Origin of the sequence: Pseudomonas sp. ICMP 3272, assembly GCF_001466905.1 — a bacterium.
In the GTDB taxonomy this organism is placed as follows: Bacteria; Pseudomonadota; Gammaproteobacteria; order Pseudomonadales; family Pseudomonadaceae; genus Aquipseudomonas; species Aquipseudomonas amygdali.
On sequence record NZ_LKEK01000097.1, the window covers coordinates 57,672 to 113,141 of the forward strand.

The 55,470-nt window shown below is 57.9% G+C and carries 60 protein-coding genes, 5 tRNA genes, 2 pseudogenes and 1 riboswitch (1 of these 68 cut by a window edge); of the genes and pseudogenes, 17 read left to right on the forward strand and 50 right to left on the reverse strand.

Annotated features, from left to right (window positions below):
• Positions 1 to 97: 97 nt before the first annotated feature.
• The 17 genes and pseudogenes from AO068_RS23615 to AO068_RS23690 all read right to left on the reverse strand — a co-directional run bounded on the left by AO068_RS23615 (position 98) and on the right by AO068_RS23690 (position 10,008).
• Positions 98 to 976: a hypothetical protein gene (locus AO068_RS23615; protein ID WP_058409625.1), complete on the reverse strand. Its 879-nt coding sequence runs from the start codon at positions 974 to 976 to the stop codon at positions 98 to 100.
• Between the two features lie 222 nt (positions 977 to 1,198).
• The gene (locus tag AO068_RS23620; RefSeq protein ID WP_058409626.1) at positions 1,199 to 1,585 is read right to left on the reverse strand and encodes a hypothetical protein; all 387 of its coding nucleotides are present in this window, start codon (positions 1,583 to 1,585) and stop codon (positions 1,199 to 1,201) included.
• A gap of 31 nt (positions 1,586 to 1,616) precedes the next feature.
• Complete coding sequence (locus tag AO068_RS23625; protein WP_004666846.1) at positions 1,617 to 2,282, reverse strand: competence protein CoiA; 666 nt, start codon at positions 2,280 to 2,282, stop codon at positions 1,617 to 1,619.
• Positions 2,283 to 2,292: 10 nt separating this feature from the next.
• Complete coding sequence (locus AO068_RS23630; protein WP_058409627.1) at positions 2,293 to 2,658, reverse strand: hypothetical protein; 366 nt, start codon at positions 2,656 to 2,658, stop codon at positions 2,293 to 2,295.
• 162 nt (positions 2,659 to 2,820) lie between these two features.
• The gene (locus AO068_RS29465; protein WP_255300967.1) at positions 2,821 to 2,949 is read right to left on the reverse strand and encodes a hypothetical protein; all 129 of its coding nucleotides are present in this window, start codon (positions 2,947 to 2,949) and stop codon (positions 2,821 to 2,823) included.
• A 108-nt stretch (positions 2,950 to 3,057) separates the two neighbouring features.
• Positions 3,058 to 3,636, reverse strand: a pseudogene (locus AO068_RS23635) (tyrosine-type recombinase/integrase).
• A 98-nt stretch (positions 3,637 to 3,734) separates the two neighbouring features.
• Entirely contained in the window at positions 3,735 to 3,974 is a 240-nt protein-coding gene (locus tag AO068_RS23640) for a hypothetical protein (RefSeq protein ID WP_058409628.1), read from the reverse strand.
• A gap of 73 nt (positions 3,975 to 4,047) precedes the next feature.
• Positions 4,048 to 4,614 carry a DUF4276 family protein gene (locus AO068_RS23645; RefSeq protein ID WP_057416334.1) on the reverse strand — a complete coding sequence of 189 codons (567 nt, stop codon included), beginning with the start codon at positions 4,612 to 4,614 and terminating at the stop codon, positions 4,048 to 4,050.
• Positions 4,608 to 5,720 (reverse strand): AAA family ATPase, encoded by a 1,113-nt coding sequence (locus AO068_RS23650; protein ID WP_053486424.1) that lies wholly within the window; start codon positions 5,718 to 5,720, stop codon positions 4,608 to 4,610. Before AO068_RS23650 ends, AO068_RS23645 begins: the two co-directional genes overlap by 7 nt.
• A gap of 8 nt (positions 5,721 to 5,728) precedes the next feature.
• Entirely contained in the window at positions 5,729 to 6,097 is a 369-nt protein-coding gene (locus AO068_RS23655; protein ID WP_053486423.1) for a hypothetical protein, read from the reverse strand.
• A 266-nt stretch (positions 6,098 to 6,363) separates the two neighbouring features.
• Positions 6,364 to 6,582, reverse strand: coding sequence for a hypothetical protein (locus tag AO068_RS23660; RefSeq protein ID WP_058409629.1), 219 nt, complete (start codon positions 6,580 to 6,582; stop codon positions 6,364 to 6,366).
• Positions 6,583 to 6,595: 13 nt separating this feature from the next.
• Positions 6,596 to 6,817: a hypothetical protein gene (locus AO068_RS23665; RefSeq protein WP_058409630.1), complete on the reverse strand. Its 222-nt coding sequence runs from the start codon at positions 6,815 to 6,817 to the stop codon at positions 6,596 to 6,598.
• Between the two features lie 323 nt (positions 6,818 to 7,140).
• The gene (locus AO068_RS23670) at positions 7,141 to 7,809 is read right to left on the reverse strand and encodes a hypothetical protein (RefSeq protein ID WP_058409631.1); all 669 of its coding nucleotides are present in this window, start codon (positions 7,807 to 7,809) and stop codon (positions 7,141 to 7,143) included.
• A 108-nt stretch (positions 7,810 to 7,917) separates the two neighbouring features.
• Positions 7,918 to 8,613, reverse strand: coding sequence for a hypothetical protein (locus tag AO068_RS28960; RefSeq protein ID WP_162492560.1), 696 nt, complete (start codon positions 8,611 to 8,613; stop codon positions 7,918 to 7,920).
• 259 nt (positions 8,614 to 8,872) lie between these two features.
• The gene (locus tag AO068_RS23680) at positions 8,873 to 9,235 is read right to left on the reverse strand and encodes a DUF1413 domain-containing protein (RefSeq protein ID WP_058409633.1); all 363 of its coding nucleotides are present in this window, start codon (positions 9,233 to 9,235) and stop codon (positions 8,873 to 8,875) included.
• Positions 9,236 to 9,365: 130 nt separating this feature from the next.
• Positions 9,366 to 9,710: pseudogene (locus tag AO068_RS23685) on the reverse strand (site-specific integrase); the annotation flags it as partial.
• A 221-nt stretch (positions 9,711 to 9,931) separates the two neighbouring features.
• Positions 9,932 to 10,008: transfer RNA gene (locus tag AO068_RS23690), tRNA-Arg, on the reverse strand.
• Positions 10,009 to 10,324: 316 nt separating this feature from the next.
• On the opposite strand from AO068_RS23690, the gene AO068_RS23695 reads away from it, so the two are divergent.
• From AO068_RS23695 to AO068_RS23705, 3 genes are all read left to right on the forward strand, one after another.
• The gene (locus tag AO068_RS23695) at positions 10,325 to 10,564 is read left to right on the forward strand and encodes a hypothetical protein (protein WP_058409635.1); all 240 of its coding nucleotides are present in this window, start codon (positions 10,325 to 10,327) and stop codon (positions 10,562 to 10,564) included.
• A gap of 36 nt (positions 10,565 to 10,600) precedes the next feature.
• Positions 10,601 to 10,786, forward strand: coding sequence for a PA3371 family protein (locus AO068_RS23700; protein ID WP_002554422.1), 186 nt, complete (start codon positions 10,601 to 10,603; stop codon positions 10,784 to 10,786).
• 446 nt (positions 10,787 to 11,232) lie between these two features.
• Positions 11,233 to 11,559, forward strand: a complete 327-nt coding sequence (locus AO068_RS23705; RefSeq protein WP_002554423.1) for an Arc family DNA-binding protein — start codon at positions 11,233 to 11,235, stop codon at positions 11,557 to 11,559.
• Between the two features lie 177 nt (positions 11,560 to 11,736).
• Here the strand turns inward: AO068_RS23705 and mgtE are convergent, their stop codons facing one another.
• Positions 11,737 to 13,179, reverse strand: coding sequence for a magnesium transporter (gene mgtE / locus AO068_RS23710; protein ID WP_002554424.1), 1,443 nt, complete (start codon positions 13,177 to 13,179; stop codon positions 11,737 to 11,739).
• Between the two features lie 324 nt (positions 13,180 to 13,503).
• Here mgtE and bamE point away from each other — a divergent pair, with 324 nt between their 5' ends.
• Entirely contained in the window at positions 13,504 to 13,995 is a 492-nt protein-coding gene (gene bamE, locus AO068_RS23715) for an outer membrane protein assembly factor BamE domain-containing protein (RefSeq protein ID WP_058399958.1), read from the forward strand.
• Between the two features lie 43 nt (positions 13,996 to 14,038).
• On the opposite strand, the gene AO068_RS23720 is transcribed toward bamE, so the two are convergent.
• The 8 genes from AO068_RS23720 to ltaE all read right to left on the reverse strand — a co-directional run bounded on the left by AO068_RS23720 (position 14,039) and on the right by ltaE (position 20,165).
• Positions 14,039 to 14,115 (reverse strand) — tRNA-Arg (locus tag AO068_RS23720).
• Positions 14,116 to 14,202: 87 nt separating this feature from the next.
• Positions 14,203 to 14,279, reverse strand: a tRNA-Arg gene (locus AO068_RS23725).
• A gap of 87 nt (positions 14,280 to 14,366) precedes the next feature.
• Positions 14,367 to 14,443 (reverse strand) — tRNA-Arg (locus AO068_RS23730).
• 109 nt (positions 14,444 to 14,552) lie between these two features.
• A tRNA-Ser gene (locus AO068_RS23735) sits at positions 14,553 to 14,643 on the reverse strand.
• 62 nt (positions 14,644 to 14,705) lie between these two features.
• Complete coding sequence (gene csrA / locus AO068_RS23740) at positions 14,706 to 14,894, reverse strand: carbon storage regulator CsrA (protein ID WP_002554426.1); 189 nt, start codon at positions 14,892 to 14,894, stop codon at positions 14,706 to 14,708.
• A 171-nt stretch (positions 14,895 to 15,065) separates the two neighbouring features.
• On the reverse strand, positions 15,066 to 16,298 hold the full coding sequence (locus AO068_RS23745) for an aspartate kinase (RefSeq protein ID WP_002554427.1): 1,233 nt from the start codon (positions 16,296 to 16,298) through the stop codon (positions 15,066 to 15,068).
• A gap of 93 nt (positions 16,299 to 16,391) precedes the next feature.
• Positions 16,392 to 19,016: an alanine--tRNA ligase gene (gene alaS / locus AO068_RS23750; protein ID WP_005731385.1), complete on the reverse strand. Its 2,625-nt coding sequence runs from the start codon at positions 19,014 to 19,016 to the stop codon at positions 16,392 to 16,394.
• Between the two features lie 144 nt (positions 19,017 to 19,160).
• Entirely contained in the window at positions 19,161 to 20,165 is a 1,005-nt protein-coding gene (gene ltaE, locus AO068_RS23755) for a low-specificity L-threonine aldolase (protein ID WP_058409636.1), read from the reverse strand.
• A gap of 212 nt (positions 20,166 to 20,377) precedes the next feature.
• Positions 20,378 to 20,544: riboswitch (FMN riboswitch) on the forward strand.
• A gap of 126 nt (positions 20,545 to 20,670) precedes the next feature.
• On the opposite strand from ltaE, the gene AO068_RS23760 reads away from it, so the two are divergent.
• Positions 20,671 to 21,183, forward strand: a complete 513-nt coding sequence (locus AO068_RS23760; protein ID WP_005746300.1) for a 6,7-dimethyl-8-ribityllumazine synthase — start codon at positions 20,671 to 20,673, stop codon at positions 21,181 to 21,183.
• A 153-nt stretch (positions 21,184 to 21,336) separates the two neighbouring features.
• On the opposite strand, the gene astE is transcribed toward AO068_RS23760, so the two are convergent.
• The 14 genes from astE to acs form a co-directional block, all read right to left on the reverse strand.
• Entirely contained in the window at positions 21,337 to 22,344 is a 1,008-nt protein-coding gene (astE, locus tag AO068_RS23765) for a succinylglutamate desuccinylase (RefSeq protein ID WP_054071193.1), read from the reverse strand.
• Between the two features lie 12 nt (positions 22,345 to 22,356).
• On the reverse strand, positions 22,357 to 22,644 hold the full coding sequence (locus AO068_RS23770) for a hypothetical protein (RefSeq protein ID WP_005731381.1): 288 nt from the start codon (positions 22,642 to 22,644) through the stop codon (positions 22,357 to 22,359).
• A 61-nt stretch (positions 22,645 to 22,705) separates the two neighbouring features.
• Positions 22,706 to 24,052 (reverse strand): N-succinylarginine dihydrolase, encoded by a 1,347-nt coding sequence (astB, locus tag AO068_RS23775; protein ID WP_058409637.1) that lies wholly within the window; start codon positions 24,050 to 24,052, stop codon positions 22,706 to 22,708.
• Positions 24,053 to 24,100: 48 nt separating this feature from the next.
• Positions 24,101 to 25,570, reverse strand: coding sequence for a succinylglutamate-semialdehyde dehydrogenase (gene astD / locus AO068_RS23780; protein ID WP_161936608.1), 1,470 nt, complete (start codon positions 25,568 to 25,570; stop codon positions 24,101 to 24,103).
• Positions 25,567 to 26,592, reverse strand: a complete 1,026-nt coding sequence (gene astA, locus AO068_RS23785) for an arginine N-succinyltransferase (protein ID WP_004659722.1) — start codon at positions 26,590 to 26,592, stop codon at positions 25,567 to 25,569. The genes astD and astA overlap by 4 nt, the downstream gene beginning before the upstream one ends.
• A gap of 63 nt (positions 26,593 to 26,655) precedes the next feature.
• A complete protein-coding gene (aruF, locus tag AO068_RS23790) occupies positions 26,656 to 27,687 on the reverse strand; it encodes an arginine/ornithine succinyltransferase subunit alpha (RefSeq protein WP_005746295.1) in 1,032 nt (343 codons plus the stop codon).
• Positions 27,688 to 27,820: 133 nt separating this feature from the next.
• Positions 27,821 to 29,038: an aspartate aminotransferase family protein gene (locus AO068_RS23795; RefSeq protein WP_058409639.1), complete on the reverse strand. Its 1,218-nt coding sequence runs from the start codon at positions 29,036 to 29,038 to the stop codon at positions 27,821 to 27,823.
• Between the two features lie 236 nt (positions 29,039 to 29,274).
• Positions 29,275 to 30,267, reverse strand: a complete 993-nt coding sequence (argR, locus tag AO068_RS23800) for a transcriptional regulator ArgR (RefSeq protein ID WP_004665895.1) — start codon at positions 30,265 to 30,267, stop codon at positions 29,275 to 29,277.
• A 135-nt stretch (positions 30,268 to 30,402) separates the two neighbouring features.
• Positions 30,403 to 31,167 carry an ABC transporter ATP-binding protein gene (locus AO068_RS23805; protein WP_002554439.1) on the reverse strand — a complete coding sequence of 255 codons (765 nt, stop codon included), beginning with the start codon at positions 31,165 to 31,167 and terminating at the stop codon, positions 30,403 to 30,405.
• Between the two features lie 22 nt (positions 31,168 to 31,189).
• Positions 31,190 to 32,302, reverse strand: a complete 1,113-nt coding sequence (locus AO068_RS23810) for a succinylglutamate desuccinylase/aspartoacylase family protein (protein WP_005781864.1) — start codon at positions 32,300 to 32,302, stop codon at positions 31,190 to 31,192.
• Position 32,303: 1 nt separating this feature from the next.
• On the reverse strand, positions 32,304 to 33,002 hold the full coding sequence (locus AO068_RS23815; protein ID WP_002554441.1) for an ABC transporter permease: 699 nt from the start codon (positions 33,000 to 33,002) through the stop codon (positions 32,304 to 32,306).
• On the reverse strand, positions 32,999 to 33,688 hold the full coding sequence (locus AO068_RS23820) for an ABC transporter permease (protein ID WP_002554442.1): 690 nt from the start codon (positions 33,686 to 33,688) through the stop codon (positions 32,999 to 33,001). Before AO068_RS23820 ends, AO068_RS23815 begins: the two co-directional genes overlap by 4 nt.
• 84 nt (positions 33,689 to 33,772) lie before the next feature.
• Positions 33,773 to 34,549, reverse strand: coding sequence for an ABC transporter substrate-binding protein (locus AO068_RS23825; protein ID WP_002554443.1), 777 nt, complete (start codon positions 34,547 to 34,549; stop codon positions 33,773 to 33,775).
• Between the two features lie 528 nt (positions 34,550 to 35,077).
• On the reverse strand, positions 35,078 to 37,033 hold the full coding sequence (acs, locus tag AO068_RS23830; RefSeq protein ID WP_002554444.1) for an acetate--CoA ligase: 1,956 nt from the start codon (positions 37,031 to 37,033) through the stop codon (positions 35,078 to 35,080).
• A gap of 312 nt (positions 37,034 to 37,345) precedes the next feature.
• Between acs and AO068_RS23835 the strand changes: the two genes are divergently transcribed.
• On the forward strand, positions 37,346 to 37,612 hold the full coding sequence (locus AO068_RS23835) for a DUF2790 domain-containing protein (RefSeq protein ID WP_002554445.1): 267 nt from the start codon (positions 37,346 to 37,348) through the stop codon (positions 37,610 to 37,612).
• 83 nt (positions 37,613 to 37,695) lie between these two features.
• On the opposite strand, the gene AO068_RS23840 is transcribed toward AO068_RS23835, so the two are convergent.
• On the reverse strand, positions 37,696 to 39,285 hold the full coding sequence (locus AO068_RS23840; protein ID WP_058409640.1) for a sigma-54-dependent transcriptional regulator: 1,590 nt from the start codon (positions 39,283 to 39,285) through the stop codon (positions 37,696 to 37,698).
• Between the two features lie 267 nt (positions 39,286 to 39,552).
• Between AO068_RS23840 and phhA the strand changes: the two genes are divergently transcribed.
• The 4 genes from phhA to AO068_RS23860 all read left to right on the forward strand — a co-directional run bounded on the left by phhA (position 39,553) and on the right by AO068_RS23860 (position 42,724).
• Positions 39,553 to 40,350: a phenylalanine 4-monooxygenase gene (gene phhA / locus AO068_RS23845; RefSeq protein WP_058409641.1), complete on the forward strand. Its 798-nt coding sequence runs from the start codon at positions 39,553 to 39,555 to the stop codon at positions 40,348 to 40,350.
• A gap of 35 nt (positions 40,351 to 40,385) precedes the next feature.
• Positions 40,386 to 40,742 carry a 4a-hydroxytetrahydrobiopterin dehydratase gene (locus tag AO068_RS23850; RefSeq protein WP_058409642.1) on the forward strand — a complete coding sequence of 119 codons (357 nt, stop codon included), beginning with the start codon at positions 40,386 to 40,388 and terminating at the stop codon, positions 40,740 to 40,742.
• 464 nt (positions 40,743 to 41,206) lie between these two features.
• Positions 41,207 to 41,386 carry a hypothetical protein gene (locus tag AO068_RS23855; RefSeq protein ID WP_005746724.1) on the forward strand — a complete coding sequence of 60 codons (180 nt, stop codon included), beginning with the start codon at positions 41,207 to 41,209 and terminating at the stop codon, positions 41,384 to 41,386.
• A 138-nt stretch (positions 41,387 to 41,524) separates the two neighbouring features.
• Positions 41,525 to 42,724 (forward strand): MFS transporter, encoded by a 1,200-nt coding sequence (locus AO068_RS23860; protein ID WP_058409643.1) that lies wholly within the window; start codon positions 41,525 to 41,527, stop codon positions 42,722 to 42,724.
• Between the two features lie 259 nt (positions 42,725 to 42,983).
• Here the strand turns inward: AO068_RS23860 and arfB are convergent, their stop codons facing one another.
• The 8 genes from arfB to AO068_RS23900 all read right to left on the reverse strand — a co-directional run bounded on the left by arfB (position 42,984) and on the right by AO068_RS23900 (position 50,109).
• The gene (gene arfB, locus AO068_RS23865; RefSeq protein WP_003314723.1) at positions 42,984 to 43,397 is read right to left on the reverse strand and encodes an alternative ribosome rescue aminoacyl-tRNA hydrolase ArfB; all 414 of its coding nucleotides are present in this window, start codon (positions 43,395 to 43,397) and stop codon (positions 42,984 to 42,986) included.
• Positions 43,398 to 43,428: 31 nt separating this feature from the next.
• Complete coding sequence (locus AO068_RS23870; protein WP_058409644.1) at positions 43,429 to 44,838, reverse strand: amino acid permease; 1,410 nt, start codon at positions 44,836 to 44,838, stop codon at positions 43,429 to 43,431.
• A gap of 271 nt (positions 44,839 to 45,109) precedes the next feature.
• Entirely contained in the window at positions 45,110 to 46,339 is a 1,230-nt protein-coding gene (rluB, locus tag AO068_RS23875) for a 23S rRNA pseudouridine(2605) synthase RluB (protein ID WP_058409645.1), read from the reverse strand.
• Positions 46,340 to 46,523: 184 nt separating this feature from the next.
• Positions 46,524 to 46,715, reverse strand: coding sequence for a DUF1289 domain-containing protein (locus tag AO068_RS23880; RefSeq protein WP_005767716.1), 192 nt, complete (start codon positions 46,713 to 46,715; stop codon positions 46,524 to 46,526).
• A 286-nt stretch (positions 46,716 to 47,001) separates the two neighbouring features.
• Entirely contained in the window at positions 47,002 to 47,769 is a 768-nt protein-coding gene (gene scpB / locus AO068_RS23885; protein WP_058409646.1) for an SMC-Scp complex subunit ScpB, read from the reverse strand.
• Between the two features lie 15 nt (positions 47,770 to 47,784).
• Positions 47,785 to 48,483 (reverse strand): segregation and condensation protein A, encoded by a 699-nt coding sequence (locus AO068_RS23890; RefSeq protein ID WP_177342408.1) that lies wholly within the window; start codon positions 48,481 to 48,483, stop codon positions 47,785 to 47,787.
• A gap of 119 nt (positions 48,484 to 48,602) precedes the next feature.
• Positions 48,603 to 49,232, reverse strand: a complete 630-nt coding sequence (locus AO068_RS23895; protein WP_003434523.1) for an L-threonylcarbamoyladenylate synthase — start codon at positions 49,230 to 49,232, stop codon at positions 48,603 to 48,605.
• Positions 49,233 to 49,245: 13 nt separating this feature from the next.
• On the reverse strand, positions 49,246 to 50,109 hold the full coding sequence (locus AO068_RS23900; RefSeq protein WP_058409648.1) for a PHP domain-containing protein: 864 nt from the start codon (positions 50,107 to 50,109) through the stop codon (positions 49,246 to 49,248).
• A gap of 65 nt (positions 50,110 to 50,174) precedes the next feature.
• Here AO068_RS23900 and AO068_RS23905 point away from each other — a divergent pair, with 65 nt between their 5' ends.
• The 6 genes from AO068_RS23905 to AO068_RS23930 all read left to right on the forward strand — a co-directional run bounded on the left by AO068_RS23905 (position 50,175) and on the right by AO068_RS23930 (position 54,360).
• Positions 50,175 to 50,771, forward strand: a complete 597-nt coding sequence (locus AO068_RS23905; protein ID WP_002554458.1) for a septation protein A — start codon at positions 50,175 to 50,177, stop codon at positions 50,769 to 50,771.
• Between the two features lies 1 nt (position 50,772).
• The gene (locus tag AO068_RS23910; RefSeq protein ID WP_058409649.1) at positions 50,773 to 51,072 is read left to right on the forward strand and encodes a YciI family protein; all 300 of its coding nucleotides are present in this window, start codon (positions 50,773 to 50,775) and stop codon (positions 51,070 to 51,072) included.
• Between the two features lie 142 nt (positions 51,073 to 51,214).
• Entirely contained in the window at positions 51,215 to 51,628 is a 414-nt protein-coding gene (locus AO068_RS23915) for a hypothetical protein (protein WP_058399941.1), read from the forward strand.
• Between the two features lie 7 nt (positions 51,629 to 51,635).
• A complete protein-coding gene (locus tag AO068_RS23920; protein ID WP_002554461.1) occupies positions 51,636 to 52,313 on the forward strand; it encodes a response regulator transcription factor in 678 nt (225 codons plus the stop codon).
• A gap of 109 nt (positions 52,314 to 52,422) precedes the next feature.
• The gene (locus tag AO068_RS23925; protein ID WP_058399939.1) at positions 52,423 to 52,935 is read left to right on the forward strand and encodes a Spy/CpxP family protein refolding chaperone; all 513 of its coding nucleotides are present in this window, start codon (positions 52,423 to 52,425) and stop codon (positions 52,933 to 52,935) included.
• 75 nt (positions 52,936 to 53,010) lie between these two features.
• A complete protein-coding gene (locus AO068_RS23930; protein ID WP_058409650.1) occupies positions 53,011 to 54,360 on the forward strand; it encodes a sensor histidine kinase in 1,350 nt (449 codons plus the stop codon).
• On the opposite strand, the gene AO068_RS23935 is transcribed toward AO068_RS23930, so the two are convergent.
• On the reverse strand, positions 54,357 to 54,917 hold the full coding sequence (locus AO068_RS23935; protein ID WP_058409651.1) for a nitroreductase family protein: 561 nt from the start codon (positions 54,915 to 54,917) through the stop codon (positions 54,357 to 54,359). The two genes, AO068_RS23930 and AO068_RS23935, sit on opposite strands and share 4 nt — an antisense overlap.
• Positions 54,918 to 55,090: 173 nt before the next feature.
• Between AO068_RS23935 and AO068_RS23940 the strand changes: the two genes are divergently transcribed.
• A protein-coding gene (locus AO068_RS23940; RefSeq protein WP_058409652.1) for a TrkH family potassium uptake protein crosses the window boundary here: on the forward strand, positions 55,091 to 55,470 show its 5' end (the start). The gene runs 1,075 nt beyond the window's last position; only the first 380 of its 1,455 coding nucleotides appear in the window; its start codon is at positions 55,091 to 55,093; the stop codon falls past the right edge of the window.

Genomic DNA, 55,470 nt, shown 5'->3' on the forward strand with positions numbered 1-55,470 from the left:
CTATCAGTGATTGTCAGTAGAAGACCGTTTGAAACGGTGAGGAATGAACTGATCGTCTGACGTTCATTGAACGACAGCACAGCGCGCAACCTCATCATCACCAAAGAACTGGTCGCGGCATGTTGTTAGGATCAGCTTCTAGCCTCGACGCTAGATCGCGATCAGACACACGGCGCAACGCCTCGGCTGCCACAAACTGAGCGCGCATCGCAAGTACCATCAGCTCGATCCGGGTCATGCCGTGCGATGCATATCGGGTACCGACATAGTCAGGGAAATGCGCGATAGCGCCGCGAAGGCGATCGTCGTGCGCAGTCGAGACCTCGCCGATCAGCGCGTCGGCTAGCTTAACAAGGTGGTGCGACAATTTGCGGTATTGCGCCTCGGTCCAGCCGCGCGCGGCAAGTGCCCCTTTGAGCGCCAGTTCGGCGGTCAAGCAGATCGTCTGTACGGCCGCGTCTATATCGGTGTCACCGGCGAGGATACGAGCGGTCGCCGCGAGGGACGAGCGCGCATTGGCGAGTAGCTGAGGCGCATCCCCAGTCCCACGCTCCAGATCACTGACGCCATATGCGAAATCCCACAGGTCGGCGACGCCATAAACGGCACGCCAACCCTGTTCTGGATATTGTTCGAATATAAGTTTCAGCTCACCGCGCGGTATCTCGATGCAGTCGATGAGATCAACCGAAACGGACCCATATCCGACGGCGATTCGAACCGGATACATCTGGTCACGCAGCGCCACGCCGCCCTTGAGCATCGCTGGCATCGAGAAATCACCTGCGGGATAGAGCGTATGGTAGATCGCCATGAGCGGGTCCCACATCGCCTTGTCGAACACATCGCCGGAAATGCCGTTGGCCTTCATCCAGGCCATCGCCACGTGAAACGGCCGTTGGTGCAGTTTAAAGCCCTGCGTGATCAGTTCGTCGTCGCGTCGCCGCACGAACTCCTTGTCGATGGTCTTCGTCATAAAACTTCTCCGCCAGTTTGGGCTTAACGCGGGGAGATGCGTTCAAAATGAACGCAACCCGAACTCATTAATATCCGTGGTCGCACTAATCAGCATCGGTGAATTCTCTGCTCGATCCTGGACGCGGGAATCGCGCCTCTCTCTACGGCCTCGGCCCCGGCTTGCGGCCTAGGCTTGGGGTGTACCTGGTCGTTTTCCCAGTTAGGCTGGTTTGTGCAGAGGTTAAACGCCGCCAAAAATCGTCGTCGGTGCATCTGGCCACTCGCGCCGGATCGTGTCGAAGTCGCGTTCATCAAACATCCGCAAGAACCGCATCCCGTCGTCGGTTCGCAAAGCAAATTGGATAGCTGCTATCGCAGGAACATTGGAGGTGATCCACCAACCCTTTTCCTGAACACAGCTCAAATTTGTAGATGTGACCCACCAATCTGGGTCTTCAAAAAATTTCGAATTTAGAGCGGTCACTTTATCTGTAAACACGGTTATTGAGCCGTTCTCGCCTAGTCCCTCTACAGGTGGAACTGCATGTACCCGCATCACAACACCAGCGGGAATTTCCCATCCGATCGCATTCACCCGCTCACGCAACACTTCGTCGATAATGATCATTAAGCTTTCATCTTTCGGGTTTTCCTATCTATCAGAAAGCGGACGCTGGCCCGCCATTTCTGCTGAAATCAGACGTCCCTTGAATCAACGCAGCGGTGAACAGTGAGCGATCTACCAGAAGCGCGACTCCCTCTTTGCTTTTAGGATCGAATTTACACACTCTCCAGAAACCGTACTTGTCACCAAAATCGATGAATACCGGTGTTGTTGTGTGCCAACGGTGAAACAATTTGCTCCTGCCGTACCATCGAAAAAATGCAAATCCATCGGCATCAGGTCGGCTTCGCATATTGGAAAAATTTACGGAGTCAAACTCACTTTTTGACCCATCGATTACCCACACCATTCGCTGGTAGAAACTCTCACGGGCGTTTACTTCTGCTGGATCGATAGTGGAACGTTGAAACTCGACAACCACTCCATGCTCCGTGCGAACGTCGGCAATGTGTTTTTCGCCCGTAAGTGCTTCGTATTGGACGACTTCCTGCCAGTCCTCCGGGAACCGATCCTTCCACTGTCGATGCCATTCTGTTTCGGCCTCCCACCAGCGATCACAGGTGCTCAAGGACAGATGAGACCAGTGCCAAATGACATGCTTTCCACATTTGGCAACAACCTCCCCATCGCAGGCGCGGCATACCCCTCGCATTTTGGGCTGTGCCTCAGACTTCACTCCGTTGACGTTCGCATATCGCATTTAGGAATTCCTATAAGACTTCAGCGACTACAAACTGCGTAGCGGTTTCGAACAGTCCCACAACAATCTCTCGATCCTCGCGGGCGAGCTTATAGGCGTCGGCAAAGTGCTCGAACCGCTGCGCAAGCCCCGGACTCTTTGTCCAGCTTCGGGATGTAGCGAGCGGGCTATCCTTGAAGTCCGATAGAAATTCATCGCTCGCTGGAATGTGGACGACATATCCGAGAAAAGGAGCATCCTGGGGGAGTCTCAACTCCTCACGAACGTCATTCAAATCGCGCCGGACTAGGCCAAGCGACTCGGCGGTTTTACGCTTTGCTTCAGCGGATTGGGCCGAGCGCTCTGCTTGAGTACCACGTTGCTTTGCTTCTCCCATTTGGGGTTCCTCCTTCCCTTAAGACTGCGCTTGGGCGCGGGCCTGTTGCTCCAGCTCCATGCAACGCAGACCTGGGCTAATCCGGCACTGCCGACGCTCACGAAAAAGCCCCATGATCCAATGAAAAAAGCTACCGTCATGGTAGCTTCTGCAAGCTAAAACCTATTTCTTTGAGGACTTGCTAGGCTTCAAATCGGGATTATTTCCTTGTGTATCTTTATTGTCACGACGACGCTTATCCACTTCGCCGGTTGATTTAGCAATTGGCTTTGGGCCTGGTTTAATAGCCATTAGACTTCTCCTTAAAATTAAAATCGTTTACCCCTATAGCCACAATATTGCAGGCTAAAGTTAGGTTCGACCCCAGAAAAATGGATCCAATCAATACTAATGATGCCACTATGCCAGCGCAATCGCAAAAGCATGTCGGATTGTTGCTTGATCCACAGTCAAATAGGGTTTGCTGTGATCAAGGCAAGCATGACCGAGGATGGTCTGTACCGTCTCCACGTCGCCAGTCGCAGCCAGCACCTTTGCCGCCAACGAGCGCCGTCCGCTGTGCGATGAACCTTGCTTTATGCCCGCCTGCCGATAAAGCCTGCTGATTGTCTGTTGGACCGAATCACAGGCCCGGTACACCTCTGGCCCACTGTCCAGCTCGCGTTGCTTAAACGCCAATTCAAATGCATGGCTCTTGTGTGTAGTGACCAGTTTTGAACCTGAGCGCAGGCCTCGGTATTCTTCAATGCCGGAAAGGCCCCAGCGGCGGCGCAAGCGAACTGAGATCCAGTCTTCCAGGGCGGCAAGGCATCGTGGATGAGTCAGGTACACATTGCGCGGTCGACAGCCCTTGGTGATTTCTGCGCGTAGTTACACTTCGGGCTTGATAGCCCCGCTGGGATACAGCACATCAGTGACCTCCAGCAAGGCCAATTCGGTGACGCGAACCCCAGTGGTATGTGTGAGCCACAAGAGCATCACGTCGCGCTCTGGTAAACGGCCAGTCACAGATGCTACGCGGATTAAGTGTTTGAATTGTCCAGGGCGAAGGGATGTTGCTCGGCGGATGGATGCAGTCATGGGGCACAGATGCCAAGGATCAACTCACTCAGGCGCAGTGCTTTAGCAGCATTGATCTGCTCGGCAAGCTTATTACCCTCAGTCCTGCTCATTCTCACCCTTTTTTCGTCCAACTCGGCAAAAGTGATGTGAGCGAGGGCATCGTTCGTTAACCCAGTGACCTCGTCAGCCGTACCTGCCGTTTTTATTTTTTCAAGCAGCTCTTTTACTGCCTCTTTACCCTTTTTCAACGACATGTCTGACTCCTAGCAGATGGGTTGTACCTGTACGACCTAGTACGGGTCTTCCTACGTATCAGCTCAGTGCTCATCACACCGTGCGGAAGTATTCGATCAGTTCTTGTGCGCTCGGGCAGGCGGGATGCGCAGAGGCATTTTCAATAGTAAAGCCCCAGTGCTTAGTAACCTTTGTGGCAAATGCCACCTTGCTGCCAGGGCCGCGCTTACCGCGTTCCGCTGCGACCTGTTTGAGCCGCTCCCAAGGCTTATCTGGAGTAGCTTCAGGGTTAGGCTCATGAAAGTCGTCCGTACCCAACCAAGCATTCATTGCCACGCCATCGGCCAGATACCAGGCCTCCAGTGCCTTCACGGCGATGAAGGCAAAGTGGATACGCTGATGCGCCACCCGCTCACGCACCGTCGCTACCTGAGCCTCGTCCTCCAGATCGGTCAGCACGAAGATCCGCTCTGCACCGGCAGTATCCAGCCGGGCGATGAAGGCATCGATGTTCTGCGGTAACAGGTTGCCACCGCCCTTAGCATCGACCACTGGAGTGACCAGCTCGTAACCACAGGCGCGTAGCAGCTCCCTGAACATTGGCGATTCGACCACGATCCGTTCGCTGGCCCCTTCTACAATAAAGCCTGCCTTCACCATGGCAGCCCTCCGTCAAACAGATTGCTTAGCCAGGCGGTATCCAGCGGGATTTGCATCTTGTCCACACAGGCACTGGTCGCTGTCTGCACCTGGGTTTTGCCGTCCGCCTTGCTGACGAAATACAACTCCGGCGTTTCTAGACTTCTGACGATCGACTCGCTGTGGGTGGTCAGAAAAATCGGATGATCGACCGAGGCGCTTTCCCTCATCAGTTGCACCAGCTCACCAATCGCCTTTGGGTGAATACCGCGCTCGGGCTCTTCGATGATTGTGATGCCACTCTTATGGGCGCGGCTGAGCACAGCAGTGAGAATGCACAGCACAAAGATGGTGCCGTCCGACACCAGCTTGGCCGGGAAACGAGTTTTCGTGCTGGTTTCTTTAAAGGTAATTACCGTCGAACCATCAAGGCGCTGCTGCTCGGTGGAGACGTTCTCCATCCCAGGCACGATCAGCTCCAGCCACTCCAGCACTTGTTCGCGAAAGTTTGCATCTCTCTGCAGTACCGATAGCATGGACGCAACATTCTTACCGTGGGCGTCCAGCTCACTAGTATCGGTAGTCGAGCTGGATGGCTCCTTGGCCGCCAGAGGATCGAAACGGAACACTTTAATGTTAGCCAAAAATACATACAGCGGGCTTTGCCCCAGCAGCATCAGTGCGGTCATATCCTTAGGGTAATCCGGCAGACTCTGCAAACCGTCCGCCTCGGTGAGTTGCAACTTGGTATCGTTGCCTCGACGGTCGATCACTAGGCGGCCATCAACTTTTAGCGTCTCAGCAATCTGCGGTGCCTTGTTCAAGGAATGGATACTGATGGTGTAGTCGTACAGACTCCCGGCCAGCTCCAGAACCATCGAGAAACTAATCGTCGTGCGCTGCTCCTTTCGATACTTGAAGCAATGGATCTGTGAAAAACCGCCAAACTGCGTACGGGCCTGTAGCGCGCCGAATTTGACCACCGCTCCGAGAAAAGCCAGTGCATCGACGATGTTGCTCTTCCCAGAGCCGTTGGCCCCGGCAAACACCAGCAGTGGCGATACGTCCTGCAGCACCAAATTGGCCACGCTCTTGTAGCCCTTGATATGCAATTTGCGGATATTCATTAGTTTTCCTATTCCCCAGCAAGGTAGCTGGCTACCTGGTCGGAATGCTTGATCTTGCCCTTGGTTGCCGTCACCGTCATGGTGGTGCGTTCAACGGAAACTGCCAGCTTGTAATGGTCGCGGTAAGGCCTGTTCTTGAACAGATCAGTCAGTCTCTCCGCAAGTTTTTCGGCCAACTCTTTGCTGTCCAGGTACAGCGTTTTGTAACTGAGACGCCCGGTCGGTGAGACGGAAAGACCTTTTACTAGGTCTGCGTCTTCGTAGTGCTCGTTGCGCAGATTAATCGGGACCAACCTGTGCGGAATCTCAACTTTGATGGTCGCGTACTCGACAACCGATTTGTTGGGGAAGTCTCCCGCTTTGCGAAGCGCACTCATAGCGACTTTTCCTGCTTATATCGGGGATTCGGTCTTACCGCACCGCTCACAAGTGTTTCTCACAATGTCACGGTCGTGGTGCATAAGGCGCGAGGTCTCCACCATGTCGTGCCCAAATACGAAACACAGAAACCGCTTCCAGCGGCTGGCTTGCTCTTGACCGTACATCTTCACCTCTAGTCCAACGGGCACGGAAACCGCTCCCTGGTAATGCCAAAGGCCCAATCAAGGGCCGGTGGTGCGCAGCAATCATAACCGTGCTGACTTCAGTGACGCACCGGGACCGGTACACCGCCCAATTGTGCAGCCAAAGACGCAATACTTTCGGCCGCCTCTTGCAGCGCCTTCAATGTCCTAGCCTTTGCTTCGACATAGGCCGGATTGCACTCATCAAAAGACAGCTTGATTGCGATCTGCGCAGCTTCTACGGTTGCACGCATTTGGACGATGCTCTGGCGCGCTTCGTCTAGGGATTCGTTACTCATTTCAGATTTTCCTTCATAAAAAGCGGTCGCGGTGCTCGTTGCAATAACGCTGATCAGTACGCCAATCTTTGAGGTACACAGAGAAGTACAGTGCCCAAGTAGCTACCGAAATTGCCAGTACGATCCAGCCGCTTGGCAAACCCAAGAATATCCATATGGCAAGGCACGCTATGACATAAATCAGCGTCACATTTAGGGAGCGCTTGAAAGCCCACAAAAGGTAATCGAGGTACATTGAGCATTTCCTGGGTATTTTCGCGGACGCAAAAATGAGCGCCCTTCTACTGACCTAGCCCCGCGTTAACGGCGAGGCTTGGGGTGCAACTGGATGACCTGGTGCGGGAGATCCCGCTATGTCCGTGAGGCTTCACAGAAGGCCGTATTTGCGTGAAAGCTCATTAATCTGTGTGCACGCTGCTGATGCACCCTGGTTGTCTCCGGATCAGCCTGCAGGCGCGTGTGAGCGACCGCACCTGCATACTGCTCATCAAGCCTTACAGCTTCACCAGCTCAATCAGATCCGCACTCATTTCTTCATAGATGGCCATCGCGACGTTCCTATCCGCGCTTTCTATCACGGCTTTGTAGCTCCCAATCACGCAAAGTTGAGCGGTTAGCCAGCTCAACTCCCATCATGGTATTTTGACTTTCAGTAATCAGGTCACCGTCGAGCAGAGCCAAGGCGTAACCTTCAGCACGAGCAAGGCAAACACGAATGTCGTCACGTTTCTCTACTGCCATGATCTCGTCCATCAGCTCACGCCAAGCTGTCCGGAGCTTTTCCGTTAAACGCTCAAATTTTTCTATTGGTGCCGCTTCCAGGGCCCGGACGGTAATACCGTCAACGCTTACAAACTCATTACTGTCAGGCGCAGCCGGCAAATCGTCCAGCTTTTTGACCGCAACACTAGGGCCGACAACTGACTGGATTTGTTCCGTAGTCAGCATCTCGTTGCCGCTATGAATATACCAGCCAACAACGGGATCAGATCCATTCTTGGTGACGAGACCGTTCGCACGTTCAACCAGTTCGACGAACTGCGTGAGCGGCCCACCATCAGGGCTTGCTAATGTCGTGTACATACATGAGGCGTAATCGACTGATGCTTTGGGCTTTTCGGAAAGATGCGGAGTCCAGATATCAAACTGTACGTACGTGATGCCTGCTTGATGAAATACTCCTGATTTTGTGACTAGGGTGAGTTCTTGCATTGCGCCATATTCCATTATGAATCTCCATATTTTGGACGCTAAAACAGGCGTCCCTTTACGACCTCGGCCCCGCGTTTGACGGCGGGGCTTGGGGTGCAACTGAGCGGATTTTTCTGAGGTAAATCACCAAACCTTGCCGAGTTGAAAGACCCCCATCCCTTTCGGTCCGCAATCGGGCGTAACGATTATGTGTCCTTGAGAAATCGCCGAAGCGATTGATGCCTGCAGACGTGATCCATTTAGCCCTGATGCCAAAGCCCGCTCTATAAGGGCTGCCATAGGATGCTGCTTGCCTGGGCGCTCGTTGACCAGGACATGAACGAGATCCATCAAATCACTTATTTGGCTAATCGCTTCAATGACCTGCAGATCACCATGGGGAGTACGCTTCCACGTCAGTCGCTTGTCAGATGCAGCTTTCAGCCATGCCAGTGCCACGCTTCCTTGGGCGTCGTTACGGTTTGCAGCTTCAACCTGAATCTGATTCTTAACTGCCATCCAAGCGAAGCTTTCACCGAGACCGAGGTAACGCCAAAGCTCGACAGAAACCCGATCTACAATTTCCCGCTCGGCAGTCGATGCTTTGTTGAAGTCGTCCAACATGGACATGAAATCCGACATATCATTACTCCTCTGAGGGTTATCCTCAGTCGCGATATTGAACCAAGCTTCAACCCATGGCAAGTTATATATTGAACTATAGTTCAACCTTTCGTCAGGTAGTCCACGTACCGCATCATCCCAATGAGGCTCGCGCATTGGGTCATTTCCGATTTTGCTTATCCAAGCCACAGATTTTTGCCAACGCTCAGCGAGCATGCGCCCAGTCCACCCCTTTCTTTTGTACTCAGCCTTAAAAGCTGCTGGATCCATACGCTGTATCATCAAATGATTCTCCGAACGATGTCGCCCAATCGAGCCGGATCACCTTCACAAAGCTTTTTAACCGCTTCTAGGCTATTTTTTCCGTAGATTCAATTGTGTTTGCCGAGGCGGACAGCTTCATGCCCAGTTGCTGGTTCACTAGCTGGAGCTGCTGCTTGTCGACCGCATTCAGCTCCGAGCAATCCAGTTCGGTCTACCGCTTAAGGTAAATAGCTTTGTTCGCGCTATTGCGGCGCAGCCACACGGCGATACCCAAGCGCTCAACCTCTTTCCGGAAACTTCGACCAAGCGATTTACGGTCACCACCACTCAGACGATTCCAATCCTCCCTACCCAAAACGTCATCGAACGAAAATTCAGTCATTTTTTCGATTGCGCCTGCACCGCGTATCGCCTCTTGAAGGAAGGCATTAAGCGATTTGCTTTCCAAATCTGGGTCATCAAGCTCTTGCCGCAAGATCTCGTCAAGAAGGCCCTCTGGCGTTGAGTCATTCTTGTGGGCCTGATTCAACAAGGCACGGAGTAGATCATCTTTGATCTGGATATTGACTAGCATTTTTAGGGACCTAACACAGACTGATTTCGAAATGAATGTAAATGCAAATCTACATGAATACAACTGCTTTATAACATGAGTACAACATGATCAGCCTAATCCAGGCCCTACCACTCATACAAGATGGTGATCACAAAGCAACCTCAAATGCCCGACGAATCGTCGCTTGATCCACGGTCAGATAGGGCTTGCTGTGGTCAAGGCAGCCATGGCCAAGGATGGTCTGCACCGTCTCAACATCGCCGGTTGCCGCCAACACCTTGGCCGCCAGTGAGCGCCTTCCGCTATGGGATGACCCCTGTTTGATACCGGCCTGCCGGTAGAGCCTGCTGATTGTCTGTTGCAACGCGTCACAGGCCCGGTACACCTCCGGTCCGCTGTGCAACTGGCGGTGTTTGAACGCGAGTTCAAAGGCTTGCCCCTTGTGCGTCATAACCAGCTTTGAACCTGGGCGAAACCCTCGGTATTCATCCGACACAATCGGGGGATCAGTTGCAATTCAAATGACTTGTCAGCCGGGATGCAATTTCACAGCTAGATGAGAACGAGCAATGCATCAGTTTCGGAAATAGGCTAAAGAGCTCAATTTCATTGGAAAGCTGATAGCTCAATGCTGAGCGTGTGGAGAAGTGGGGACCAAATAAAAACAACAAGCAAGGAGACACGCGAGATAATTCGCTAAACCACTGATTATATTGGTGTCCCAGGGCAGGTTCGAACTGCCAACCTTCCCCTTAGGAGGGGGATGCTCTATCCAATTGAGCTACTGAGACACTGCGTGCCAGCACACCGATCGGTGCCAGCGAGGACGGCGTGCATCTTAGCGGCATGTGCCGCTTTTGTCATGTCGTCATTGCCCTTCAGAGCTGTAGCCGATGTCGCCCCGAAACGCGGCTGAATAAACCGATCATGCAATTTGCAATACCCCAAAAAGCCATCATTGCAAAACGCACTACACACGACTTTTTTTCAATTTATAAACTATTGATTTAAAAAGACTTTTTATCATTTTCTGGTTGGCATGCAGACTGCATTATCAGCATCAGTGAACACATCTCCTCCCAAACGGTCGGGCACAGGTACTGGAAAATGAACAAGACTCTCTCAGTGTTGAATGCGGCAGCTCTGGTGGCTCTGGTGGCATTTCATTTTCACGATTCCAGTGCCAAGGATACGCAGGTCACCGCACCCGCTCCTGCTCATCACCAGATCAGCCATGCGCCCCAGTTGGCCATCATGACTGACCGCATTGCCAGTGCAGCGGTATTGGCCAATGACGATGATGATTCACTTCAGATGCCACGCGCCGAGCAGCGCTGGATTTTCTGAGAACGTTTGAACCAGCCATTTATAGAGAGAGTAGCCATGTCAAAATCCGCGTTGTCATTTCTGGTCCTGGCGATTATGGCTGTGATCGTTGACCTGTTGCTTCCTGTTCAAGCGCACACTTTGAGCATCGCTGCCAACATCGCTGCAGGCGTGTTCGCCAGTCTTTTTGTAGTAGCGCTGTTTCTCGGCCGTCGTATCAAATTCGACCCAGTGCTTCGCTAAGCTAAAAGGCATAGCCCCAAAAGCTCACAACCCTCTCGCTCGACCCGCTCATCGCGCCGAGCACTGCGTTTATAAGCTCCAAAATCCTTCCTGCGCCCTGCCCTCGTAACCCTTGGTCGGGTAGCTTCGTTTGCGCTGAATTCCGACCTACTCTCAGAGTCAAATAGCCATGATGGCAAAAAGAAGCTCGGTGACGTGCCCGGTTATTCAGGGGCAAATGCGAGGACTTTGCAAATTTGCTCGCATTTCTGATAATTGGTGCTGGCCAAAAGCCGCCACCTGAGTCAATATTTGTCACAGAATTGACGCCAAGGATTCGACGTATTACGGCATGATGTCGGCCCCTTGGAACCCCGGTTGAACATTTGGCCAAAATGACTGTCTCACGATGACAATCTTGCGGCCACTTGCTAGAACCGCTTCCCCTGAACTAACCGGTTAAATATATGAGCCCTATGAAACAGGCTACTTATTCCAGCCGCACGGCTGACAAGTTCGTCGTTCGCCTACCAGACGGCATGCGTAATCGCGTGCAAGAGGTAGCCAAGAATCATCACCGCAGCATGAACTCGGAAATCATTGCTCGCCTCGAACAAAGCCTGATTCAGGAAGGCGCACTTGGTGATGAACCAAGCCTGCGTCTTGACAGTCCTGAGCTGTCCTTGCACGAACGCGAGCTGCTGCAACGTTTTCGTCAGCTTTCACATCGTCAACAGAATGCACTTGTTTCGCTGATTGCTCATGACACGGAACTCGCTTCCGAAGAGTCCTGAGACTTGGTGTAACAGACAAAGGCCAGCGAAAGCTGGCCTTTTTCGTTGTAGCCTTTTTCGTTAGTAGTCGTAGGCCTAGTGGCAGTACATGGCAACCCGAAGACTTCGTCGGGGCATAAAAAAACCGCCTGATCATGGCGGTTTTTTTTATTTTAAGAGCTTGTCTTGAGGCAGAGCTTAGAGCAGAAAGATCGTTGCCAGCCCCAGGAAGATGAAGAAGCCGCCGCTGTCGGTCATCGCTGTAATCATGACGCTTGCACCCATGGCAGGGTCTCGTCCCAGGCGCGCCAGCGCCATAGGGATGGAAACGCCCATCAGCGCCGCCAGCAACAGGTTGAGTGTCATGGCCGCGGTCATGACCACGCCTAGCGACCAACTGCCATACAGCATGTAGGCGACCACGCCGATCACCCCGCCCCAGAGCAGACCGTTGATCAAGCCGACAGCCAGCTCCTTGCGCAGCAGGCGGGCCGTATTACCGGTATTGACCTGATCCAGCGCCATCGCGCGCACGATCATGGTGATGGTCTGATTACCGGAGTTGCCACCAATCCCGGCCACGATAGGCATCAGCGCAGCGAGTGCCACCAGCTTCTCGATGGAGCCTTCGAACAAGCCAATCACGCGCGAAGCCAGGAAGGCCGTCACCAGATTGACTGCCAGCCAGGCCCAACGGTTACGCAGGGAACGCCATACCGACGCGAAGATATCTTCTTCTTCGCGCAGACCCGCCATGTTGAGGACTTCGCTTTCGCTCTCCTCACGAATCAGGTCAACCATTTCATCGATGGTCAGACGGCCGATCAGCTTGCCGTTCTTGTCCACGACCGGCGTGGAGATCAGGTCGTAACGCTCGAAGGCCTGAGCAGCATCGTAGGCATCGTCTTCCGGGTGAAAGCTGACCGGATCGTTGGCCATGACTTCGCCAACCTGCTTCTCCGGGTCATTGACCAGCAGGCGCTTGATCGGCAGCACGCCCTTGAGCACGCCTTCGGAGTCGACCACAAACAGTTTGTCGGTGTGGCCCGGCAGCTCTTTCAACCTGCGCAGGTAGCGCAGCACGACTTCAAGGCTGACGTCCTCACGGATCGTCACCATCTCGAAGTCCATCAGCGCACCGACCTGATCCTCGTCATAGGACAAAGCCGAACGGACGCGCTCACGCTGTTGTGAATCCAGTGCCTCCATCAGCTCGTGAACGACATCGCGGGGCAACTCGGGAGCAAGGTCGGCCAGTTCGTCGGCGTCCATGTCCCGTGCCGCCGCGAGCAACTCGTGATCATCCATGTCGGCGATCAGGGTTTCACGAACGGAATCGGATACTTCAAGAAGAATGTCGCCGTCGCGCTCGGCCTTGACCAGCTGCCATACGGTCAGACGATCTTCCAGAGGCAGGGCTTCGAGGATATAGGCGACGTCGGCAGAGTGAAGGTCTTCGAGCTTGCGTTGCAACTCGACGAGGTTCTGCCGGTGAACCAGGTTTTCTACACGGTCCTGATGCTGACCTTCCTGACGATGGGTCAGGTCTTCAACAATACGCTGGCGCTGCAGCAGATCGACAACCTGAGCCAGGCGATCCTGCAAGCTTTCCTGCGTTTTTTTTACTTCTCTTTCGGTCATAGGCGAACTCCACTCCCAGCAGCGGAGCACGCCGGGAGATCAATCAGTTAATTCATGATTGTTGAAAAACATTATTGAGTAACGACTGGGTAAGTCCATGGAGGTGTTCCACAAGCCCCGGCGGAGCTGACGGGCGCAATGATACACCGCTTTTAGAGAAGCGCATGCGAGAAATTCAGCTTATAACAACCGTTTGCAGCGCAAACCTGCACAACTCTGTTAGCCAGCCCGGCTTCGACGTCACATTCAGCCAAGAAAACGCGCTCGCCGCCCACAGAGGCTGCGGCTAGGCTTGCACGACACCCTGTCATGGAGGACTTGAGCATGCGCACAGCCGTTCATCTATCCCTGTGGAGCGCTCTACTCTGCGCTCCTGCACCTGCAACCGCCAGCACTGTTCATCGCTGCGAGGACGCTTCCGGAAAGATCATGTTCACTACCCTCGGCTGCCCCGAAGGCCACAGCACCCGCATGCAGAGGGCCTTCAATGCACCACCGGGAACCAACATCGACCTGCTTCCGCCCGCAAACCTTTCAGCGCCAACACACCGAAAACCCACGCGCCAGAAACTGGTGGTGGTCGGCACACGCGATGATGGTTGCGGCAACCGCCTGAGCGCCGAACAGCGTCGGGCAGCGATCATCAACCAGCGCACACCTCCCGGCATGACGCAGCGTGATGTCGAGAGCCTGCTGGGGCGCCCGGACAAAGTCACCAACCGTAATGGCGAATCACATTACGTGTACAACCAGAAAAAGGGTCGCAGCAATAATGTGACATTTGACGAGAATGGATGCGTTAAAGGAAAACGCTAGAAAGCAAAAAGCCCACATCTTTCGATGTGGGCTTTTCGTTGTATGGTGCACTCGACAGGATTCGAACCTGTGACCGCTCGGTTCGTAGCCGAGTACTCTATCCAGCTGAGCTACGAGTGCATTGGTGTTTTTAGACCAGATCACCTCTGGTTGAAGCCAGTTATCGGAAACCTTGTAATTACTTACAACACTTCAAACAACTTTAAATGGTGCACTCGACAGGATTCGAACCTGTGACCGCTCGGTTCGTAGCCGAGTACTCTATCCAGCTGAGCTACGAGTGCATTGGTGTTTTTAGACCAGATCACCTCTGGTTGAAGCCAGTTATCGGAAACCTTGTAATTACTTACAACACTTCAAACAACTTTAAATGGTGCACTCGACAGGATTCGAACCTGTGACCGCTCGGTTCGTAGCCGAGTACTCTATCCAGCTGAGCTACGAGTGCATGTGTTGGTGCCGCGCATTATAGGTCGTAAAATTGTTTAGTCAAGCACTTTTTCTAGTAAATTCAACAACTTACCGATCAAGCCCAATCTTACGCACTACATAAATAATGGCGGAGAACGGGGGATTCGAACCCCCGACACCCTTTTGAGGTGTACTCCCTTAGCAGGGGAGCGCCTTCGGCCACTCGGCCAGCTCTCCGCAACACGGGGCGTATAATAACCACCCTTTTCCCCGTTTGCAAACCAAAAATTCAATAAAAATTAATGGCTTGGTTCTTCGTCCTTCTCTTTCTTGATGCGAAGGTAAATCTCTTCACGGTGGACAGCGACTTCCTTGGGCGCATTGACACCAATACGCACCTGATTACCCTTCACTCCGAGCACGGTCACGGTAATCTCACCGTCACCAATGATCAGGCTTTCCGCGCACCGACGAGTCAGAATCAGCATACTTTTCTCCTTACGCCTTTATTCAGGGACAACAGTCTGCAAACCAGTAGGCATCGACCTGTAGCACAAGGCCACAACCCTTACCTGTGTATCGACTAACGCAAAGAAAACCACAGCCTTTCTGCGCAGCACCCGAAAGACGCGGTCAGACCGCGCCCTTCGACGACAGGATCACTCACCCTGCCGCGGAGCATCCAGCTCAAAAGCCGTGTGCAACGCGCGCACAGCCAACTCCAGATACTTCTCTTCGATGACCACGGAAACCTTGATTTCCGACGTGGAGATCATCTGTATATTGATACTTTCCTTGGCCAATGCTTCAAACATACGGCTGGCAACGCCTGCGTGCGAGCGCATGCCGACACCGACAATGGACACCTTGGCGATCTTGGTATCGCCGGACACTTCACGAGCACTGATCTCACGCGCGGTGGACTCAAGCACCTGCAAGGCAGCCTGATAGTCGTTGCGATGGATCGTGAAGGTGAAATCGGTGGTGTTATCGTGCGAAACATTCTGCACGATCATGTCCACTTCGATATTGGCCGCGCTGATCGGGCCGAGAATCTTGAACGCTACGCCGGGGGTGTCTGGCACACCACGGATGGTCAGCTTGGCTTCATCGCGGTTGAAGGCGATGCCGGAAATGATCGGCTGTTCCATGGATTCCTCTTCATCGATTGTAATGAGGGTGCCCGGCCCCTCTTTGAAGCTGTGCAGAACGCGCAGCGGGACGTTGTATTTGCCGGCGAACTCGACCGCTCGGATCTGCAGCACCTTGGACCCGAGGCTGGCCATTTCCAGCATCTCTTCGAAGGTGATCTTGTCGAGGCGCTGAGCCTGCGACACGACACGCGGGTCGGTGGTGTACACACCATCGACGTCAGTGTAGATCTGGCACTCGTCAGCTTTCAGCGCTGCGGCAAGCGCAACACCGGTAGTGTCCGAGCCACCACGGCCGAGGGTGGTGATGTTGCCGTGCTCATCGACGCCCTGGAAACCGGCGACCACCACTACACGACCGGCTTTCAGGTCGGAGCGGATCTTCTGGTCGTCAATCTGCAGGATGCGCGCCTTGTTGTGCGCGCTGTCGGTGAGGATACGGACCTGATTGCCGGTGTAGGACACCGCAGGCACGCCACGCTTCATCAGCGCCATCGCCAGCAGGGCGATGGTGACCTGCTCGCCCGTGGAAACGATCACGTCCAGTTCACGGGGAACCGGCTGATCACTGATCTGCCTGGCCAGCTCGATCAAACGGTTGGTTTCGCCGCTCATGGCTGACAGCACGACCACCAGGTCGTCTCCAGCCTCACGGAATTTCTTGACCTTGTCGGCCACCTGCTCGATGCGCTCTACAGAGCCCACCGAGGTGCCGCCAAATTTCTGTACGATTAAAGCCATCTCAAAGCCGCCTCAGAACCCGTTAAGAGCACCTATTAACCCATTCAAATCCTTGCAAGGCCTGTCGGCGATCGACAGGCCTGCAGACTCGACTCAGATACCCTGCTCTACAAAAGGAACGGCCAGTGCCAGCGCTGAATCCAGCGCACCTGCATCGACACCACCGCCTTGAGCCATATCAGGACGCCCACCGCCTTTACCACCGACAGCGGCAGCCGCCTGCTTCATCAAATCACCGGCTTTGAGTTGGCCAGTCAGGTCCTTGGTCACGCCTGCGACCAAGACAACCTTGTCCTCATGAACACTGCCGAGCAGGATCACTGCGCGGCCGAGCTTGTTCTTCAACTGGTCGACAAGCGCCAGCAGCGCCTTGCCGTCCTGGCCATCCAGGCGCGTAGCCAGAACCTTGACCCCTTTGACATCCAGCGCGGCAGACGACAGGTCGTCGCCGGCGGCACTGGCTGCCTTGGCTTGCAGTTGTTCCAGTTGTTTTTCCAGCAGACGGTTGCGCTCAAGCACAGCCGTCAGCTTGTCCAGCAGGTTGTCGCGATTGCCTTTGACCAGCGTCGCGGCTTCCTTGAGTTGATCTTCGGCCGCATTCAGCCAGGCCAGCGCAGCAGCACCGGTGACCGCCTCGATACGCCGTACACCTGCTGCCACACCGCCTTCACTGACGATCTTGAACAGCGCGATGTCACCGGTACGGCTGGCGTGGATACCACCGCACAGCTCGACGGAAAACTCGCCACCCATACTCAGCACCCGAACGCTGTCGCCGTACTTCTCGCCGAACAGCGCCATGGCACCTTTCTTTTTCGCGGTGTCGATATCGGTTTCTTCGGTCATTACCTCGGTGTTCTTGCGAATCTCTGCGTTGACTATATCTTCCAGCGCACGCAGTTGCTCGGGCTTGATCGCCTCGAAATGGCTGAAGTCAAAGCGCAGGCGCTGACTGTCGACCAGCGAGCCTTTCTGTTGAACATGCTCACCCAGCACCTGACGCAATGCGGCGTGCAGCAAGTGAGTGGCCGAATGGTTCAATTTGGTTGCATCGCGAACTTCATCGGCCACCTGTGTTTCAACCTGGGCGCCGACGCTCAAGCTGCCGGAGGCCACAACACCGTGGTGCAGAAACGCACCGCCAGTCTTGGTGGTGTCACTGACATCGAAACGCACATCACCGGCATGCAGGAAACCGCTGTCGCCGATCTGACCGCCCGATTCGGCATAGAACGGGGTGGTGTCGAGAATCACCACGCCCTCTTCGCCTTCATTCAGGTGAGTGACCGACTGACCTTCTTTATACAGCGCCACAACGCTGGCGCTGCCAGTCGTTGCAGAGTAACCGGTGAACTGCGTAGCGACGTCGACCTTGACCAGGCTGTTGTAGTCCATGCCAAACGAGCTGGCCGAACGGGCGCGCACGCGCTGGGCGTCCATTTCACGCTCGAAGCCGGCTTCGTCCAGAGTCAGGTTGCGCTCGCGGGCGATGTCACCTGTCAGGTCCATCGGGAAACCGTAGGTGTCGTACAGCTTGAACACGACTTCACCCGGCACCACGGTGCCTTTGAGGTCAGCCAGATCCTGTTCAAGAATTTTCAGCCCCTGCTCAAGGGTCTTGGCGAACTGTTCTTCTTCACCTTTCAGCACGCGCTCGATATGCGACTGCTGTTGCACCAGCTCAGGGAACGCAGAGCCCATTTCGGCCACCAGCGCGGCAACGATCTGGTAGAAGAAACTGCCTTTGGCGCCCAGCTTGTTACCGTGACGGCAGGCGCGCCGAATGATGCGGCGCAGCACATAGCCACGACCTTCGTTGGAAGGCAGCACGCCGTCTGCGATCAGGAAGCCGCACGAGCGGATGTGGTCCGCCACGACTTTCAGCGAAGCCTGGTTGTCATTGCTGCAACCGATGGCCTTGGCCGACGCAGCCAGCAGGCTCTGGAACAGGTCGATTTCGTAGTTGGAATGTACGTGTTGCAGAACCGCACTGACACGCTCCAGGCCCATGCCGGTATCGACCGACGGCGCTGGCAGCGGGTGCAGCACGCCATCTGCAGTCCGGTTGAACTGCATGAATACGTTGTTCCAGATTTCGATGTAACGATCACCGTCTTCTTCCGGCGAGCCTGGCGGGCCACCCCAGATTTCCGGGCCGTGATCGAAGAAAATCTCGCTGCAAGGACCGCATGGTCCGGTATCGCCCATGGTCCAGAAGTTATCGGAGGCGTAAGGCGCGCCTTTGTTGTCGCCGATACGAACCATGCGCTCGGCAGGCACGCCGATCTCTTTGGTCCAGATGTCGTAGGCTTCGTCGTCGGTCGCGTAGACCGTGACCCAAAGCTTTTCCTTGGGCAGGTTCAGCCATTTCTCGGAGGTCAGGAAGGTCCAGGCGTAGGTAATGGCATCACGCTTGAAATAGTCACCGAAGCTGAAGTTGCCCAGCATTTCGAAAAAAGTGTGGTGACGAGCGGTATAGCCGACGTTTTCCAGGTCGTTGTGCTTGCCACCGGCACGCACGCATTTCTGACTGGTAACGGCGCGGGTGTAGGCGCGTTTTTCCTGGCCCAGGAAGCAATCCTTGAACTGGTTCATGCCTGCGTTGGTGAACAGCAGGGTTGGGTCATTGCCCGGAATCAAGGAGCTTGAAGCGACACGGGTGTGGCCTTGCTCTTCGAAGAAGCCAAGGAAGGCTTCACGGATTTCTGCGCTTTTCATAGGTTCTTCCACGGAGACTGCGGCCAGAGGCAAGTGCAAAACGTCAAATGACGTAGCGACGGCAAAGGGCCGCATTATATAGGCGTTGCGCCCTCGGTACAGTGTGTTTGTGCGATAGAAACAACTAACTGGATTATCGTCATCTCATGAGTGTTCAAAGGCTGCAAATGCAGCGATGACCTGTTCAACCTGCGCGCGCGACACATTCAGGTGGGTCACCATGCGCAGCCGCGCCGCGGCTGTGAGCACGATGCCACGCTCGGCGCAGAACGCCTTGAGTGATGCAGCGCGCTCACCGATCTGCACGTAGACCATGTTGGTCTGCACCGGCTCGACGGCGTAGCCGAGCCCGCTCAGGCCTTCGGCCAGAAACACAGCATTGGCATGGTCATCCGCCAGCCGCTCGACCTGATGATCCAGCGCATAGAGCCCTGCGGCAGCCAGCCCTCCGGCCTGACGCATGCCGCCACCGAGCATCTTGCGCAGGCGACGCGCTCTGGCGATCAATGGCTGCGATCCGCACAGTACCGAGCCGATCGGTGCGCCCAGCCCCTTGGAAAGGCACACCGAAACAGAATCGAAGTGCCGGGTAATCTCGCGGACATCGACGCCCAGCCTGACCGATGCGTTGTACAGCCGTGCGCCGTCCAGATGAAGGGCGAGGCCTTTTTCCAGCGTCAGTGTGCGTGCGGCAGCCAGGTATTCCAACGGTAGCACCTTGCCCTGCATGGTGTTTTCCAGGGCCAGCAGGCGTGTGCGGGCAAAGTGAAAGTCATCGGGCTTGATGGCGTCGAGCACCTGCTTCAGGTCCAGCGAGCCATCGGCCTGCACGTCCAGTGGCTGCGGCTGGATGGAACCCAGCACCGCTGCACCGCCGCCCTCGTACTTATACGTGTGTGCCTGCTGGCCGACGATGTATTCATCGCCACGCTCACAGTGCGCCATCAGTGCCAGCAGATTACTCATGGTGCCTGACGGGACAAACAGCGCGGCATCAAACCCGAGGCGCTCGGCGAGCGTCGCTTCGAGCAGGTTGACGGTTGGGTCCTCACCGTAGACGTCATCGCCAACGGGCGCACGTGCCATGGCATCGAGCATGCCGGCCGTAGGCAGAGTCACTGTGTCGCTGCGCAGATCGATGACAGTCACGAAAAAGCTCCCTGAAGTTGAAGATCGATAATGCATGCAACCTTTGGCTTGCAACAAGGCATTACTGAGGCCGCGGTACATGATAATCAAGCACCGCCGCTCTCGATACTCCGTGCCCTTATAAGAAAAAGGTAGGTGCACCGTACGAAAGTGTCCATGCATGATCCAGCGAACTGTGATAAAAATCCCGCGCCGGCCACGTAAAGTGCCGGCAACGTTCTCAGGGCGGGGTGCAATTCCCCACCGGCGGTAATGGCGCGCAATGCGTCTAGCCCGCGAGCGCTTGGGGGTCGCAGCTTTGGCTGGCGATCGGCAAGGTCAGCAGACCCGGTGTGATTCCGGGGCCGACGGTCATAGTCCGGATGAAGAGAGAGCGGGATTGGTGTCTGCAAGAACGTCTGCAAAACCTCATCATGAACGACATCGTTCAGGAGGCTTTCCTACGCGACTTGAATCCCTTTCGATCCAAACGCCCTGTTTTTTCTATAAACAGGAGTCAGAACACGTGCAACCTACTGCAATCGACAGCAAAAGCAAAAGCCACCCGAACGAACGCGTCGCCTTTATCCAGGCCTGCTGGCACAAGGATATTGTCGATCAAAGCCGTAAAGGTTTTATCGCCGAGATGGCCAATCATGGCTATGCGGAAAGTGACATCGACATCTTTGAAGTGGGCGGTGCCTTCGAAATTCCGCTGCATGCAAAACTGCTGGCCAATACCGGCCGCTACGCTGGCATCGTCGGCGCTGCACTGGTAGTGGACGGCGGCATCTATCGCCATGAATTCGTTGCACAGTCAGTGGTCAGTGCGCTGATGCAGGTCCAGCTGGAAACCGAAGTACCGGTGTTTTCCGTGGTCCTGACACCGCACCACTTCCATGCGGGCGAAGAACACCAGAAGTTCTTCTTCGATCACTTCTCGCACAAAGGCGAAGAAGCGGCGAAGACCTGCGCTGACACCTTGAACAAGGTACGCAGCCTGCGTCGCCTGGACGCTCAGCAAAAAGCGGCCTGCTGAAACGCGTAGGTGTGACGCAGAGCGTCACGAACTGCATGCCAACGCGGAGCATTGGCACGATAGGTGTTCTCCCGGACACCTATCGTTCCTCACGCTCCAGCGTGGGAATGCCGTTCTGGACGCTCTGCGTCCGATCTTGAGGGTGCCAGGCGATCAGCCAAGGCTACCCGCATCAGTCGGCACAATCAGAATCCCCGCCCGCAGGCCGTTTTTGACTTTCGGGTTGGGGAAGATGATCCTCGCGCCCTCCTCCTCTACCACCCAGCGTGAACCGCCCGCGTCTTCGGCCAGCACGTAGCCCTTTTCCAGCGGTGAGAAGTTTTCTACAGCATCGGCAAGGTTGAACGTGAATGCATCGGTACGCTTGATGACTTCGCGTGCCACGCTGAACAGTTGCAACCCCTCAAGATTTTCATCCAGCTCGGGCTCGCGGCCTTCGATGATCTGCTCCAGACGCAAACGCAGCGGCGCAAGGTTGACCTGTTGGTTCTGGCCGAACGGCCGGGCCTTGCCCAGTTCCAGAGTGAAGGCCTCGGCACCCAGTTGATCGTAGGTATAGGCGCTGAACACAATGGACGGCTTGTTCTGCAACAACACCGCACTCATCCCCGCAGCACGCAGCCGGGCCAGTTCGAGGCGCGAGTGCTGACGGCCTTCTTTCCACGGGTACAGCGCGAACTGCTCGATCTTCGAACCGCGAATGGCAGTGTGCAGGTCGTAATGCAGGCGGTAGCGATCCGGCAGGCTGAAAAAGCTGGCGGCCAGATGCTCCAGCTCGCAGGCACGCAGGGCTTCTGCACCGCCACTTTGCTCGTGACGACCGTTGAACAGCCGATTGACGTCCTGCTCGACAAACCGGGTACCGCGCCGCATGGCGTCGGGATTGCCGAACAGAAACAGGATACGTGCGCGCGGTTTAAGGTCGCCGCGCGCGATGCTGCGGATCAGTTCATCCAGCAGCTCGATGGGTGCTGTCTCGTTGCCATGAATACCGGCGGAGAGCAGCAGGTCCGTGCCATTGTCACGAACCTCCGGTGGGCGAACCTCCAGAGCCCCCTCGCCCATCCATCGCATCCGCACGCCTTCGACGGTCAGTTGAGTCTTTTCCGCTGGCTCACGTCCAGCCAGGGTCAGTTCAAGCAGTTTGCCGAGGGCGAGCATAGGGCAACTTCCTTAGTGGTTGCAGTCAGGGCCGTGAACGTGACCGTCTTCGTCGGCACCTGCGTCGGCCGGTTCCATTTCCAGTTGCAGGCTGACCAGGTTGGTTGCCAACGGGCGCAGCAGCAGGTTGGCGTACTCGGCATCGTCTTCTTCGACGTCAACGCCGATCAGCAATTGGCCACGGCCATCCTGCTGAATCCACAGTTCCTTGCCCTGCCAGATAATGGCAACGCGGGTGCAAGAGGTTTCCAGCTGGGTGCCATCGGTGTCTTCAAGGATCAGTTGCAGGGCGTCGCTCATAGTCGGAATGCTCTAGATAAAGAAATCATGCGCCAGACATTTGCCCGGCGCGCAGGGTGTTTCAATTCAGTTGAAACGGATAGACGGCACCCAGTTTAAGGATTTGCGTCAGTTCATCCAATGCCGTACGGCATTCGCTCAGCAATCGGGGATCGGCCAGATCGTTTTCACTCATGCGATCACGGTAGTGCCTGTCGACCCATTGCGTCAGCGTGTCGTACAGCGGCGCGGTCATGATCACGCCAGGGTTCACCGCAGCCAGCTCGGTTTCCTTGAGCGCTACACGCAGTCGCAGGCAGGCAGGGCCGCCGCCGTTCTGCATGCTTTGCTTGAGATCGAACACTTTGACCTGGGCAACCGGGCTGTCATCGGCAATCAACCGCTGCAGATAAGCCCAGACGCTCGCATTGGCCTGACACTCCTGCGGCACGATCAGCAGCATCGAGCCGTCCGGGCGTGACAACAACTGGCTATTGAACAGGTAAGAGCGCACCGCATCCTGCACCGAGACCTCGGCACGCGGCACACAAATCGCCCGCAACTGCCCGCCGACCCGGCCGAGTTTGTCGCGCAGCTCATTAAGCATTGGCTCGGTGTTGAGGAATGCATCCTCGTGATAGAACAGCACCTCACCGTTGCCGACCGCGATCACATCGTTATGAAATACACCCTGATCGATGACAGCCGGGTTTTGCTGAGCATAAACCACACCGCCCTCGCTCAAGCCATGCAAACGCGCAACAGCTCGTGACGCTTCCAGGGTCTGGCGGGCCGGATACTTTTGCGGTGCCGGGTAGCGGGTATCGAACGCACTGCGGCCAAAAACGAAAAACTCCACGCCGGGCTGGCCGTAGTCCTGACAGAAACGGGTGTGGTTGGCTGCGCCTTCGTCGCCGAACTGCGCGACTGGTGGCAACGCAGGATGATGGGCAAAGTGCTTTGCATCGGCAAACATCGCCCCCAGCACGCGGCTGGTGGTCGGGTGTTCGATGCTGCGATGGTATTTGCAGTTGAGGTTGGCTGCCGTGAAATGCACGCGCTCATCTGCGGTGTCGGCACTGGGGCTGACCGTCGCCGCGTTGGCCACCCACATGCTCGACGCCGAGCAACTGGCAACCAGCAATGGCATATCCTGACGGGCGGCTTTTTCAATCACCTGTTCATCGCTGCCGGTGAAACCCAGCTGCCGCAAACCGGCCACATCAGGGCGTTCCTGCGGTGCCAGCACGCCCTGGGTAAAGCCCAGGTCCATCAGCGCTTTCATTTTCGCCAGGCCTTGCAGCGCTGCTTCACGCGGGTTCGCGCATTGCTGGCTGTTACTCTGGGAGGCGACATTACCGTAGGACAACCCGCCGTAGTTGTGGGTTGGCCCGACCAGACCGTCAAAATTCACTTCACAGGACTTCATCGGCAAGGCTCCGTGGATCTGTTTTTATAAGCAATCGTGCGCACCCTGTCAGCTCAGCCTGATGCCGGGAGTCAGTGTCGTCGGCAGGGTCAGGCTGCCCGTCTCCAGCGAAGCCACCGGATAGGCGCAATAGTCGGCTGCGTAATAGGCGCTGGCGCGGTGGTTTCCCGAGGCTCCGACTCCGCCGAACGGTGCGCTGCTGGCGGCGCCGGTCAGCTGTTTGTTCCAGTTGACGATCCCGGCGCGGCTGTGCAGCCAGAACTGCTGATAGCGTGCTTCGGAGTCCGAGAGCAAACCTGCCGCCAGGCCATAGCGAGTGGCGTTGGCTTCAGCGATGGCGGCGTCGAAACCGGCGTAGCGGATGACCTGCAACAGCGGGCCGAACAGCTCTTCGTCAGGCCGCTCGGCGACCGCGCTGACATCCACAATGCCCGGCGTCAGCAGCGCCGCGCCGGGCTGCGGCTGACGCATTTCCAGCAAGGTCACTGCGCCGTTGGCGAGCAGGTTGCGCTGCGCTTCGAGCAAGGCGCGCGCGGCCTCCAGCGAAATGACCGAGCCCATGAACGGAGACGGCTGCTGATCGAACGCCCCCACCTCGATAGTCGCGCTGACGGCAACCAGTCGCGCCAGCAAGGCATCGCCCCAGTCGCCCTCGGGCACCAACAGGCGACGCGCACAGGTGCAGCGCTGGCCTGCGGAAATGAACGCCGACTGAATGATGGTGTAAACCGCTGCGTCGATGTTCTGAACCTGATCAACGATCAGTGGATTGTTACCGCCCATTTCCAACGCGAGAATCTTCTCGGGGCGCCCGGCGAACTGCTGGTGCAGCGCGTCACCGGTGCGGCTTGACCCGGTAAAGAACAGCCCGTCGATGCCTGGGTTGGCAGCCAGTGCAATACCGGTTTCGCGACCGCCTTGCAGCAGGTTGAGAACACCGGCAGGCAACCCGGCTTCGATCCAGCACTTGACGGTCAGTTCGGCGACTTTCGGCGTCAGTTCGCTGGGCTTGAACACTACCGTATTGCCCGCCAGCAAGGCCGGAACGATGTGCCCGTTAGGCAAATGACCAGGAAAGTTGTACGGCCCGAACACCGCGACCACACCATGTGGCTTATGGCGCAATACTGCGGTGGCATCGCCCAGCGGCCCGCTCTTTTCGCCGGTTCGTTCGCGATAGCTCTGCACCGAGATGGCAATCTTGTTGGCCATGCTGGTTACTTCGGTCGCCGACTCCCACAAAGGCTTGCCGGTTTCTTCACCGATGCAGTGCGCCAGTTCATCGGCGCGGCCCTTGAGGCTGGCAGCAAAGGCCTCCAGCACAGCAATGCGCTGGTCCAGAGACAGCAGCGCCCAGCCGGGAAATGCCTGACGCGCAGCCTGCACCGCGTAATCGACTTGTTCTGCCGTAGCGCTTTGCCCGGACCACAGCGTCTGCTGGCTCACCGGGTTCAACGAATGGAACAGCTCGCCCTGCCCGGCCTGCCATGCACCTGCAATATAAAGGGTACTCATCAAACGCCCTCCCGCGCCGCAGACAAAGGCACGGCGCGCACGTTGTCGCCTGCACTCATGCGCAGCCGCTTGGCGGTTTGTGGCGCAACCACCAGCGTACCGGCGGCGAAACGCGCAGCGCCTACCGTAATGCGGCAGTCTTCACGCTTGCGGTTGTAAATCAGGAACTGCGGCGCATCGTCACCTGGCGTGCCGATGGCCAGCACCAGCGCCTGACTGTCCTTGATTGCGCGAATCTTGCCGGTCTCGCACTCGATGGCAGGTCCCGCATCGAAGATGTCGACGTAACCCTGATACGAGAAACCCTCGCCCTTGAGCATGGTCAGCGCAGGCTCGGTGTCGGCATGCACGCGGCCGATCACATTGCGTGCATCTTCGGAAAGAAAGCAGCTGTACAGCGGAAACTTGGGCATCAACTCGGCAATGAATGCCTTGTTGCCAACACCGGTCAGGTAATCGGCTTGGCTGAATTCCATCTTGAAGAAATGCCGTCCCAGACTTTCCCAGAACGGCGACCGGCCATTCTCGTCGGACATGCCACGCATCTCGGCAATGATCTTGTTACCGAACAGTTTCGGAAATTCGGCGATGAACAGCATGCGCGCTTTGGACAGCAGGCGGCCATTGAGGCCGTTGCGCGAATCGCTGTGCAGGAACAGCGAGCACAGCTCGGAATTGCCGGTCAGATCGTTGGCCAGGAACAGGGTCGGGATTTCCCGGTAGATGTTCAGTTCCTGCGAAGCACTGACCGTGAGGCCGACCCGGTAGTTGTACCAAGGCTCGCGCAAGCCGACCGCCCCGGCGATGGCAGAAATGCCGACCACCCGGCCATCGTCATCTTCAAGCACGAACAGATAGTCGGCATCGCCGCGCTCGGCTTCTCCGCGAAAGGTCTTTTCAGCCCAGCCTACCCGGTGCGCCAGACGCTGCTCATTGGCGGGCAGGGTCGTCAGACCGGCACCGGTGCTGCGCGCCAGCTCGATCAACGCAGGCAGGTCACTGCTGCGTACAGGACGAACGATCATGTTATCTCCTCAGCGGCTCATCGAGAGCCTTGAAACTCGCTAATCGGCTATCGAACGTCTGGCTCAGACCGCGACGATCCGCACACTGGCACCTTCACCAACGCCCAGTGCGTCGGCGGCCTGGAGGCTCAGCACCACTGGCCTGCCGGGCGCCCAGTCCAGTTCCAGAAGCACCGCGCGGTAATCCTGCAACAGGCCGTTGGCAACCAAGTACAAACGCCCGCCTGTGCCGACATCGCTGCTTTGCGCGGTTTCGACTTTCACTGGCACCAGACGGCTCTGAGCAATGGACCGGATCCCGGATACCTTGGCATGCAGAGTCGGGCCACCGTCGAAGATGTCGATGTAATGGTCGGTTTCAAAGCCTTCGCGCATCAGGATGTCGAAGGTGATCTGCGCACGCGGATGCACCTGGCCCATGGCCTCCTGCGCAGCGTCAGGCAGCAATGGCACGTAGATCGGGTAATGCGGCATCAGCTCGGCGAGGAAGGTCCGGCTTTTCAGTCCGCACAGGCGCTCGGCAGCGGCGTAATTGAGGTCGAAGAAGTTGCGCCCGATGGCATCCCAGAATGGCGAATCGCCCTGCTCGTCGCTGTAACCGACGATCTCGGTGACCACCGAATCGGCGAAGCGCTCGGGGTGGCTGGCGACAAACAGCAGACGGCCGCGAGAGTTGAGCTCCGACCACGCCGTGCCGACCAGTTCCGGGACCACATAGAAGCTGGTCAGCAGGCTGTTACCGGTCAGGTCGTGACACTGGGACAGAACATGGATCTTGTTGTGGATCTTCAGTTCGCGGGACGCATGCACGAAGGTTTCGTTGCGAAAACTGTAGAACGGCTCGGAGTAGCCCGCCGAAGCAACAATGCCCGAGCAGCCCACCAGCTTGCCGCTTTCGCTGTCTTCGAGCACGAAGAAGTAGGTTTCTTCGCCGTTGAAGCTGACCTCGGCGGCGAACGATGCCTCCGACGAGCCGATCTTGTCGGTCAGGCGGCCAGCATCGTCGGGCAAGGACGTGACACCGATAGGGCTGTCGGCAGCGAGGCGTTGAACCTCGGCCAGATCAGCCATTTGCGCAGGGCGCATCACCAGCATGGTGCCACTCCTTGTAGATCGACCGGCATTTACGACCGGCACTGATAAAAGCACCACACGGCATCATGCCGCCCAGCACAGGAAAATGTCCGGTGTTTGCCGGCCAGGCAGACACCGGGATATAGCGGATGAGTCAGGACGTCAGCTTGGCAATGGCACGTTCGAAGCGGTTCAGGCCTTCTTCGATGTCTGCGTCTTCAATCACCAGGCTCGGCGCGAAACGGATCACGTCGGGACCGGCCTGCAGAATCATCAGATCCTGGGCTTCAGCGGCGTTGAAAATGTCCTTGGCCTTGCCTTTCCAGGCGTCTGACAACACGCACCCGATCAACAGGCCCAGGCCGCGCACTTCGGTGAACACGCCGTACTGCTGGCCGATGCTCTCCAGGCGGGTCTTGAATTGCTGATGCTTGCGCTGCACGCCAGCCAGCACTTCAGGCGTATTGACGACATCGATCACCGCTTCACCGACCGCGCAGGCCAGCGGGTTGCCGCCATACGTGGTGCCGTGGACGCCGACCGCAAAGTGTTTGGCGAGTTTTTCAGTGGTCAGCATGGCCGCCAGCGGAAAACCGCCACCGATGCTTTTGGCGCTGGAAAGGATGTCCGGGGTCACGCCGTAATGCATGTAGGCGAACAGATGACCGCTACGGCCCATGCCGCTCTGCACTTCATCGAACACCATCAACGCGTTGTGCTCGTCACACAGTTTGCGCGCGCCTTGCAGGTATTCAAGCTGGCCCGGCAACACGCCGCCTTCGCCCTGAATCGGCTCCAGCACCACGGCGCAGGTCTTGTCGGTAACAGCCGCTTTCAACGCTTCAAGGTCGTTGTACGGCACGTGGCTGATGCCGGTGATTTTCGGCCCGAAACCATCGGAGTACTTCGGCTGCCCACCCACGCTGACAGTGAACAGGGTACGGCCATGAAAACTGTTCAGGGCCGCGATGATTTCGTACTTTTCCGGGCCGTACTGATCATGCGCCACACGACGCGCCAGCTTGAAAGCGGCTTCGTTGGCTTCAGCACCGGAGTTACAGAAGAACACGCGCTCGGCGAACGTCGCATCCACCAGCTTTTTCGCCAGACGCAGGGTCGGCTCGTTGGTGAAAACGTTGGACACATGCCAGAGTTTGTTGGCCTGCTCGGTCAAGGCACCGACCAGCGCCGGATGGCAGTGGCCCAATACGTTGACGGCGATCCCGCCCGAGAAATCCACCAGTTCGCGTCCCGCCTGATCCCAGACCCGGGAGCCCGCACCGCGCACGGGAATGAACCCGGCCGGGGCGTAATTGGGGACCATTACCTGGTCGAAATCGGCGCGTTGCACCGCAGCATGCTCAACGGACATCGGAGTCTCCTGATGAGGAACGCCTGCCTGAAACTGGCGAGCGATGGGAAGATTGTAAGGACTGAATTGTGTTCGGCCTTGCCGCCAGGCGACAACTTGTTACAGCGCAAAACCGGGTTTTTTCAAGGTTTTCGGCAATGCGACATATTGCGTCACAAAGGCGCAGTTTAAACGGATTGAGGTCGGCCTGTCTGGACCTGAGCTGTCGCGGCAGCACTTCTATCGCGACAAGACAATCAACCGCGTTCGGCAGGCACCGGCGAAAGTTCGAACGGACTGCTGCTGCGTCGCTGGTTGCGGTCTTCACGCGGCGTGGCGCCGAAGAAGTTGCGGTAGGCGCTGGAGAAGTGCGGCCCCGAGGAAAAACCGCACGAAAGGCCGATCTGAATGATCGATTTGCTGGTCTGCATCAGCATCTGGCGCGCCTTGTTCAGGCGCAGCTCAAGGTAATACTGGCTGGGTACACGGTTGAGGTACTGCTTGAAAATCCGCTCCAGCTGACGGCGCGACACACACACGTGCTGGGCGATTTCGTCAGTGGTCAACGGCTCTTCGATGTTGGCTTCCATCAACAGTACAGCCTGGGTCAGCTTTGGATGGCTGGAGCCCAGACGGTTCTGCAACGGAATGCGCTGACGCTCGCCTCCTTCGCGAATGCGTTCGACCACCAGTTCCTCGGAAACCGCCCCGGCCAGTTCCGCGCCGTGATCGCGAGACAGCACTGCCAGCAGCAGGTCGAGCACCGACATGCCACCGCAGGCGGTCAGACGATCCCGGTCCCAGTCGAACAAATGGCTGGTGGCGATGACTTTGGGGAAGCGTTCAGCGAAGTCGTCCTGCCAGCGCCAGTGCACAGCAGCGCGATAGCCATCCAGCAGGCCCAGTTGCGCGAGCGGGTAAACGCCCGCTGACAGTCCGCCAATCGAACAGCCGGCACGCACCAGTTGCTTGAGCGCGCTGCCCAGCGCCGGGGCCACGGCTGCCGGAGGCTCATCGGCGAGCAGAAACAGCTTCTGAAAACCGTCCAGTCGCCCGGTCCAAGGCTCGCCCGGCAATTGCCAGGCGCCGGCAACTGCTGTCGGCTCCCCTGCCTCGGCCTGTAGAAACGACAATTCGTAGACCACTTCAGGATGAACGCGCTGAGCGACACGCAAGGCTTCCTCGGCAAGTGCCAGAGTCAGGGCTTTGGTGCCAGGCCAGACGAGAAAACCTATTCGATGGGCAGTCATTGGGAGATCCGATACGTATTGCCGCAAAAGCCGAGCCTCAGAAGATGGCTCGATCTGGAACATCCAGGTTATGTCGCGCGTCGCGCAGCATGCCCTGTTCTGCCGTAAAAAGGCATCGCCATGCGATGCCGATCGTCACTTGAGGCTGCCTGACAGGAACTGCTGCAGACGCTCGGTCTGTGGGTTGGCCAGTACCTCGCGCGGGTCACCACGCTCCAGAACCACACCCTGGTGCAGGAAAACCAGCTGGTTGGAGACTTCCCGGGCAAAGCCCATTTCGTGAGTCACCACCACCATGGTCCGGCCTTCCTGAGCCAGCCCCTGCATGACCTTGAGCACATCACCAACCAGTTCAGGGTCGAGCGCCGAGGTAGGCTCGTCGAACAGCATCACTTCAGGTTCCATCGCCAGCGCGCGGGCAATGGCCACACGCTGCTGCTCGCCACCGGACATGTGTCCTGGATAAGCGTCCTTACGATGGGACACGCCGACCTTGGCCAGGTAGTGCTCGGCTTTTTCCAGCGCTTCCTTTTTCGACACGCCCAGAACATGAACCGGCGCTTCGATGATGTTCTGCAGCGCCGTCATGTGCGACCACAGGTTGAAGTGCTGGAACACCATCGACAGGCGTGAGCGCATGCGCTGCAACTGTCTGGCGTCAGCAGCTTTCAGACCGCCGTCCTTGTTCGGCACCAGCTTCAACTCTTCGTTGTTGAGCAGGATCTTGCCGGCATGGGGCTGTTCGAGCAGGTTGATGCAGCGCAGAAAGGTGCTTTTGCCCGAGCCGCTGGAGCCGATGATGCTGATGACATCGCCAGCTTTGGCGGTCAGGGACACGCCCTTGATCACTTCGTGACTGCCATAGCGCTTGTGCAGGTCCTGCACTTCCAGTTTGTTCATGCTTTGGGTTCCCACAGAACGGTCAATCACTGAGCAGACGTCCATGACGCAGCGCGGTGCGCCCCGCCACTTTGGCCAGCCAGAAACCTGGTTGAGCGTAACGAAGCCGCTCGATGGCAAACAGCACCCCGGCAGTATTCGCACAAATGGTACTGACCTGATCGGACAGCGGGTCGATGACTTCGAACAGCGCATCGCCGATTTCGACTTTATCGCCTGCGGCACGCAGGAATGTCACCACGCCAGGATGCGGCGCATAGAGCAATTCGGTACCTTCGAATGGCAGACCTTCACAGGCTTGATGTGCCGGCTGCGGCCAGTCACCGCTGATAAAACCCTGTTCGGCCAGAAACGCCAGAATGCCTTCGGCGTGCGCTTGCGCCTGAGGCTTGCCGGTGTCGGCCTGACCACCCAGCTCGATAGTGGTCGCCAGACACGCCAGCGGGATCTGCGCCTGCGGGAAGGTCCGTGACAGACGCAACCACGGCAGCGAACAGGCTTCATCGAAGGAACTGCCGCCGGAATCCTCGGCCAGCAGCGCCACCTGAATATTCAGGTGCGCCGACAGCGAGCGCCATTGCGGCCAGTGCTGCGGCAAGGCATACATATGCAGCGCGGCATCGGCATCGCAATGCAGGTCAAGCACCACATCAGCGATGCAGGCATGCTTGAGCAGGATGCGCTGCATGCCCTGCAACTCCGATTGCGCGGCAGGCAAGCCTTCAAGTGCAGTCATCATCGCCTGACGAATCAATTGGGTATTGGCGCGCGGGTCATCGCCCAACTGACCTTCCAGCAACTCGGCGACCGGCTCGCTCAGCTCGGTGAAGTCACGGTTGAAATTCTTGCCGCTGCCGAACTCGAAACGCCCTTGGTGTGCGCCTTGCAGCAACTGGCCCAGCCCCAGCGGATTGGCCACCGGCACCAGCTCGACGACGCCCTTGAGGGCGCCTTGCTGTTCCAGCTCGGTCAGGCGTTTCTTCAACTCCCAGGCGGTGCGCATGCCGGGCAGCTCGTCTGCGTGCAGACTGGCCTGAATGTACGCTTTGCGCTCGCCGGTGCCGAAACGAAAGACACTCAGCGTGCGTTCGGTGCCGAGGGTACTCCACGGCAATACATGATCGATTCTTTGCATTTCAGACCTTCCGTGGGGCCAGATAGCCCAGCCAGCGGCGTTCGGCAATTTTGAACAGCCGCACCAGAATGAATGTCAGGCACAGATAGAAAACCCCTGCGGTAACGTAAGCTTCGAACGGCAGGTAGAACTGCGCGTTGACCGTGCGGGCAGCGCCGGTGATGTCGATCAGGGTCACGATGGAGGCCAGACTGGTCGTCTGCAGCATCATGATGACCTCGTTACTGTACTGCGGCAGCGCCCGGCGCAAGGCCGACGGCAGCAGAATGCGCCGATACATTTTGGCCTTCGACATGCCCATGGCCCGCGCTGCCTCGATTTCACCGGCCGGCGTGGCCTTGAGGCTGCCAGCAATGATCTCGGCTGTGTAGGCGCTGGTATTGATGGTGAACGCCAGACAGGCACAAAACGTAGCGCTGGACAGCCAGGGCCATAAAAAGCTTTCGCGCACCGCGTCGAACTGGGCCAGCCCGTAATAAATCAGGAACAGCTGGACCAGCATCGGCGTGCCGCGAATCACATAGGTGTACAGCCAGGCAGGCATGTTGACCCAAGGGTTTTTCGAGACCCGCATCAGGCCCAGCGGCAACGCCGCGAGCAGCCCGAACGCGAGCGAAATCGCCAGCAGTTTCAGGGTGGTCAGCAAGCCGCCGAAGTACAGTGGCAGGCTGTCCCAGATCACGTTGTAGTCAAAGATCATAGGTCAGCCGCCCTGACGCCTACCGAGTAGCGTTTTTCTAGGTAACGCAAGGCGAGCAGCGACACGCTGGTGATCACCAGGTACATCGCCGCAACCGCCAGAAAGAAGGTGAAAGGCTCGCGGGTGGCATCGGCCGCCTGCTTGGCCTTGAACATCATGTCCTGCAGTCCGACCACGGAAATCAGTGCAGTGGCCTTGGTCAAGACCAGCCAGTTATTGGTGAAACCGGGGATCGCCAGACGAATCATCTGCGGCACCAGAATGCGGAAGAACACCTTGCCGCTGCTCAGGCCATACGCCATGCCTGCTTCGGCCTGCCCCTTGGGGATGGCCATGAACGCACCGCGAAAGGTTTCCGAGAGATAGGCACCAAAAATGAAGCCCAGAGTGCAGATCCCGGCCAGCAAGGGGTCAAGATCGATGTAGTCATCAAAACCCAGCAGCGGCGCAACGCGGTTAAGCAGGTCCTGACCGCCGTAGAAAATCAGCAATATCAGGACCAGATCGGGAATGCCGCGAATGACCGTGCTGTACAGATCGCCCAGCCAGGCAATCCAGCGTACCGGCGACAAACGAAGCGCCACGCCGATCAGACCGAGAACGATCGCCAGAGCCATCGACGACAGGGCCAGCTGCAACGTCAGCCAGGCACCTTCGAGGATGACAGCTCCGTAACCTTTCAACATGATGTGCGGTCCTCAAGCGTGGAATAAAAATGGCGCAAGCCAGGCAATTCTGTTTGCGCCATTGATCAGGATCGGTATGACGACTTACTTGCCGTAGATATCGAAGTCGAAATATTTGTCCTGAATCGCTTTGTACTTGCCGTTGGCACGGATGGCTGCAATGGCGGCATTCAGGCGCTCAAGGTTGGCCTTGTCACCCTTGCGCACGGCGATGCCGATGCCGTCACCGAAGTATTTCGGGTCGGTAAACGATGGACCTGTGAACGCGTAACCCTTGCCTGCGTCGGTCTTCAGGAAACCGTCCTGCAGCAGGGTGGCGTCGGCAATAGTGCCATCCAGACGACCCGCACCGATATCCAGGTAGATTTCGTTCTGCGAACCGTACGGCGTCACTTCCACACCTTTGGGAGCAAGAACTTCACGGGCGAAACGCTCATGGATCGAACCGCGCTGCACGCCGATTTTCTTGCCCTTGAGTTCCGCCAGGCTGTCGCTGATCACGGTGCCGTCTTTCATGACCAGACGGGCCGGGGAATTGTAGTACTTGCCGGTGAAATCCACAGACTTCTTGCGGTCGTCGGTGATCGACATGGACGAAAGGATCGCGTCGATCTTGCGCACTTTCAGCGCTGGGATAAGACCGTCGAATTCCTGCTCGACCCAGGTGCACTTGACCTTCATTTCTTCACACAGCGCATTGCCGATGTCGTAGTCAAAACCGACGATGCTGCCATCCGGAGCCTTGGAAGCGAACGGAGGGTAAGCCGCTTCGATGCCGATTTTCAGCGGTTTTTCATCAGCAAAGATCGGCTGGGCGAGCACGGACAACGCCATCGCGCCAATAAGCATGAGCTTCTTCATTTCCAGGACTCCATCGGTAAAGCACGACAAGTGGCAAAGTGAGCAAGCGCCCAATGTGCGAAAGGACAATCTCGGGGGAGAGCGACGCCGGGGGTGTGACACCGCATTGGTGGCTCACGGACCTTCGGCGAATGACGGGCATTTTAACGACAGGCTCGAAGTCGATATTTCTTCAATGCGACAACTAGTTACAGATGCACCGAAAACCCACTACCAGCTATTGACGAAGCATATTTCTGCTGATCCAGAAGGGCCAGCTAAACCTGTCATAACAGCAAAAAGCGCGCCCATTATTGGCAAACCCTTCTAATCCGGCAAGCCCAGCGTTCCATATGGCGGATGAAACGCCCTGATGCGTCGCAGCTTCCTACAAGAAAGCCAGAGAACGTCCCACAATGAAGCACCGTCCGACAACGCCGTGTAAACCCGTAACAAACCGATATATATCTCGTTTCCGATACCGGGCCGCACAAACAAAAGCGCCCCGCCCGGCGTTAACCGGACGAGGCGCGCTCAGTCAATGAGCGGTCAGGCAGCGTTCATGGTCTTGTGCGTGTCAATCAGGTGCTGCACCACACCCGGATCGGCCAGCGTCGAGATGTCACCCAGCGCATCGTACTCAGCGGTGGCAATCTTGCGCAGGATACGGCGCATGATCTTCCCCGAACGAGTCTTCGGCAATCCAGGTGCCCACTGGATGAAATCAGGCGAAGCAATCGGGCCGATCTCCTTGCGCACCCAGTTGCGCAACTCAGTGCGCAGGGCATCGCTCGGTTCTTCGCCACCGTTGAGGGTCACGTAGACGTAGATGCCCTGCCCTTTCAAGTCATGCGGCACACCGACCACTGCGGCTTCGGCGACTTTCGGGTGCGCAACCATCGCGCTTTCGATCTCTGCGGTGCCCATGCGATGGCCGGAAACGTTGAGCACATCATCTACGCGCCCGGTGATCCAGTAGTAGCCGTCCTCATCGCGACGGGCACCGTCACCGGTGAAGTACATGCCACGGAAGGTCTTGAAGTAGGTGTCGACGAAACGGTCGTGGTCGCCATACAGCGAGCGTGACTGACCCGGCCAGGAATCGAGAATCACCAGATTGCCTTCGGCCGCACCCTCGATGAGGTTGCCCAGGTTGTCCACCAACGCCGGAATCACGCCGAAGAACGGACGTGTTGCCGAGCCCGGTTTCAGCGCTGTTGCGCCTGGCAGCGGGCTGATCAGAATGCCACCGGTTTCGGTCTGCCACCAGGTATCGACAATCGGGCAGTTCTGTTTACCAACGGTGTTGTAGTACCAGCCCCAGGCTTCAGGGTTGATCGGCTCGCCCACCGAACCCAACAGACGCAGACTGGACCCGTCGGCACCTTCAACGGACTTGGTGCCCTCGGCCATCATGGCGCGGATCGCGGTCGGCGCGGTGTAGAGGATATTGACCTTGTGCTTGTCGATGATTTTCGACACACGCGTGATGTCCGGGTAGTTCGGCACACCTTCAAACAGCAGCGTGGTTGCACCATTGGCCAAGGGGCCATAGACAATGTAGCTGTGCCCGGTGACCCAGCCGACGTCGGCGGTGCACCAGTAGATTTCGCCCGGCTTGTAGTCGAATACGCGCTCATGGGTCAGCGCCGCGTAAAGCAGATAACCCGCAGTGGTGTGCAACACGCCTTTGGGTTTGCCGGTCGAGCCCGAGGTGTAAAGGATGAACAGCGACTCTTCGGCCCCCATCTCTTTTGGCGCGCAGGTGCTGGAGGCCACTTCCAGAAGCGAGTGGTACCAGATATCACGATGACGGTTCCACTCGATTTCGCCACCGGTACGTTTGCAGACGATGACCTTCTGCACGCTGCTGGTTTCCGGGTTGGTCAGGGCACGGTCGACATTCGCCTTGAGCGCAGTCTTCTTGCCACCGCGCAGGCCTTCGTCGGCGGTGATGACCACTTTGGAACTGCAATCGATAATCCGCCCAGCCAGTGCTTCCGGCGAGAAACCGCCGAATACCACTGAGTGAATCGCACCGATCCGGGCGCACGCCAGCATGGCGACCACAGCCTCGGGGATCATCGGCATGTAGATGGTGACGACGTCACCACGGTGCACGTCCTGACCGCGCAGTGCGTTGGCAAACTTGCAGACTTCAGCGTGCAGCTCGCGGTAGGTGATTTCGCGGTGCTCGGAAGGGTCATCGCCTTCCCAGATGATGGCAATGGTGTCGCCGCGCTCTGCCAGATGGCGATCCAGGCAGTTATAGGCAACGTTCAGCGTACCGTCGGCGAACCATTTGATATCGACACGATGGTCGTCGAACGAGGTTTGCTTGACCACACTGAAAGGTTTGATCCAGTCGAGGCGCTGAGCCTGTTCACGCCAGAAACCATCAGGGTTGACCACCGACTGCTGGTACATGGCCTTGTAGGTCGCTTCATCCGTCAGCGTAGTCGCTGCGACTTCTGGGCGGACGGGGTACAGGGAAGCTGCACTCATCTTGGTTACCTCGGTGGATAGTTGTTGTTTTATGCACCCGTTGTATCCCGCCCCACCCGGTGGGGCCATTCGACGTTGGTATTACCGGGCGGGGCCGGAGCCTCAGACGGCCTCCGGATTATTACCGTTTTGATGAAAGCGCTTATCCAAAGTCTTTATATATGTCGCCTTGCAACAGGCCTAGAATTCATCTCGCCAACACGGCAACTATCAGCTGCCCCCACGCAGCCCGCTTCTAGATATCAAACAGAGTTCGCACATGACGCTAAAAGCGTGATGCGCACGCGCTCACTTTTAAAAAGGTAAAACACAATGAAAGCTTTATTAGTGACATTGGCACTGTGCGGTGTCAGCAGCTTCGCCATGGCCGAAGAATCGCAGACCAAAGTTGCTGCCCAGCAAGCCCGTGTCGAGCAGTACACGTATGGCACTCATCTGGATATCGCCCGGGTTATTTCCATCAGCCAGATCCCCAACGTCTGCGAAGTGGTCCCGGCGCGCATGGTCTATGAAGACTCGCAAGGCGCACGACACACCATGAGCTACCAGGTGATGGGCAACGGCTGCAGCAACGGTTGATGCTTTTCGCTGTTGCGACCCATGCTCGACGCCTCGCAGATATTGATTGCGGGGCGTATCCACGAGCGTTGATTGCCGGGCGGTCAATCAGCGGATTGTTGATCGGCTGCGTGCCGGCCTGACTCACGCCCCAACTCATAACCACGCAACTTGTTGGCAATGGTTGTATGTGACACCCCCAGGCGTTTGCCCAATTGGCGACTGCTGGGATATTGCACATATAAATGTTCCAGCACCGATTTTTCGAAACGCCCGATAATAGCGTCCAGCCCCCCTTCCAGAGACATATCGCTCAGCCCTGGCCGCACACCGTAATCCGGCAAACGAATATGCTCGGCCTGTACCTTGCTGCCGTCACACAGCGATACAGCCTGAAACAATACATTTTCCAATTGCCTTACATTGCCGGGCCAGTGGTACTGACTCAGGCGCTTGATGGCAGCCGGCGCAATGCCTGGCAACGGGCAGCCGATCTGGCGGCTGGCGTGATCCAGAAAGTGTTCCACCAGCGGCTCAAGACCGTCCAGACAATCGCGCAACGGCGGTATGTGCAGCGACAGCACATTGAGGCGATGATAAAGGTCCTGCCTGAAAACCCCTTGGGTGCATAGCTCCGACAGGTCGACCTGGGTCGAACACATCACACGCACATCGAGAAACATGTCCTCGTCGCTGCCGACCCGGCGAAAGCTGCCGTCCTGAATGAAACGCAGCAGCTTGGCCTGCATACGCGCACTCAGCTCACCCACGCCATCAAGGAACAGCGTGCCGCCTGATGTCAGCTCCAGCAGCCCGAGTCGGCCTTCCGCTCGCGCGCCTTCGAACGCACCGGGGTCATAGCCGAACAGCTCAATCTCGGCCATGGACTCCGACAGCCCGGCACAGTTGAGCGCCATCAGCGGTGACTGGCCGCGCGGGCTGGCAAGGTGACAGGCACGGGCCAGCAATTCCTTGCCGGTGCCGGTTTCGCCCTCGATCAGCAGCGGCGCATCCAGTGGTGCCATGCGCCGCGCCTCGCGGACGACCGCGGCCATGACCTTCGAACTCTGAAAGATGCTGTCAAAGCCGCGTAACTCCTGCTTGCGCACATGGTAAATGCGCTCACCGACCCGATCAGCGCGGTGCAGGGTCAGTACGGCCCCGGCCATGGCTTCGCTGTCATCGTGCTCCGATTGCAACGGGGCGATGTCAGCCAGAAACACATCGCCGCGCACCTTGACCCGCAGGCCGTTGATCCGCGACCGGCTGGCCCGCACCAGCTCAGGCAGGTCGAAATCCTCGGCATAGCGCGACAAAGGTATCCCCGGCACTTCATCGACCCGCACACCCAGCAACTGCGCGGCTGCGCGATTGGCTGCGACGATTGCGCCGGCCATGTCGATAGACAGCACAGGGAACTCCAGCGCACCGAGCAAGGCGTTGAGCTCCATGTGCCGACGCTCGCTGGGCATCAGCCCGACACGCTTGACGCCGAATACACCGGTGATCGCCTCGAACTTCGGGCGCAGGGCCTGAAACTGCAGATTGATCAGGTTCGGGCAATGCAGATAAATAGCGTCGCCATGCTCGCCCCCCACTTCACCACGCGCCACGTTGACGCCGTAGGCCACCAACAGATCGAGAATGTCGCGAAGAATGCCGATCCGGTTCTGGCAATGCACCTTGATGCGCATGATTCATTCGCCCCCTGTGAGCATGGTTTTTTAGAGAGTGACAAAGTTTTTCGTCAACAATACGTTACAGACGCATGCTTCGCGAGAGAGCAATCTGCTGAATTCCTGACCCACGGGAATCATTCGTAAAGTTTTCGTTACGAAATCTGGCGACAGGACGGGAGCGCGACGACTTTCACAGGCAGACCCATCGTCGAAAGCGGGTTATTCCTGCAGGCAGGCTTTTACAAAAATACTTCACAAGAGCAGCCTTTCGAGGACATCAGCATGGCCCAGACGCTTTACGTGGCACGCGAGCCGGACGCTTCGGGCTTCATTGATTACACAGCTGCCGAACATGCGGTATGGAACACCTTGATTACCCGGCAGATGACGATCATTGAAGGTCGGGCCTGTCAGGAGTATCTGGACGGTATCGAGCAACTGGGCCTTCCCCATGAGCGCATTCCGCAGCTGGGAGAAATCAACAAGGTGCTGGGTGCGACCACCGGCTGGCAGGTTGAGCGAGTGCCAGCGCTGATCCCCTTCCAGACGTTCTTTGAACTGCTGGCCAGCAAGCGCTTCCCGGTGGCGACGTTTATTCGCACCGAGGAAGAGCTGGACTATCTTCAGGAACCGGACATCTTTCATGAAATCTTTGGTCACTGCCCGCTGCTGACCAATCCGTGGTTTGCCGAATTTACCCACACCTACGGCAAACTTGGCCTGAGCGCGAGCAAGGAACAACGTGTGTATCTGGCCCGTCTGTACTGGATGACCATCGAGTTTGGCCTGGTCGATACACCACACGGGCGCAAAATCTACGGCGGCGGTATTCTTTCTTCGCCCAAGGAAGCGGTGTACAGCCTGTCGTCGGCTCCCGAACACCAGCTATTCGACCCGCTTGAAGCGATGCGCACGCCGTACCGCATCGACATTCTGCAACCGCTGTATTTTGTTCTGCCAAGCCTCAAGCGCCTGTTCGACCTGGCGCAGGAAGACATCATGGCGCTGGTAGAACAGGGCATGCAGTTGGGCTTGCACGCCCCGAAATTCCCACCTAAAACCAAAAGCCACGCGGCCTGAAATGCGGCCAGGTATCTGAAAAGGAAACCCTGTTTATGAGCACCTTGAATCAAGCCCATTGCGAAGCCTGCCGAGCAGACGCCCCACAAGTCAGCGAAGCCGAGCTGCCGGAACTGCTCAAGCAGATCCCCGACTGGAACATCGAAGTCCGCGACGGCGTCATGCAGCTGGAAAAAGTGTTCCTGTTCAAGAATTTCAAATTCGCCCTGGCGTTCACCAACGCGGTCGGCGAGATTGCCGAGGCTGAAGGCCACCATCCAGGCCTGCTGACCGAATGGGGCAAAGTGACGGTGACCTGGTGGAGTCATTCGATCAAAGGACTGCACCGCAACGACTTCATCATGGCCGCGCGCACCGATGAAGTGGCCCGTGGCGCCGAGGGCCGCAAATAATTTTTGCGAGAAGGTCTACGAAGGTTATTGCGCCCTGATGCAGCCATAACGCAGTAAAACCAAAGCGTGCAGCGACTCGCAAGGCATAGGCCCGGACAGTGAAAATGCGATTTTGTTTCGCTGACAGGCCAATGAGGATAAAAAAATATCCTGATTGTCATTTTCAGTGGGGTATCCTGCGCAGGCTTTTTTAAAGCACGGTTCTATCTGCAACCCCTTGCGAGGAGCGACGACGATGCATGAAATCCCTAACTTCCCACCAGGCCAACAGGAACCACAACAGTCGACCCTGGCTCAACAGGAGCTTGGTCAACCTGTCGCAATGAAAGCAGCACCCTCGGCTCAAGACAGCCAGAAAGCCGGAAGCAAAGACTGAAGGCGATTGTTTTCAGGCGTATCGAAAAACGGTTCTGCCGATTTTCAATACGCCTGGAAAACCAGCAACAGGCAAACAGCAGATTTTTATGAGCGACTTCACTGAAACGCAAGCCAATGCCCTGATTGGCACCGCCGAGAAAATGATCGAAATCTGGTCACGTCTCAGCCCGGAAAAACAGAGCGCCCTGCTCGCCCGTTTCGGTACTCAGGAAAACGCCTTGGCCGCCCTCGTGACCACTCAGCTTGTAGCCCCGGCAGACAAATAATCCCCCATTCGCCGTTTATTTCACTTCGTTGCACCTGCACCACGCGATGCGTCGGTATGATGAGCACTTCGAGAGCTTGCTAAGGGTTTTTCCCTGCCCGCTCGAACGCCATACCCGCACAGAACGAAAGCCTGCCCCATGCCCGAGACACAGCAAACTACGCCGCAAACCCCGATGGCTGTTACCCAGACCGTCATTTCCATCGTGATGTTCACGTTCATCGGCTACCTGAATATCGGTATTCCGCTTGCCGTATTGCCAGGCTACGTCCACAGCGATCTGGGCTTCGGCGCGGTTATCGCAGGCCTGGTGATCAGCGTGCAGTACCTGGCGACGTTGATCAGTCGGCCGTGGGCGAGCCGCATCATCGACAATCTGGGCAGCAAGAAAGCCGTGCAGATCGGCCTGACCGGCTGCGGGCTGAGCGGTATATTCATGCTGGTGCCGGTCTGGCTGGACAGCTGGCCGATGGCGAGCCTGATCATTCTGCTGATTGGCCGGGTGATTCTCGGCAGCGCGGAAAGTCTGGTAGGTTCGGGCTCGATTGGCTGGGGCATCGGCCGGGTCGGCGCGCAGAACACTGCTAAAGTGATTTCCTGGAACGGTATCGCCAGCTATGGCGCACTGGCCATCGGCGCACCGCTGGGCGTCTGGATGGTTGACTCGCTCGGTTTGTGGACAGTGGGGGTCAGCATCATGCTGCTCTGCGCACTGGGCTTATACCTGACCTGGCACAAGCAGGCCGCACCGATTGTGCCGGGTGAACGGTTGCCCTTCATGCATGTGCTGGGGCGAGTGTTTCCACACGGCATGGGCCTGGCGCTGGGCGGCATTGGCTTCGGCACCATCGCAACCTTTATCACCTTGTACTACGCGAGCAAGCACTGGCCGAATGCGGCGCTGTGCCTGACCCTGTTCGGTGGCAGCTTCATTGCGGCGCGCCTGCTGTTCGGCAACCTGATCAATCGTCTGGGCGGCTTTCGGGTGGCGATTGTCTGCCTGTCAGTGGAAAGCCTGGGGCTGTTGCTGCTGTGGATGGCCCCCACTCCGGAGCTGGCACTGGCTGGCGCGGCGTTGACCGGTTTCGGGTTCTCGTTGGTGTTTCCCGCGCTGGGCGTGGAAGCTGTGAACCTCGTCCCCGCCTCCAGCCGAGGCGCTGCGGTCGGCGCTTACTCGCTGTTCATCGACCTGTCCCTGGGCATCACCGGCCCACTGGCAGGCGCGATTGCCGCAGGCTTCGGCTTTGTCTCGATCTTCCTGTTCGCAGCGCTGGCGTCACTTACCGGGCTGGCGTTGAGCGTCTATCTGTACAAGCAGACGCAGGTGGTACGCCACTGATGATCTGTTCCGGTCAGCTTTCCCACGATCCAGAACGGCATGCGACGCGGAGCGACGCACGATAGTTGCGATTATCGTTCCGCACGCTCCAGCGTGGGAGTGCAGGTCTCGACGCTCTGCGTCGCCAAGAGGACGCAGAGCGTCCGGAAAGGCATGCGACGCAGAGCGTCGCACGATATTCAGGCTGATCGTTCCCACGCTCCAGCGTGGTAACGCCGTTCTGGACGCTCTGCGTCCGATCTTGAAGGGTCGGCCGTACTCAGAAATCCACTTTGCCGCGTCCGGCCTTGATCGAGCCGCGTTTGCTCTTGGACTCCAGACGGCGGGTCTTGGAACCCAGGGTCGGCCGTGTCGGGCGGCGTTTCTTTTCGACTTTGGCGGCGTTGACGATCAGTTCGCTCAAGCGCAATAACGCGTCGGCGCGGTTCTGCTCCTGAGTGCGGTATTGCTGGGCCTTGAGTACGATCACGCCATCGCTGGTGATACGGCTGTCACTCAACGCCAGCAGCCGCTCCTTGTAGAACGGCGGCAGCGACGAGGCGTTGATGTCGAAACGCAAATGCACGGCGCTGGAGACCTTGTTGACGTTCTGCCCACCCGCGCCCTGGGCGCGAATGGCAGTCAGCTCGATCTCGGCGTCCGGCAAATGGACATTGTTGGAAATCACCAGCATCGGGGCATCTTCTTTTCTGCTACAGGCACGGTTATTTGCCAGTCTTGGCATTCACGACAACGCTACGCCTGTTCTTGGCTCGATAACACACCCACATGACCGCCAGCCAGACCGGTATCGCGTAAACCGATATCTGGATGCCGGGAATCATCAGCATGATGCCAAGGATAAACAGCACAAACGCCAGACACACGTAGTTACCGTAGGGATACCACAGTGCCTTGAACAGCGGCACTTGGCCGGTGCGGTTCATGTGCTGGCGGAATTTCAGATGCGAATAGCTGATCATCGCCCAGTTGATGACCAGCGTGGCCACTACCAGCGACATCAACAGCTCCAGCGCCTGCTGCGGCACGAAGTAATTGAGCAGAACCGCCACCACGGTCACCGCGGCAGACGCAAAGATAGCCTTGACCGGCACCCCGCGCCTGTCGACCTGCGCCAGCGCCCTGGGCGCATCGCCCTGCTCGGCCATGCCTACCAACATGCGGCTGTTGCAATAAGTGCCGCTGTTATAGACCGACAGCGCTGCAGTCAGTACCACGAAGTTCAGGATATGCGCCGCCGCATCGCTGCCCAGCATCGAGAACACCTGCACGAACGGGCTGCCGCTATAGGAGTCACCCGAGGCATTGAGGCTGGCCAGCAGGCTGTCCCAGGGTGTCAGCGACAACAGCACCACCAGTGCGCCGATGTAGAAAATCAGGATGCGGTAGATGACCTGATTGATCGCCTTGGGGATCACGGTCTTCGGCTGTTCGGCCTCGGCAGCAGTGAAGCCGAGCATTTCCAGACCGCCGAACGAGAACATGATGATTGCCAGCGCCATGACCAGCCCGCCGACACCATTGGGAAAGAATCCGCCATGCTCCCAGAGGTTGCTGACCGACGCCTGCGGGCCGCCGCTGCCACTGACCAGCATGTAACTGCCCAGCGCGATCATGCCGATAATCGCCACCACCTTGATGATCGCGAACCAGAACTCGGTCTCGCCGAACACCTTGACGTTGGTCAGGTTGATGGCATTGATGAGAATGAAGAACGCAGCCGCTGAAACCCAGCTCGGGATGTCCGGCAGCCAGTAATGAATGTACTTGCCGACAGCAGTCAGCTCCGACATACCGACCAGGATGTACAGCAGCCAGCAATTCCAGCCGGACAGGAACCCGGCGAAACCGCCCCAATAATTGTGGGCAAAATGGCTGAACGACCCGGCGACGGGTTCTTCGACGATCATCTCGCCAAGCTGGCGCATGATCATGAAAGCGATGAAGCCACAAATCGCATAACCGAGAATCATCGAAGGCCCGGCCGATTTCAGCACGCCCGCCGACCCGAGAAACAAGCCAGTGCCGATAGCGCCGCCCAGAGCAATCAGCTGGATGTGCCGATTCTTCAGACCGCGCTTCAATTCACCCGAGGGTGCAGTTGTTTCACTCATTCGATAGCTACCTGATTGTTCTTGTTCTGTGACCGAAAAGGACCTGCCGCGCTCGTGACGCAACAGAATTGCAGCACCCCGGACGGGTGATCCGAAGTATTGAGCAGCAATGATTCACAGAAAAAAGCGCGGCATTGTACACCTGCATCCAGGTTGAGGTTTGAAACAGGGAAATGAATGCAGCGGGGCTGTATGACAAGGTTTTTCACATCGCCAAAAACGACAACGCCAGCCCTGGGGGCTGGCGATGCCATTCATTCACACCACAGGATCACTCAGGCTTGCGACGACCGAAGCCAGGACGCTGACCCGAACCTGCCGGTGGACCGCGACGCTTGCCTGACGGCGCATCGTCGTTGACCAGCTTGATGCCGACACGCTTTGGCCCAGGCTTGGCAGGACGCTTGTTCATCTCGCTAGGACGCTCGGCGACCGGCGTACCACGGCTGTTGTCGGCCGGACGCGGCGCGCGTGAACCGGGCTTGCCCGAATCCTTGCGCGGCGAAGGACGCTGAGTCGAATCGCCACCGCGCGGACGATCGCGCTCGCTGCCGGTGATCTGCGGCTGACGCGGTGCGCGTTCGCCGCCGGTCGCCGGAGCACCAGCCGCCGGACGCAAGGTACGAACACGCTCGCCTTTGCCCAGAGGGCGCGACGATTGACGCTGCAGACGCTCCATCTTGTCTTTGGTCTTGGCATTCATCTGCGGCTGGGCCACAGGTTGCAGACCGACTTCGGCCGCCAGAATGTCGACTTCGTACTGGCTCATTTCGCGCCAGCGGCCCATCGGCAGGTCGGAGTTGAGGAACACCGGCCCGTAACGCACACGCTTCAGACGGCTGACCACCAGCCCCTGGGATTCCCAGAGACGGCGCACTTCACGGTTACGACCTTCCATCACCACGCAGTGATACCAGTGGTTGAAGCCTTCGCCGCCCGGTGCCTGCTGGATGTCGGTGAAACGTGCCGGACCGTCTTCAAGAATCACACCATTCTTGAGGCGCAGCAGCATGTCATCATCGACTTCGCCACGCACACGAACCGCGTATTCGCGGTCCATTTCAAACGATGGGTGCATAAGACGGTTGGCGAGCTCACCGTCAGTGGTGAACATCAGCAGACCGGTGGTGTTGATGTCGAGACGGCCGATGTTGATCCAGCGACCCTCTTTTGGGCGCGGCAGACGATCGAACACGGTCGGACGGCCTTCAGGGTCGTCACGGGTGCAGATTTCGCCATCGGGCTTGTTGTACATGATCACGCGGCGAACCGTTTCGGCTGCTTCTTCGCGCTTGATGACGCGCCCATCGACACTGATGGCGTCATGCAGGTCGACGCGTTGACCGAGGGTCGCGTCCTTGCCATTGACCTTGATGCGGCCTTGGGTAATCCAGGCTTCTACGTCACGGCGTGAACCCACGCCAATGCGCGCCAGAACCTTCTGCAGCTTTTCGCCTGCGGGTCCGATTTCCTGGCTGTCCTGCTTGTCTTTTTCACTCATCTGGGCACCTCCCGGTGTGTCGAATCAGGGCTGGCCGAGAACCGGCAAGACCTGTGCCCGGCGCGCTGTGGATAGCGGCAGGGCGAAATACTTGAAAGCCCGGGCGACACTTGATCGCCGAGGGTCGGCCATCATACGCCCCTGCGCCGGTTTACGCATCCAGCGTCAGTGGCAAATGCCCGAATCACTTCTTCTTTTTACGACCGGCGGTCTTGAGCTTCGCCAGCCGCTTGGCGGACTCATCGAGTACCGTGCGCTTGTCATCCTTGTCGAGTTTCTTCCAGGCCTTGATTTCACGCTTGCTGCGGCCACAGCCCAGGCAGATATCATCATCGAACTTGCACAGGCTGATGCAGGGGTTCTTGGTCGAACTCATGGGCAGCGGTTCTCATGGCGAGGGATATCGTATGTGACTCTGGTCAGGCGTATGAATTCGACCGAAGTGCGCTGCACGCTCCAGGACGAGGTATCAAGAGGACGCAGAGCGCTAATGGCTACATACAGGTCTTGTGGGAGCGAGCTTGCTCGCGAAAGGGCCCGTACAGAATCCGAAAATAGCGAGCCTGCACCATCGCCTTCGCGAGCAAGCGAAGCGTCGCCCGGCTCGCTCCCACGAGACTTGTGTATCACGCTGAACGCTTCAGCGTGGGAGCGATAGTCAATCAGACCTCATCGTCGCCTTTGTCGTCTTCAGGCTCTGGCTCCGCCCGCAGCAGGTCGTCGAAATCGGTCTTGAGGCCTTGCTCCATCGAATCCAGCTCCACCAGCAGGCTGCGGAAGCTGGTTTCGTCACGCGGGGCTTCGGGCTCTGCGTCCGGGTCGAGGCTGGCGTCGGCCAGGGCTTGCAGGTGCGCGGGTACGGGGGCGTCTTCGAAATCCAGGACCGGCTCGGTTTCCATCTCGCGCAGGTCGGCCAGCGGCGGCAGCTCGTCCAGGCTTTTGAGGTTGAAGTGATCCAGAAAACCCTTGGTGGTGGCAAACATCGCCGGCTTACCGGGCACGTCACGATAGCCCACCACCCGAATCCACTCGCGTTCCAGCAGGGTCTTGACGATGTGGCTGTTCACCGCAACACCGCGCACGTCTTCAATTTCGCCCCGCGTGATCGGCTGGCGATAAGCGATCAACGCCAGGGTTTCCAGCATGGCGCGGGAGTAACGCTGCGGCCGTTCTTCCCACAACCGTCCGACCCAAGGGGAGAACCGGTCACGAATCTGCAGGCGATACCCCGAAGCGACTTCCTTGAGTTCGAAAGCACGCCCCTCGCAAGACTTACGCAGCACCTCCAGCGCTTTTTTGAAAATCGGCGGCTCGGGACGCTCGCCCTCTTCGAACAGCTCATACAGCCGCTCCATTGTCTGCGGCTTTCCGGAGGCCAGCAGAAAGGCTTCAAGCAACGGGGCCAGTTCACGCGGTTCGTTGAGGTTCATGGGTGTGTTCTTGCTCTACTCGGCTCGCGCCCGGACATGGATCGCCGCAAAGGGCTCGTTTTGGACCAGCTCGACAAGGGATTCCTTGACCAGCTCCAGCACCGCCATAAATGTCACGACCACACCCAGACGCCCTTCTTCTGCGGTAAACAGCTCGGCGAACGGCACAAAACCGCTGCCCTTGAGACGTTCCAGCACGTCGCTCATGCGCTCACGCGTCGACAGCGCCTCGCGGCTGACCTGGTGGCTTTCGAACATGTCGCCACGGTGCAGTACTTCGGCCATCGACATCAGCACTTCTTCAAGGCTGACATCCGGCAGCAACTTGCGTGCGCGGGCTTCGGGAGCGTCCAGTTTCGGCACGATGACATCGCGGCCCACCCGGCTCAGGCCGTCAATACCTTCGGCGGCGACCTTGAAGCGTTCGTATTCCTGCAGGCGGCGAATCAGCTCGGCGCGTGGATCGCCTTCTTCCTCTTCGACTTCCGCCGAGCGCGGCAACAGCATGCGCGACTTGATCTCAGCCAGCATGGCGGCCATGACCAGATACTCGGCAGCCAGCTCCAGGCGCACGGTTTTCATCAGCTCGACGTAACCCATGTACTGCTTGGTGATCTCGGCAACGGGAATATCGAGGATGTCGATGTTCTGTTTGCGGATCAGGTACAGCAGCAGGTCGAGCGGCCCCTCGAACGCCTCAAGAAAGACCTCCAGCGCATCGGGCGGGATGTACAGGTCCAGCGGCATCTGCGTGACCGCACGCCCGTAGACCAGCGCGAACGGCAGCTCCTGCTGGGCGTCAGCCTGGCTGTCGACTGCCTCGACGACGGTCATTAAGCGCGTTCACCGAACGGCGTTGGATCACCGCAGCCGACCCGAACGACCTGAGGTTCACCCTCGGCCAGGTTAATGACCGTGGACGCCGAAATACCGCCGATCCCGCCGTCGATGATCAGGTCGACCTGATGCTCGAGAATCTGACGCATCTCGTAGGGATCGCTGAGCGGCACGCTGTCGCCCGGCATGATCAGGCTGACGCTCATCAGCGGCTCACCCAATTGCTCCAGCAGGGCCTGGGCGATGGGATGGCTTGGCACCCGCAGGCCGATGGTGCGGCGCTTGGGGTGCAGCACCAGGCGCGGCACCTCACGGGTGGCGTTGAGAATAAAGGTGTAAGGCCCTGGGGTGTGCGCCTTGAGGGCACGGAAAGCGCCAGTGTCGACCTTGGCAAAAAGCCCCAGTTGCGACAGGTCGCAGCACATCAGGGTGAAGTTGTGCTTGTCGTCCAGCTGACGCAGACGGCGGATACGCTCGATGGCGCTCTTGTCACCGATCTGGCAACCCAGCGCATAGGACGAATCTGTCGGGTACACCACCAGCCCGCCGGCTTTTATGATTTCCGCGGCCTGTTTGATCAGGCGCGGCTGCGGGTTTTCCGGATGGACCTGGAAAAATTGACTCACGGTAACTTCCTGTTCAGACGGCGGCAGTAGGCTGTTCATATTTGAATCTGCACCACAAAGGCGGTAGATCTTCAGGCACGGGACGATAAGTGCCGATCTCGCCCCAGTTGCCAGGACCGTGGAAGTCGCTGCCGGCAGTAACCAGCAGACCGAACTCGCGTGCAAGGATGGCCAGGGTCCCGACCTGATCGGCAGGCTGCATGCCATTGACCACTTCTATGGCGTGCCCACCGGCCTGGACGAAATCGCCGACCAGTTTACGCCGTTTACTGCGAGTAAAGTCATAATGTGAAGGATGCGCGAGGCTGACCCATGCACCCGATGCCCGCAAGGTGGCGACGGTTTCTTCCAGCGTTGGCCAGTGCTGCTTCACATCGCCCAGTTTGCCAGCACCCAGCCATTTGCGAAACGCCTCGGCGCGGTCCTTGACGAAACCTGCGCGCACCATGAAGTCAGCAAAGTGTGGACGCGCAGGCGCATTACCGCTGTCACCCAGCTCCTGCTGGATCGCGCGAGCACCTTCCAGCGCGCCAGGCATACCTTTGATCGCCAATTTGCGGCTGATTTCTTCAGCACGCAGCCAGCGTCCCTCATGCAAACGGCTGATAGCTTCAGTCAGCGCCGGGGCCTGGGTATCGAATCCATAGCCCAGAATATGGATGGTCGCACCGCCCCAGGTGCAGGACAGCTCCACACCGTTGACCAGCTGCATGCCCAATGAATGCGCTACCGCGCGGGCTTCTTCAAGCCCTTCGAGGGTGTCGTGGTCGGTCAGCGAAAGGACGCGCACGCCGTTTTCATGAGCACGGGCAACCAGTGCCGTGGGCGAGAGCGCCCCGTCGGAAGCGGTGCTGTGGCAGTGCAGGTCAACATTCATAGTGGTGCTTTCGTGTTCATTGATGTTTGTTATTATGCCGCCACATCCTGCTTCTGGCTGCCATTGTGAAACAATTCATTGACTTCATCCCGCTGCTCCTGTTTTTCATCGTTTACAAAACCGAGCCGCGTGCCGTGGATATCCTCGGCAATACTTATATGGTAGGCGGCATTTTCAGCGCAACGGCGATGCTGATCATCAGTTCGGTGGTGGTCTACGGCATTCTTTACCTCAAACAGCGCAAGCTGGAAAAAAGCCAGTGGCTCACACTGGTCGCCTGTCTGGTGTTTGGCAGTCTGACACTGGCCTTCCACAGCGAAACCTTCCTGAAATGGAAAGCCCCGGTGGTCAACTGGCTATTTGCCGTGGCTTTCGCCGGCAGTCATTTCATCGGTGACCGCCCGCTTATCCAGCGCATCATGGGCCACGCATTGACCCTGCCAGCGGCGATCTGGACCCGGCTCAACATCGCCTGGATCGTATTCTTCCTGTTCTGCGGCGCGGCCAACCTGTACGTGGCCTTCACCTATCAGGAATTCTGGGTCGACTTCAAAGTATTCGGCAGCCTGGGCATGACCCTGATCTTCCTGGTCGGCCAAGGGATCTACCTGTCACGCCATCTGCACGACACCGCTCCCAATACGACCAAATCCGAGGACTGACATGCTCTACGCAATCATCGCCACCGACGTCGAAAACTCGCTGGAAAAACGCCTCAGCGTGCGCCCGGCACACCTTGAGCGCTTGCACGCGCTCAAGGACGCAGGCCGTCTGGTACTGGCCGGTCCACACCCGGCAGTCGACAGCAACGACCCGGGTGCTGCCGGTTTCAGCGGCAGCCTGATCGTGGCCGAGTTTGAATCGCAAAGCGCCGCCAAGGCGTGGGCCGAAGCCGATCCATATGTTGCGGCAGGCGTTTATGCCAATGTCGTGGTCAAGCCATTCAAGCTCGTCCTGCCCTGATCACCTCCTCTGACACCCTTACGGCTCTGCCTCAACCGAGGCATAGCCGTATTGAACCCCGCCTCTTGCTCATCCTTCCTGACACCCTGCCGATACCCTGCTCAATGTGCGAATTTATACGGCTCGGTAAAAGGGAGTTCAGATGCGTTCAGGTACGTGGTGTCTGTTGGCAGTTTTGATGGCGACAGGGTTTCAGGTGAACGCCGAGACGGTCACTGAGAGCGGCGCAGTGCAGCCTTTGCACCTGCCCAGCCCCGCCAATCAGATTGCCGACCTTCAGTTGCGGCTCAAGGACAGCGAGCGTCAGCGCGACGAGCTGACACGGCAGTTGCAAAACGTCGATCCGGAACGCGACAACGCCTTGTTGACACGTTTGCGCCAAGAGAACCAAAAGCTCAAGTTGCAGCTCAAAGAAGCACTGTCGGCAGCGCCTCCTCGCTTGCTGACCGAGCAACAACAATGGTTCGTCGCAGGCGGTGGCGTTGCGATGTTCGCCCTTCTGTGCGGTATATTGGTCAGCGGTTGGCGTAGGCAACGTCGGCAGTGGCTAAATTGAGTGAGTCATGAGCGAGCTGTTACTAATTGATGATGATCAGGAGCTGTGCGAACTGCTGAGCAGTTGGCTGAGCCAGGAAGGCTTTCAGGTGCGCGCCTGTCACGACGGGGCCAGTGCGCGTCAGGCTCTGGCCGATGCAGCTCCGGCGGCCGTGGTGCTGGACGTGATGCTGCCTGATGGCAGCGGCCTGGAACTGCTCAAGCAATTGCGCAATGACCACCCGGACCTGCCGGTGGTCATGCTCTCGGCACGCGGCGAACCGCTGGACCGCATTCTGGGCCTTGAACTGGGCGCTGATGACTACCTGGCAAAACCCTGCGACCCGCGTGAGCTCACCGCGCGCCTGCGCGCCGTGCTGCGTCGCAGTCACCCGGTGGCGTCGTCTACGCAACTGGAACTGGGCGACCTGACCTTCAGCCCGATGCGCGGCGTGGTCAGTGTCGACGAAAAGGAACTGACCCTCACCGTCTCCGAAAGCCGTCTGCTTGAAGCACTGATGCGCCAGCCCGGCGAACCACTGGACAAGCAGGAACTGGCGCAACTGGCGCTGGGCCGCAAACTGACGCTCTACGACCGCAGCCTGGACATGCACGTCAGCAACCTGCGCAAGAAAATCGGCCCTCACGCTGACGGTCGCCCACGCATCGTCGCCCTGCGCAGCCGCGGCTATTATTATGCTTTGTAAGTATCTGCCCCCTTACACAAGCTTTACCAAGCGCTGACTGCGCTTGACCTTGATCTCCCTAAACTGGGCTCATCGGCATCGAGCCGCACTAGAGACAAGGAGATACACCATGCGCAAGACCCTGATCGCTTTGATGTTCGCCACTGCCCTGCCCACCGTTGTCATGGCTGCACCACCACCTCCGCCAGCGGGTGGCCCTGACGCAGATGCGCCGGCAATGCGCCTTGATCGTCCTGATCGTGGCCCAGGTCCAGACATGCGTCGCGGCCCTATGGGCGAGCCAGGCCCTGGTCCGGAAATGCGTCGAGGCCCCGGCCCTCTGCGAGACCTGGACCTGAGCCGTGAACAGCGTCAGCAGATCGACCGGCTGATGCGCGAGCAGAAGCACGAACACCATGAGATCACTCAACGCTATCTGGACAAGATGCCTGCCCCCGAGCAGAAAGCGATGTACAACGAAATCAATGCCAAGCGCGCCGAGACCGACAGCGCCATTCGTGTACTGCTGAGCCCTGAACAGCAGAAGCAGTTCGACGAAATCAAGAAACGGCAGGACGAGCGTCGCGCCGAATGGGCCGAATTCAAAGCCTGGAAAGCGGAAAAAGCTGCAAAGATGCAGTAATGGTCAGGCCGTCTGGCCAGATGACTTGAACCAGACCCGGCATGCATACGCATGCCGGGCNATCGAGGGAATCCTGTGCGTTCATTGTTCTGGCGAATCCTGGCCAGCTTCTGGCTGGCCATTGCTCTGGTGGGAGGCCTGTCGGTGCTCGTCGGGCACATGCTCAATCAGGATGCATGGATTCTCAATCGTCATCCGGTGCTCAACTCACTGCCGGAACAATGGACCCAACGCTTCGAAGAAAAGGGCGCGGATAACGCTCAGGATTTCCTTCAGGATATCAAACGACGCAATCGTATCGATGTTCAGGTGCTGAGCGACAGCGGCGAGCCTATGGTGCGTGGCACTTTCCCGCCACGCGCCGCTGCGCTCGAAGCGCGCCAGCAGGCCGACGAGGATCAGGGCCGCAAACTGCCCTGGCGCCGTCTGGCAACCGAATACAGCAGTCCGAAAACCGGTGAAACGTACCTGTTCATCTACCGCGTTCCGCACCCGGAGCTCGACGAGTGGCACCGTCAGAGCCTGATGTGGCCGCTGAGTGCGCTGGGTATTGCGCTGGTGGTGCTGACCCTTTTCAGCCTGTTCGTAACGCTCTCGATCACCCGACCGCTGAGCCGTCTGCGCGGCGCGGTGCATGATCTGGGGCAGACCAGCTATCAACAGCACAGCCTCGGCCAACTGGCCAACCGGCGTGATGAATTCGGCGTGCTGGCCACTGACTTCAACCGTATGGGCGCACGCCTGCAAAGCCTTATCGGCAGCCAGCGGCAGCTGTTGCGTGATGTGTCACATGAACTTCGTTCGCCACTGGCCCGGCTGCGTATCGCCCTGGCGCTGGCTGAACGTGCGGAGCCTGCCGAGCGTGAAAAGCTCTGGCCGCGTCTAGGCCGCGAATGCGACCGGCTGGAAGCGCTGATCAGCGAGATTCTGGCCCTGGCGCGCCTCGACGCAGAGCTTCGTGGCCCTGAACCCGTGGACCTCGATGCACTTCTGCAACGCTTGAAAAACGACACGCAACTGGACGGTGTCGACCAGAACATTCGCGTCCAGGTGCAGCATGACCTGCACCTGAAGGGCTGGCCGGACATGATCGAACGGGCGTTGGATAACCTGCTGCGCAACGCTTTGCGCTTCAACCCCACAGGGCAGCGCATTGATCTGCAGGCGAGCCAGGTCGACAGTCAGGTCCGCCTGAGTGTTCGCGATCACGGCCCAGGCGTTGCCGAAGAGCACCTTGCGCAACTGGGCGAGCCGTTTTATCGCGCCCCCGGCCAGACCACGCCCGGTCACGGCTTGGGGCTGGCGATCGCCAAACGCGCAGCGGAGCGACATGGCGGCACTCTGATGCTGGGCAATCACCCGGACGGCGGCTTCATTGCCACGCTGGATCTGCCCAGAGAACCGCTCAGCTCATCATCTGTTTAGCCTTGCCACTCGCTGACAAACCCGCCAACGTCGACTTTCGGGGCTTCGCGCGGCGGGTTCTGCGGGGTGCCGAGGTATAGAAAGCCAATCACCTCTTCGTCGGCCTCAAGCCCGAACCCTTTGGCGACGTGTGGCGTATAGCACAGCTCACCCGTCCTCCAGACCGCGCCGACACCCAGTGCATATGCCGCCAGCAACACGCCGTGGGCGGCGCACCCGGCGGTGATCATCTGTTCCGAACGCGGAACCTTGAAATGGTCTTGCAAGCGAGCGATCACCACCACGACCAAGGGTGCGCGCAACGGTCCCAGACGGGCCTTTTCCAGCGCCTGCGGGGTAATCTCACCGCTACTTTGCTGCAGCGCTTCCACCAACAGCTCGCCCATACGCTCACGGGCCGTACCTTCGACGGTCAGGAAACGATAAGGCTTGAGCTGTCCATGATCCGGTGAGCGCAGCGCCGCACCGAACATGATTTCCCGCTGCGCAGCATCCGGGGCCGGGTCGACCAGTCGCGGAACCGATACGCGATTGAGCAAAACGTCGAGCGCCTGCATGGGCGGTCTCCTTGAAAAGTGATCGAGCATTCTAGAGCCTGTTTACCGTCAATAACGAGTGCGACGGACAATTCCTTACCCACTCTGTCGAACCTTGCCCCTGGCTGCACTGGTTTACATGCCTTCAAGCGCGGGTAGAATGGCGCCTTCCCTCACACCCGCCCGAGCCATTCATGTCGTTGCCGACCTTTCGCATCATCGGTTTCATTATCGGCATCTTCCTGATCACCCTGGCTGTCGCCATGATCGTGCCCATGGCCACGCTGGTCATCTACGACCGTTTCGAGGACCTGCGCGAGTTTCTGTGGGCCAGTGCCATCACCTTTATCGCCGGCCTGGCGCTGGTGGTGCCCGGACGCCCCGACAACGTCCAGTTGCGCCCGCGGGACATGTACATGCTGACCGTCTCCAGCTGGATCGTGGTGTGCATCTTCGCCGCCCTGCCCTTTCTGCTGACCCAGCACATCAGTTACACCGATTCGTTCTTTGAAAGCATGTCAGGCATCACCGCCACCGGTTCCACCGTGCTCAGCCATCTGGACAGCATGTCACC

Coding starts and splice junctions, on each gene's coding strand:
- AO068_RS23870 (WP_058409644.1), bottom strand. CDS start 44,838: ATGAGTGAAACAACTGCACCCTCGGGTGAATTGAAGCGCGGTCTGAAG.
- AO068_RS23660 (WP_058409629.1), bottom strand. CDS start 6,582: ATGAGTAACGAATCCCTAGACGAAGCGCGCCAGAGCATCGTCCAAATG.
- AO068_RS23670 (WP_058409631.1), bottom strand. CDS start 7,809: ATGGAATATGGCGCAATGCAAGAACTCACCCTAGTCACAAAATCAGGA.
- AO068_RS23795 (WP_058409639.1), bottom strand. CDS start 29,038: ATGTCCGTTGAGCATGCTGCGGTGCAACGCGCCGATTTCGACCAGGTA.
- AO068_RS23915 (WP_058399941.1), top strand. CDS start 51,215: ATGCGTTCAGGTACGTGGTGTCTGTTGGCAGTTTTGATGGCGACAGGG.
- AO068_RS23810 (WP_005781864.1), bottom strand. CDS start 32,302: ATGCAAAGAATCGATCATGTATTGCCGTGGAGTACCCTCGGCACCGAA.
- mgtE (WP_002554424.1), bottom strand. CDS start 13,179: ATGACCGAAAGAGAAGTAAAAAAAACGCAGGAAAGCTTGCAGGATCGC.
- AO068_RS23900 (WP_058409648.1), bottom strand. CDS start 50,109: ATGAATGTTGACCTGCACTGCCACAGCACCGCTTCCGACGGGGCGCTC.
- astA (WP_004659722.1), bottom strand. CDS start 26,592: ATGATCGTTCGTCCTGTACGCAGCAGTGACCTGCCTGCGTTGATCGAG.
- csrA (WP_002554426.1), bottom strand. CDS start 14,894: ATGCTGATTCTGACTCGTCGGTGCGCGGAAAGCCTGATCATTGGTGAC.
- astB (WP_058409637.1), bottom strand. CDS start 24,052: ATGAAGTCCTGTGAAGTGAATTTTGACGGTCTGGTCGGGCCAACCCAC.
- AO068_RS23880 (WP_005767716.1), bottom strand. CDS start 46,715: ATGAGTTCGACCAAGAACCCCTGCATCAGCCTGTGCAAGTTCGATGAT.
- AO068_RS23835 (WP_002554445.1), top strand. CDS start 37,346: ATGAAAGCTTTATTAGTGACATTGGCACTGTGCGGTGTCAGCAGCTTC.
- phhA (WP_058409641.1), top strand. CDS start 39,553: ATGGCCCAGACGCTTTACGTGGCACGCGAGCCGGACGCTTCGGGCTTC.
- aruF (WP_005746295.1), bottom strand. CDS start 27,687: ATGCTGGTGATGCGCCCTGCGCAAATGGCTGATCTGGCCGAGGTTCAA.
- AO068_RS23935 (WP_058409651.1), bottom strand. CDS start 54,917: ATGCAGGCGCTCGACGTTTTGCTCAATCGCGTATCGGTTCCGCGACTG.
- AO068_RS23695 (WP_058409635.1), top strand. CDS start 10,325: ATGAACAAGACTCTCTCAGTGTTGAATGCGGCAGCTCTGGTGGCTCTG.
- AO068_RS23855 (WP_005746724.1), top strand. CDS start 41,207: ATGAGCGACTTCACTGAAACGCAAGCCAATGCCCTGATTGGCACCGCC.
- AO068_RS23850 (WP_058409642.1), top strand. CDS start 40,386: ATGAGCACCTTGAATCAAGCCCATTGCGAAGCCTGCCGAGCAGACGCC.
- rluB (WP_058409645.1), bottom strand. CDS start 46,339: ATGAGTGAAAAAGACAAGCAGGACAGCCAGGAAATCGGACCCGCAGGC.
- AO068_RS23665 (WP_058409630.1), bottom strand. CDS start 6,817: ATGTACCTCGATTACCTTTTGTGGGCTTTCAAGCGCTCCCTAAATGTG.
- AO068_RS23640 (WP_058409628.1), bottom strand. CDS start 3,974: ATGTCGTTGAAAAAGGGTAAAGAGGCAGTAAAAGAGCTGCTTGAAAAA.
- AO068_RS23770 (WP_005731381.1), bottom strand. CDS start 22,644: ATGAGCGACGCCCTGCAACTGATCCTTGAAGACACCGATGGCACCCAG.
- AO068_RS29465 (WP_255300967.1), bottom strand. CDS start 2,949: ATGGCTATTAAACCAGGCCCAAAGCCAATTGCTAAATCAACCGGCGAA.
- AO068_RS23805 (WP_002554439.1), bottom strand. CDS start 31,167: ATGAACAAACTGGAAGTGCAGGACCTGCACAAGCGCTATGGCAGTCAC.
- AO068_RS23645 (WP_057416334.1), bottom strand. CDS start 4,614: ATGGTGAAGGCAGGCTTTATTGTAGAAGGGGCCAGCGAACGGATCGTG.
- AO068_RS23630 (WP_058409627.1), bottom strand. CDS start 2,658: ATGGGAGAAGCAAAGCAACGTGGTACTCAAGCAGAGCGCTCGGCCCAA.
- AO068_RS23680 (WP_058409633.1), bottom strand. CDS start 9,235: ATGCTAGTCAATATCCAGATCAAAGATGATCTACTCCGTGCCTTGTTG.
- astE (WP_054071193.1), bottom strand. CDS start 22,344: ATGCTCGCCCTCGGCAAACTGCTTGAACTGACCCTGGCTGGACGTGAG.
- bamE (WP_058399958.1), top strand. CDS start 13,504: ATGCGCACAGCCGTTCATCTATCCCTGTGGAGCGCTCTACTCTGCGCT.
- alaS (WP_005731385.1), bottom strand. CDS start 19,016: ATGAAAAGCGCAGAAATCCGTGAAGCCTTCCTTGGCTTCTTCGAAGAG.
- acs (WP_002554444.1), bottom strand. CDS start 37,033: ATGAGTGCAGCTTCCCTGTACCCCGTCCGCCCAGAAGTCGCAGCGACT.
- AO068_RS23820 (WP_002554442.1), bottom strand. CDS start 33,688: ATGTTGAAAGGTTACGGAGCTGTCATCCTCGAAGGTGCCTGGCTGACG.
- AO068_RS23840 (WP_058409640.1), bottom strand. CDS start 39,285: ATGCGCATCAAGGTGCATTGCCAGAACCGGATCGGCATTCTTCGCGAC.
- AO068_RS28960 (WP_162492560.1), bottom strand. CDS start 8,613: ATGCTCGCTGAGCGTTGGCAAAAATCTGTGGCTTGGATAAGCAAAATC.
- AO068_RS23745 (WP_002554427.1), bottom strand. CDS start 16,298: ATGGCTTTAATCGTACAGAAATTTGGCGGCACCTCGGTGGGCTCTGTA.
- AO068_RS23825 (WP_002554443.1), bottom strand. CDS start 34,549: ATGAAGAAGCTCATGCTTATTGGCGCGATGGCGTTGTCCGTGCTCGCC.
- AO068_RS23625 (WP_004666846.1), bottom strand. CDS start 2,282: ATGCGATATGCGAACGTCAACGGAGTGAAGTCTGAGGCACAGCCCAAA.
- argR (WP_004665895.1), bottom strand. CDS start 30,267: ATGACTGCCCATCGAATAGGTTTTCTCGTCTGGCCTGGCACCAAAGCC.
- AO068_RS23655 (WP_053486423.1), bottom strand. CDS start 6,097: ATGAGTGCGCTTCGCAAAGCGGGAGACTTCCCCAACAAATCGGTTGTC.
- AO068_RS23925 (WP_058399939.1), top strand. CDS start 52,423: ATGCGCAAGACCCTGATCGCTTTGATGTTCGCCACTGCCCTGCCCACC.
- scpB (WP_058409646.1), bottom strand. CDS start 47,769: ATGAACCTCAACGAACCGCGTGAACTGGCCCCGTTGCTTGAAGCCTTT.
- AO068_RS23615 (WP_058409625.1), bottom strand. CDS start 976: ATGACGAAGACCATCGACAAGGAGTTCGTGCGGCGACGCGACGACGAA.
- AO068_RS23860 (WP_058409643.1), top strand. CDS start 41,525: ATGCCCGAGACACAGCAAACTACGCCGCAAACCCCGATGGCTGTTACC.
- AO068_RS23620 (WP_058409626.1), bottom strand. CDS start 1,585: ATGATCATTATCGACGAAGTGTTGCGTGAGCGGGTGAATGCGATCGGA.
- AO068_RS23705 (WP_002554423.1), top strand. CDS start 11,233: ATGAGCCCTATGAAACAGGCTACTTATTCCAGCCGCACGGCTGACAAG.
- arfB (WP_003314723.1), bottom strand. CDS start 43,397: ATGCTGGTGATTTCCAACAATGTCCATTTGCCGGACGCCGAGATCGAG.
- AO068_RS23910 (WP_058409649.1), top strand. CDS start 50,773: ATGCTCTACGCAATCATCGCCACCGACGTCGAAAACTCGCTGGAAAAA.
- AO068_RS23650 (WP_053486424.1), bottom strand. CDS start 5,720: ATGAATATCCGCAAATTGCATATCAAGGGCTACAAGAGCGTGGCCAAT.
- AO068_RS23920 (WP_002554461.1), top strand. CDS start 51,636: ATGAGCGAGCTGTTACTAATTGATGATGATCAGGAGCTGTGCGAACTG.
- AO068_RS23700 (WP_002554422.1), top strand. CDS start 10,601: ATGTCAAAATCCGCGTTGTCATTTCTGGTCCTGGCGATTATGGCTGTG.
- AO068_RS23815 (WP_002554441.1), bottom strand. CDS start 33,002: ATGATCTTTGACTACAACGTGATCTGGGACAGCCTGCCACTGTACTTC.